Origin of the sequence: Caballeronia sp. S22 (genome assembly GCF_964261745.1) — a bacterium.
GTDB lineage: Bacteria > Pseudomonadota > Gammaproteobacteria > Burkholderiales > Burkholderiaceae > Caballeronia > Caballeronia jiangsuensis.
The window spans coordinates 569198-626868 of the sequence record NZ_OZ180040.1 but is presented as its reverse complement, the minus strand read 5'-3'; the positions used below and the strand labels follow the sequence as shown (position 1 = coordinate 626868).

43 protein-coding genes and 10 pseudogenes (1 of these 53 cut by a window edge) are annotated in these 57671 nt (G+C 60.0%); 20 read left to right on the top strand and 33 right to left on the bottom strand.

The genetic code is table 11. The annotated features are described in order from the left end of the window. The 6 genes and pseudogenes from ACEN42_RS41350 to ACEN42_RS41325 form a co-directional block, all read left to right on the top strand. Positions 1 to 1479, top strand: the 3' portion of a protein-coding gene (locus ACEN42_RS41350) for a hydantoinase/oxoprolinase family protein (RefSeq protein ID WP_371884124.1). The gene continues 669 nt to the left of window position 1, outside the view; 1479 of the gene's 2148 nt are visible here — the last part of the coding sequence; the start codon falls outside the window, past its left edge; the stop codon is at positions 1477 to 1479. A gap of 3 nt (positions 1480 to 1482) precedes the next feature. Further along, positions 1483 to 3090 (top strand): hydantoinase B/oxoprolinase family protein, encoded by a 1608-nt coding sequence (locus tag ACEN42_RS41345; RefSeq protein ID WP_371884123.1) that lies wholly within the window; start codon positions 1483 to 1485, stop codon positions 3088 to 3090. A 220-nt stretch (positions 3091 to 3310) separates the two neighbouring features. Further along, positions 3311 to 3750: pseudogene (locus tag ACEN42_RS41340) on the top strand (DUF2231 domain-containing protein). Next, positions 3743 to 5077 carry a sorbosone dehydrogenase family protein gene (locus ACEN42_RS41335; RefSeq protein ID WP_371884122.1) on the top strand — a complete coding sequence of 445 codons (1335 nt, stop codon included), beginning with the start codon at positions 3743 to 3745 and terminating at the stop codon, positions 5075 to 5077. The pseudogene ACEN42_RS41340 and the gene ACEN42_RS41335 overlap by 8 nt, the downstream one beginning before the upstream one ends. Before the next feature lie 225 nt (positions 5078 to 5302). After that, the gene (locus ACEN42_RS41330) at positions 5303 to 5497 is read left to right on the top strand and encodes a hypothetical protein (RefSeq protein WP_371884121.1); all 195 of its coding nucleotides are present in this window, start codon (positions 5303 to 5305) and stop codon (positions 5495 to 5497) included. Positions 5498 to 5544: 47 nt separating this feature from the next. Then, positions 5545 to 5814: an SDR family oxidoreductase gene (locus ACEN42_RS41325; RefSeq protein ID WP_371884120.1), complete on the top strand. Its 270-nt coding sequence runs from the start codon at positions 5545 to 5547 to the stop codon at positions 5812 to 5814. A 242-nt stretch (positions 5815 to 6056) separates the two neighbouring features. Here the strand turns inward: ACEN42_RS41325 and ACEN42_RS41320 are convergent, their stop codons facing one another. From ACEN42_RS41320 to ACEN42_RS41305, 4 genes are all read right to left on the bottom strand, one after another. Beyond that, entirely contained in the window at positions 6057 to 7133 is a 1077-nt protein-coding gene (locus ACEN42_RS41320; protein ID WP_371884119.1) for a porin, read from the bottom strand. A gap of 100 nt (positions 7134 to 7233) precedes the next feature. Further along, positions 7234 to 8301, bottom strand: coding sequence for an ABC transporter ATP-binding protein (locus tag ACEN42_RS41315; protein WP_371884118.1), 1068 nt, complete (start codon positions 8299 to 8301; stop codon positions 7234 to 7236). Then, a complete protein-coding gene (locus tag ACEN42_RS41310; protein WP_371884117.1) occupies positions 8294 to 10060 on the bottom strand; it encodes an ABC transporter permease in 1767 nt (588 codons plus the stop codon). Before ACEN42_RS41310 ends, ACEN42_RS41315 begins: the two co-directional genes overlap by 8 nt. A 77-nt stretch (positions 10061 to 10137) precedes the next feature. Next, entirely contained in the window at positions 10138 to 11238 is a 1101-nt protein-coding gene (locus tag ACEN42_RS41305) for an ABC transporter substrate-binding protein (RefSeq protein WP_371884116.1), read from the bottom strand. Between the two features lie 144 nt (positions 11239 to 11382). Here ACEN42_RS41305 and ACEN42_RS41300 point away from each other — a divergent pair, with 144 nt between their 5' ends. From ACEN42_RS41300 to ACEN42_RS41290, 3 genes and pseudogenes are all read left to right on the top strand, one after another. Next, positions 11383 to 12060: a response regulator gene (locus tag ACEN42_RS41300; protein WP_371884115.1), complete on the top strand. Its 678-nt coding sequence runs from the start codon at positions 11383 to 11385 to the stop codon at positions 12058 to 12060. Then, complete coding sequence (locus ACEN42_RS41295) at positions 12053 to 13483, top strand: sensor histidine kinase N-terminal domain-containing protein (RefSeq protein ID WP_371884114.1); 1431 nt, start codon at positions 12053 to 12055, stop codon at positions 13481 to 13483. The genes ACEN42_RS41300 and ACEN42_RS41295 overlap by 8 nt, the downstream gene beginning before the upstream one ends. A 273-nt stretch (positions 13484 to 13756) precedes the next feature. Then, positions 13757 to 14087: pseudogene (locus ACEN42_RS41290) on the top strand (transposase); the annotation flags it as partial. Positions 14088 to 14162: 75 nt separating this feature from the next. On the opposite strand, the gene ACEN42_RS41285 reads toward ACEN42_RS41290, so the two are convergent. The 9 genes and pseudogenes from ACEN42_RS41285 to ACEN42_RS41245 form a co-directional block, all read right to left on the bottom strand. After that, a complete protein-coding gene (locus ACEN42_RS41285) occupies positions 14163 to 15530 on the bottom strand; it encodes a cytochrome c (RefSeq protein ID WP_371884113.1) in 1368 nt (455 codons plus the stop codon). Between the two features lie 3 nt (positions 15531 to 15533). Beyond that, positions 15534 to 17306, bottom strand: a complete 1773-nt coding sequence (locus ACEN42_RS41280) for a GMC family oxidoreductase (protein WP_371884112.1) — start codon at positions 17304 to 17306, stop codon at positions 15534 to 15536. A 68-nt stretch (positions 17307 to 17374) separates the two neighbouring features. After that, complete coding sequence (locus ACEN42_RS41275) at positions 17375 to 18097, bottom strand: gluconate 2-dehydrogenase subunit 3 family protein (RefSeq protein WP_371884111.1); 723 nt, start codon at positions 18095 to 18097, stop codon at positions 17375 to 17377. Positions 18098 to 19091: 994 nt separating this feature from the next. Next, positions 19092 to 20066, bottom strand: coding sequence for an IS5 family transposase (locus ACEN42_RS41270; protein WP_371884046.1), 975 nt, complete (start codon positions 20064 to 20066; stop codon positions 19092 to 19094). Between the two features lie 83 nt (positions 20067 to 20149). Further along, positions 20150 to 21598: pseudogene (locus ACEN42_RS41265) on the bottom strand (MFS transporter). 151 nt (positions 21599 to 21749) lie between these two features. Continuing rightward, positions 21750 to 22817, bottom strand: a complete 1068-nt coding sequence (leuB, locus tag ACEN42_RS41260) for a 3-isopropylmalate dehydrogenase (RefSeq protein ID WP_371884110.1) — start codon at positions 22815 to 22817, stop codon at positions 21750 to 21752. Between the two features lie 30 nt (positions 22818 to 22847). Beyond that, positions 22848 to 23498 (bottom strand): 3-isopropylmalate dehydratase small subunit, encoded by a 651-nt coding sequence (gene leuD / locus ACEN42_RS41255; protein WP_371884109.1) that lies wholly within the window; start codon positions 23496 to 23498, stop codon positions 22848 to 22850. Between the two features lie 33 nt (positions 23499 to 23531). Beyond that, a complete protein-coding gene (gene leuC / locus ACEN42_RS41250) occupies positions 23532 to 24947 on the bottom strand; it encodes a 3-isopropylmalate dehydratase large subunit (protein WP_371884108.1) in 1416 nt (471 codons plus the stop codon). A 268-nt stretch (positions 24948 to 25215) separates the two neighbouring features. Further along, a complete protein-coding gene (locus ACEN42_RS41245) occupies positions 25216 to 26463 on the bottom strand; it encodes an ISL3 family transposase (protein WP_371884107.1) in 1248 nt (415 codons plus the stop codon). Between ACEN42_RS41245 and ACEN42_RS41240 the strand changes: the two genes are divergently transcribed. Continuing rightward, on the top strand, positions 26462 to 26893 hold the full coding sequence (locus ACEN42_RS41240; RefSeq protein ID WP_371884106.1) for a hypothetical protein: 432 nt from the start codon (positions 26462 to 26464) through the stop codon (positions 26891 to 26893). The two genes, ACEN42_RS41245 and ACEN42_RS41240, sit on opposite strands and share 2 nt — an antisense overlap. Before the next feature lie 325 nt (positions 26894 to 27218). Here the strand turns inward: ACEN42_RS41240 and ACEN42_RS41235 are convergent. The 9 genes and pseudogenes from ACEN42_RS41235 to ACEN42_RS41195 form a co-directional block, all read right to left on the bottom strand. Continuing rightward, positions 27219 to 27415: pseudogene (locus tag ACEN42_RS41235) on the bottom strand (threonine synthase); the annotation flags it as partial. A 270-nt stretch (positions 27416 to 27685) separates the two neighbouring features. Beyond that, positions 27686 to 28045 carry a RidA family protein gene (locus ACEN42_RS41230; RefSeq protein ID WP_371884105.1) on the bottom strand — a complete coding sequence of 120 codons (360 nt, stop codon included), beginning with the start codon at positions 28043 to 28045 and terminating at the stop codon, positions 27686 to 27688. Continuing rightward, complete coding sequence (locus ACEN42_RS41225) at positions 28042 to 29454, bottom strand: NAD(P)/FAD-dependent oxidoreductase (RefSeq protein ID WP_371884104.1); 1413 nt, start codon at positions 29452 to 29454, stop codon at positions 28042 to 28044. The genes ACEN42_RS41230 and ACEN42_RS41225 overlap by 4 nt, the downstream gene beginning before the upstream one ends. Next, positions 29451 to 29756, bottom strand: coding sequence for a (2Fe-2S)-binding protein (locus ACEN42_RS41220; RefSeq protein ID WP_371884103.1), 306 nt, complete (start codon positions 29754 to 29756; stop codon positions 29451 to 29453). The genes ACEN42_RS41225 and ACEN42_RS41220 overlap by 4 nt, the downstream gene beginning before the upstream one ends. Continuing rightward, positions 29734 to 30858 (bottom strand): NAD(P)/FAD-dependent oxidoreductase, encoded by a 1125-nt coding sequence (locus ACEN42_RS41215; protein WP_371884102.1) that lies wholly within the window; start codon positions 30856 to 30858, stop codon positions 29734 to 29736. The genes ACEN42_RS41220 and ACEN42_RS41215 overlap by 23 nt, the downstream gene beginning before the upstream one ends. Further along, positions 30855 to 31649 (bottom strand): ABC transporter permease, encoded by a 795-nt coding sequence (locus ACEN42_RS41210; protein WP_371884101.1) that lies wholly within the window; start codon positions 31647 to 31649, stop codon positions 30855 to 30857. The genes ACEN42_RS41215 and ACEN42_RS41210 overlap by 4 nt, the downstream gene beginning before the upstream one ends. Further along, on the bottom strand, positions 31649 to 32500 hold the full coding sequence (locus ACEN42_RS41205; RefSeq protein WP_371884100.1) for an ABC transporter permease: 852 nt from the start codon (positions 32498 to 32500) through the stop codon (positions 31649 to 31651). The genes ACEN42_RS41210 and ACEN42_RS41205 overlap by 1 nt, the downstream gene beginning before the upstream one ends. After that, on the bottom strand, positions 32500 to 33537 hold the full coding sequence (locus tag ACEN42_RS41200; RefSeq protein WP_371884099.1) for an ABC transporter ATP-binding protein: 1038 nt from the start codon (positions 33535 to 33537) through the stop codon (positions 32500 to 32502). Before ACEN42_RS41200 ends, ACEN42_RS41205 begins: the two co-directional genes overlap by 1 nt. Before the next feature lie 12 nt (positions 33538 to 33549). Beyond that, a complete protein-coding gene (locus tag ACEN42_RS41195) occupies positions 33550 to 34587 on the bottom strand; it encodes an ABC transporter substrate-binding protein (RefSeq protein WP_371884098.1) in 1038 nt (345 codons plus the stop codon). 186 nt (positions 34588 to 34773) lie between these two features. Here ACEN42_RS41195 and ACEN42_RS41190 point away from each other — a divergent pair, with 186 nt between their 5' ends. Beyond that, positions 34774 to 35670 carry a LysR family transcriptional regulator gene (locus ACEN42_RS41190; RefSeq protein ID WP_371884097.1) on the top strand — a complete coding sequence of 299 codons (897 nt, stop codon included), beginning with the start codon at positions 34774 to 34776 and terminating at the stop codon, positions 35668 to 35670. On the opposite strand, the pseudogene ACEN42_RS41185 reads toward ACEN42_RS41190, so the two are convergent. Further along, positions 35658 to 35903, bottom strand: a pseudogene (locus ACEN42_RS41185) (5-oxoproline transporter, DUF979 family subunit); the annotation flags it as partial. The gene ACEN42_RS41190 and the pseudogene ACEN42_RS41185 overlap by 13 nt on opposite strands. Before the next feature lie 91 nt (positions 35904 to 35994). Here ACEN42_RS41185 and ACEN42_RS41180 point away from each other — a divergent pair. Both ACEN42_RS41180 and ACEN42_RS41175 read left to right on the top strand, forming a co-directional pair. Next, positions 35995 to 36621: pseudogene (locus ACEN42_RS41180) on the top strand (ATP-binding protein). 147 nt (positions 36622 to 36768) lie between these two features. After that, positions 36769 to 37176 (top strand): annotated as a pseudogene (locus ACEN42_RS41175) (IS21 family transposase); the annotation flags it as partial. A gap of 20 nt (positions 37177 to 37196) precedes the next feature. On the opposite strand, the pseudogene ACEN42_RS41170 reads toward ACEN42_RS41175, so the two are convergent. The 3 genes and pseudogenes from ACEN42_RS41170 to ACEN42_RS41160 all read right to left on the bottom strand — a co-directional run. Beyond that, a pseudogene (locus ACEN42_RS41170) lies at positions 37197 to 37580 on the bottom strand (IS21 family transposase); the annotation flags it as partial. Between the two features lie 233 nt (positions 37581 to 37813). Further along, the gene (locus ACEN42_RS41165) at positions 37814 to 38587 is read right to left on the bottom strand and encodes an ABC transporter substrate-binding protein (RefSeq protein ID WP_371884684.1); all 774 of its coding nucleotides are present in this window, start codon (positions 38585 to 38587) and stop codon (positions 37814 to 37816) included. A gap of 558 nt (positions 38588 to 39145) precedes the next feature. Beyond that, positions 39146 to 40048: a LysR substrate-binding domain-containing protein gene (locus ACEN42_RS41160; protein ID WP_371884096.1), complete on the bottom strand. Its 903-nt coding sequence runs from the start codon at positions 40046 to 40048 to the stop codon at positions 39146 to 39148. 306 nt (positions 40049 to 40354) lie between these two features. Here ACEN42_RS41160 and ACEN42_RS41155 point away from each other — a divergent pair, with 306 nt between their 5' ends. From ACEN42_RS41155 to ACEN42_RS41145, 3 genes are read left to right on the top strand one after another with little or no spacing between them, the layout of a single operon-like run. After that, positions 40355 to 41500 carry an NAD(P)/FAD-dependent oxidoreductase gene (locus ACEN42_RS41155; protein WP_371884095.1) on the top strand — a complete coding sequence of 382 codons (1146 nt, stop codon included), beginning with the start codon at positions 40355 to 40357 and terminating at the stop codon, positions 41498 to 41500. Further along, the gene (locus ACEN42_RS41150) at positions 41475 to 41843 is read left to right on the top strand and encodes a (2Fe-2S)-binding protein (RefSeq protein ID WP_371884094.1); all 369 of its coding nucleotides are present in this window, start codon (positions 41475 to 41477) and stop codon (positions 41841 to 41843) included. Before ACEN42_RS41155 ends, ACEN42_RS41150 begins: the two co-directional genes overlap by 26 nt. A 56-nt stretch (positions 41844 to 41899) precedes the next feature. After that, positions 41900 to 43240 (top strand): NAD(P)/FAD-dependent oxidoreductase, encoded by a 1341-nt coding sequence (locus ACEN42_RS41145; protein ID WP_371884093.1) that lies wholly within the window; start codon positions 41900 to 41902, stop codon positions 43238 to 43240. A 73-nt stretch (positions 43241 to 43313) separates the two neighbouring features. Here ACEN42_RS41145 and ACEN42_RS41140 read toward each other — a convergent pair. From ACEN42_RS41140 to ACEN42_RS41130, 3 genes and pseudogenes are all read right to left on the bottom strand, one after another. After that, positions 43314 to 43574: pseudogene (locus ACEN42_RS41140) on the bottom strand (transposase); the annotation flags it as partial. Positions 43575 to 43769: 195 nt separating this feature from the next. Next, positions 43770 to 45065 carry an IS701 family transposase gene (locus ACEN42_RS41135; protein ID WP_371884092.1) on the bottom strand — a complete coding sequence of 432 codons (1296 nt, stop codon included), beginning with the start codon at positions 45063 to 45065 and terminating at the stop codon, positions 43770 to 43772. Between the two features lie 411 nt (positions 45066 to 45476). Beyond that, the gene (locus ACEN42_RS41130) at positions 45477 to 46622 is read right to left on the bottom strand and encodes an IS110 family transposase (RefSeq protein ID WP_371884091.1); all 1146 of its coding nucleotides are present in this window, start codon (positions 46620 to 46622) and stop codon (positions 45477 to 45479) included. Positions 46623 to 48057: 1435 nt separating this feature from the next. On the opposite strand from ACEN42_RS41130, the gene ACEN42_RS41125 reads away from it, so the two are divergent. From ACEN42_RS41125 to ACEN42_RS41110, 4 genes and pseudogenes are all read left to right on the top strand, one after another. Continuing rightward, entirely contained in the window at positions 48058 to 49299 is a 1242-nt protein-coding gene (locus tag ACEN42_RS41125; RefSeq protein WP_374191233.1) for an alkaline phosphatase family protein, read from the top strand. Positions 49300 to 49452: 153 nt separating this feature from the next. Beyond that, positions 49453 to 50418 (top strand): cytochrome-c peroxidase, encoded by a 966-nt coding sequence (locus tag ACEN42_RS41120; RefSeq protein WP_371884089.1) that lies wholly within the window; start codon positions 49453 to 49455, stop codon positions 50416 to 50418. Continuing rightward, a complete protein-coding gene (locus ACEN42_RS41115) occupies positions 50415 to 50576 on the top strand; it encodes a hypothetical protein (RefSeq protein WP_371884088.1) in 162 nt (53 codons plus the stop codon). The genes ACEN42_RS41120 and ACEN42_RS41115 overlap by 4 nt, the downstream gene beginning before the upstream one ends. Before the next feature lie 61 nt (positions 50577 to 50637). After that, positions 50638 to 50965: pseudogene (locus ACEN42_RS41110) on the top strand (DDE-type integrase/transposase/recombinase); the annotation flags it as partial. 242 nt (positions 50966 to 51207) lie between these two features. Here ACEN42_RS41110 and ACEN42_RS41105 read toward each other — a convergent pair. The 4 genes from ACEN42_RS41105 to ACEN42_RS41090 form a co-directional block, all read right to left on the bottom strand. Next, positions 51208 to 52512, bottom strand: a complete 1305-nt coding sequence (locus tag ACEN42_RS41105) for a cytochrome c (RefSeq protein ID WP_371884087.1) — start codon at positions 52510 to 52512, stop codon at positions 51208 to 51210. A 10-nt stretch (positions 52513 to 52522) separates the two neighbouring features. Then, entirely contained in the window at positions 52523 to 54127 is a 1605-nt protein-coding gene (locus ACEN42_RS41100; RefSeq protein ID WP_371884086.1) for a GMC family oxidoreductase, read from the bottom strand. 13 nt (positions 54128 to 54140) lie between these two features. Further along, a complete protein-coding gene (locus ACEN42_RS41095) occupies positions 54141 to 54704 on the bottom strand; it encodes a sugar dehydrogenase complex small subunit (protein ID WP_371884085.1) in 564 nt (187 codons plus the stop codon). Positions 54705 to 55192: 488 nt separating this feature from the next. After that, on the bottom strand, positions 55193 to 56749 hold the full coding sequence (locus ACEN42_RS41090) for an MFS transporter (RefSeq protein ID WP_371884084.1): 1557 nt from the start codon (positions 56747 to 56749) through the stop codon (positions 55193 to 55195). Between the last annotated feature and the right edge of the window lie 922 nt (positions 56750 to 57671).

The following is a 57671-nucleotide window of genomic DNA, read 5'->3' as shown; positions in this document are numbered from 1 at the left end:
GTGAGGCCATTGATTCGCGGCTATCTGGACCGGTTGCGCGCGGGACTCGACGCACTCGGCGTGCGCGCGCCGCTCCTGATGATGCTGTCGAACGGCGGCCTGTGCGACGTCGCGACCGCATGCCGCTATCCGGTGCGGCTGCTCGAGTCGGGACCGGCGGGCGGCGCGCTGCTCGCCGCCCGCCTGGCACGGGAACATGGCTTCGACCAGGTGCTGTCGGTCGATATCGGCGGGACCACGGCCAAGCTGTGCTTCATAGACGGAGGCGAGCCCCAGACCGCGCGCTCCCTCGAAGTCTCGCTGTTCTATCGCTTCAAGGCGGGCAGCGGCATTCCGCTGCGCATTCCCGTGATCGAACTCTCGGAGATCGGCGCGGGCGGAGGCTCGATCGCGCGCGTCGACGATCTCGGCCGCGTCGCCGTGGGCCCGGAAAGCGCGGGCTCGCAGCCCGGCCCCGTGTGCTATGCGCTCGGCGGCGAGCGGGTCACGCTCACCGACGTCCATCTGCATGCCGGCCGCCTCAGCCCCGAACACTTCGCCGCGGGCACGATCGCGCTCGATGCGGCAGCGGCCTCGCGAGCACTCGACGCGCAGATCGCGCAACCGCTGCGTGTCGATGCCGACGAAGCTGCTTACGCCGTCGCCGAGATCGCCGACGAAGCGATGGCGCAGGCCGTGCGCGAGCACGCGGTCGATACGGGCCGCGGCGTCGCGGGTCGCACGCTGATCGCGTTCGGCGGCTCGGCGCCCTTGCACGCGGCGCGCCTCGCGGACAAACTGCAGATCGACCGGGTGCTGATTCCGGCTCAGGCGGGCGTTGGCTCGGCGCTCGGCTTCCTGCACGCGGCGCTCGCGTTTGAAACCACGCAGAGCCTGCATCAGGACCTCGAGCGCTTCGATGCATCTGCGGTGAACGCGCTGCTCGCCGAGCTGACCGCGCGCGGCCGCGCCGCGCTGGGCGCGCTCGATCCGGACATGCCGAGCTCGACGACGATGCACGCGTTCGTCCGCTACAAGGGACAAGGCCACGAGTTGCGCGTACCGCTCGCGGACGTCTCGTTCGACGAGGACGGTGGCCGGCGCCTGTGGGCCGCCTTCGTCGATGAATACGTGAAGCGCTATGGCCGCTCCATCGAAGGTGCGGGTGTCGAGGCGCTCGGCTGGACCGTCACGGTGACCGGTCATGAAGCGCCGCCCGCGACCCGCGGTGCGCGCCAGGCGCAAGACGCGCCGGCCACTGCCGTGCTGTCGCGAATTGCCGAGACCCGCAGGGTGCTCGATCAGGCGAGCCGCCAGCGTGCGGACTTTGCGGTGGTCGCGCGCGACGCGCTCGCGATGGACGTGAGCGCGACCGGACCAATGATCGTCGTGGACGAGGAAACGACCATCGTCGTGCCGCCGGCTTTCGAGATCCGTGTGCTCCACAACGCCGACATTCTCCTCGAGCGCAGGCCGCTCGCTTCCAGCACAGAGGTATAAGCCATGTCCATCCGACCAGGAGACGACGTCGACGTCGTCACGTTGCAGATCGTCTGGAACCGCCTCATCTCGACCGTGGAGGAACAGGCGCGGCTGCTCATGCGCACCGCGTTCAGTCCGACCGTGCGCGAGGCCGGCGACTTGTCCGCAGGTGTCTTCGATGCGCACGGCCGGCTCGTCGCGCAGGCCGTGACGGGCACGCCGGGTCATGTCAATTCGATGGCGGCGGCCGTGCGCCACTTCGTCGAGCGCTTCCCTGCCGGCTCCATCGGCGAGGACGATCATTTCATCACGAACGACCCGTGGCTCTCCTCGGGCCATCTGCACGATGTGACGGTCGTCTCGCCCGTATTCGCGAAGGGCGAGCTGATCGCTTTTTTCGCCTGCACGTGCCACCAGGTCGATATCGGCGGCCTCGGGCAAGGGCCGGACGGACAGTCGGTCTACGAAGAAGGCCTTTGCATTCCGGTCATGCGGCTGATGCGCGCGGGGGCGCCCAACCAGGATCTGCTGGACATCGTGCGCGCCAACGTGCGCCAGCCGAATGAAGTGGTGGGCGACCTGCTCTCCTACGTGACGGCGAATTCGTTGAGCGGCAGGCGTCTCGTCGACACGCTCGGCGAATACGGCATCGACGACTTCCAGGCGCTCGCCGACGTCATCATCGAACGCTCCCTGCGTGCGTCGCGCGCGGCGATCGCCTTGTTGCCCGACGGAACCTATTCCTACTCGATGCAGATCGACGGTTATTCCACGCCCCTCGATCTCGTCGCGGAACTGACGATCGACGGCGACCGGCTCAGTGTCGACTATGCGGGGTCGTCGAATGCGAGTGCGCGCGGCATCAACCTCGTGCTGAACTATACCCGCGCCTACACGCTCTATGCGCTACGCGCGGCGATCGCGCCCGAGGTGCCGAACAACGCAGGCTCGCTCCAGCCGTTCGAAATCGACGCGCCCGTGGGCTCGATTCTCAACGTGCAGCATCCGTGGCCTGTGAGCGCGCGGCACATTATCGGGCAATTCTTGCCGGACGTCGTGTTCGGCTGCCTCGCTGCCGTGATGCCCGAACGCGTGCCGGCTGAAGGCGCGTCGTGCGTCTGGGGCGCCCAGTTGCGCGGCGGTCCGCAGGTCAGCGCGCTTGCCGGCGCGCCCGAGCACGCGACGCCCGCGTTCGAGACGCTTTTTTTCAACAGCGGCGGCTCCGGCGCGAGGCCGGGCGCCGACGGACTGTCGGCGACCGCCTTCCCGAGCGGCATCAAGGCGATCTCATGCGAGGTGATCGAAGCCGGCAACCCGATCGTGATCTGGAAAAAGGAGTTGCTCGAGCACTCGGGCGGTACGGGCCGCTGGCGCGGTGGGATGGGGCAGCGCATCGAAATCGGCACCATCAACGGCGCGCCTTTCCAGTTCTTCGGGATGTACGACCGCGTCCAGCGACCCGCGCGCGGCCGCGACGGCGGCGGGGCCGGCCGATGCGGCTGGGTCGGCCTTGCCGATGGCACGCCGCTCCCGTCGATGGGACTGCAGACCATTCCGGCGCACGCGCATCTGCGGCTCGATGTGCCGGGCGGCGGCGGCCACGGTGCGCCTGCCGAATCCTGCGAATAGGCCATGGGAGACGCGTCGTCTAATGGCATAAACGTAGAACATTATTATCAATAGGTGCCGCGGGCTTGAAATGGACCGCCGCGCGCGGGCGCGCGAGGAGAACAGGGTTTATGAGCTGGTGGCCAGACCGCACATTTTCATTGATTGCCGCTGTGCTGCGTGAATCGATTGCCACTTGGTGTAAGTTCACCGCCATTCATCCATGAATTAAGGACTTCCGATGGTTACGCTTCCCGTGCAGACACGTTCCCGAGTGGCATGCGCCCTGTTCTCGCTTTTCAATCCCATACCATTCGGATGCTTTGTCGCAGCGCTGACCTTTGATGCGATCTAGCCTATAACGCCGATGTGCTCTGGGTCAAATCGGCCGCTTGGCTCAATGCAGTCGGTCTGATTTTTGCGATAATTCCTCGACTGATCAATTTGGTCCACATCTGGTTTCCAGCAAACCGCAGCACCCGTGTCGAGAAAATGGATTTTTTCCTCAATCTCGCTGCCATCGTCGTGGCGGTCGTCAATGCCTTCGTGCACAGCCGAGATGCCTATGGCGTCATGCCTGAAGGTGTCTGGCTTTCCGTGGCGACAGTGGCCCTCGTTTCGATCGGATTTGTTGCCAGTGCGTGGCATCTTGCCGCAACGCACGGAGGCCGCCATGCCTAGAGCGAACTTCAAAAAGTTGTGCGCGGTGGCGCTAGTGACGGCGCTGTGCGCATGCGAAAAAGCGACCTACGCACCTGCGCAGCAATCTGGAGCAAATCCACCACTTCCGGAGCCGCAAAACTTCCTCGTTCCCCCGATGAAGGTTCCTGAAGGAACGGGTTGGGCCCAGGGTGGAAAGCCGACCGTCGCCGATGGGTTGGAGATCGAAAAGATCGCCTCTGGCTTGATGCACCCTCGGCAAATTTTGACCTTGCCGAATGGCGACGTGCTGGTGGTTGAGGCCAATAGTCCCGGCACCGAGCCTATCACATCGCCCAAGCAGATGATCGCGGGAGTTGTCAAGAACCGTTCAGGCAAGGGTGGCAAGGGCGGAAACCGCATCACGCTCTTGCGCAAGACGCCTGGCGCGCGCGGTGAGTGGGAGAAACACGTCTTCCTCGAGAACCTGCATTCTCCGTTCGGTGTGCAATTGATCGGCGATACGCTGTATGTCGCCAATACCGATAACATCCTGAAATATCGCTACACACCAGGTGAGACGCGCATGGCCGCTTCCGGGGTGGAGTTCACGGATTTGCCCAGCACCGTCAATCACCATTGGACCAAAGCGTTACTGGCCAGCCCCGACGGCAAGAAGCTTTATGTGGGCGTGGGCTCGAACAGCAACATCACGGAAAACGGCCTGGACGTAGAGTATCGCCGTGCCAATGTGCTCGAAGTCGATGTCCAAACCGGGGCAAGCCGCATCTACGCATCGGGCATTCGCAACCCAACCGGTTTGGGTTGGGAGCCGATGACCGGCAAACTCTGGGCCATCGCCAATGAGCGCGATGAAATCGGCGCAGATCTGGTGCCTGACTACTTGACATCTGTTCAGCAAGGTGCGTTCTATGGCTGGCCCTACAGCTATTTCGGGCAACACGTCGATTCGCGGGTACAGCCCCAACGGCCCGATCTGGTGGCAAAGGCCATCCGCCCAGACTACGCACTGGGTTCGCACGTAGCTCCTCTCGGCTTGTGGTTCTATCGAGGTCGAAATCTGCCAGAGAAGTACCATGGCGGGGCCTTCGTCAGCGAGCACGGAAGCTGGGACCGTACGCCATTGAGCGGTTACGACGTTGTCTACGTGCGCTTTAAGGACGGCAAGCCCGATGGGATTCCTGAGCGCGTTGTCGCCGGCTTTGCATCTGCCGACGAGACAACGTTGAAGGGAGCTCCTGTTGGTTTGGCCGAAGACGGCGATGGCGCTTTGCTTATCGCGGATGACGTCGGCAATACCATTTGGCGGGTCTCGGCGCATGGCACCAGCGCGTCTACATCACGTTGAGTCCGTACTTGCGCCGCATCGCGCCCAGACACAACACGCGCTCAGCTTGTGTCTGGCCTCTTATCCTGCTGCTAAGCATGAGAGGGCACCCACGGCGACGCTTGCATCCGTCACGGAGCAAGCGTTCGCTTCCTGGAACCTCGATTATCGAAAGACCCAGCGTCGGTGCGCCGCGCAGGGCCGTTCCAGTCCCGGCGAGGACTCTATGATCGAAGGAGCAAGCTCATGTCATCGAAGCGCCTAGAGGGCAAGGTTGTCATCATCATGGGAGCCGCACGCCGCATCGGGCGAGCCACCGCCATTGCGTTTGCACGCGAAAGGGCAAACGCCGTCGGATTCGATATCGCTGGAGCGATCAGTAATACCTTTGAAGTTGTGCCAGCCATTGTTGGGAACCGGATGAAACCTGAAGGCTCGTGACAGCGGCTGGCGGAAGAAAGGGCGCGCGCCAGCTCGACTAGCGCGACATGGTCGCCTTGCGCGAGGCCGCTGCATGGACGGCCAAGACTTTTGGCAGGATCGACATCCTATCTGCCAATGCCGGCATCCAGGCTTTCAAGCCGCTGCTCGAGATGGACGATGCGGACTGGCACGATCAAATCGACGTCAATCTCAACGGCACCTGTAACACCATTCGCGCGGTGGCGCCCTATCTCATTCAGAACGGCGGCGGCCGCATCCATGTCACGTCATCGACGCAAGGGCAGCACGGCACCAAGTACGGCTCGGCCTATTAGGGTGGCAATCTGCGCCCTTGGTCGAATCAGAAGGCACAGGTAGGGCGTCATTAGGTGATCGTTACCCGAAAGCTTGACGTTCTCCGATCATCCGTTCGAGTCAACAATCGTTCGAGATCTTCTTCTATGCGTCTCGCATGGCCATAACGTCTCTCGTAGCGGGGGCCAAGCTGAAAGAGTCAGCAGGAGGCCATCAGTTGGACGCCTGCCGAGGATCGAACGATCGAACCGCCTGGTTGACGTCAGAAGCGGTGTTGCAGCCCTGCCGTCACGCCCGCCTGCAAATCGGCAGCTCCGGTGAGGTCGCGCGAAAGACTCACCTTTTGGTGATGCTGGGCGAATGCATATCCACCCGAGAGGTACAGGGTCGTTCGTTTCGAAAGTGAATAATTTGCACGCACGGAGACAAGGGTCGGGTCCGCATCACTGCTTCCCTTGATGTCTTGATGGTACACCGCTCCAATAAAGGTGAAGTCCGCTGTGAAGGTGTACGCGCCGCCAAGCCAGTACATATCACTGCGCTGCGTCTGAGCCGCCGTTTTGAACGTGCGTCGATAGTTGCGATATCCCGCCATCACGTTCATGGGACCGAAGTCGTAGCTCAGACCGGCATGGATACCCTGAATGTAGTTCGTTGGATCCGCCGGAGTGACGCTCGTATCGGCGCCGTTTTGACGATCGAACGTCACGGCTGCGGCAATTGGCCCGCTCTCGTAGCCCAGGCCGAAGTCATACTTCGACGCAGTTTTCATGCTCCCTGGCACGTTGCCAAATCCATACAGCGCACCGAATTTGAAGCCGCCGAATTTTCCGTCGTACCGCACTGCGTTGGCTGAACGGGAGAAGAGCCCGTCCTTTCGACCTCCGGTAGCAGTCGAACTCGTAGCCCAGGAGTAGTTCGGCGCATAGCCCATCGGGTCGAAGGGCAGCATGTAGTCGTAGGTGGTCGTGAACGTGCGCCCGAGGGTGAACTGGCCCCAACGCTTGCTACTCAGACCGACTGTTGCACGACGATCAAATATCGCTCCCGGCCCGTCGTCGAACTGGCCATTGGCGATATTGATCCCGCTCTCAAGCTGGAAGATCGCCTTGAGCCCACCGCCCAGATCTTCAGCACCCTTCAGCCCCCAACGCGAGGTGTTTTTCCCCCCGGACACGAGCCGCGCCGTGCCGCCGTTGTCGCTGGCGTGATTCACATATTCGATGCCCGCATCCACGATGCCGTACAACGTAATACTGGATTGGGCCTTGCAGGTACTGCTCGCTGCGATGAGCGCGATCGCGAGGCTAGGCGCCGCTTTAAGGTAACGGTGGTTCATGCAGATCTCCTTTTGATTTGTTGTTTAAGGACGAGATGGGCCGCGCGCGAGCGCAGAGCGCACGCGCGGCATGAAAGGAAAACGGTTGGTTCGACCTTGACTAACTGGATTGAGCGAATGCCCAGCACTGCTCGGCCGGAAATTCGACCCAGTGGTCACCCGGGTCGTGCAGCGTGTGACCGAATGCGCGAAACCGCAGGTCGCCGCAATGGAACAGGTATTCCCAGCGGTCACCGAGATACATCGATGTCACGAGGCTCGCCTGCACGCGGTTCGCGCCGGGGCCGTCGGCGACCTGCACGCGCTCCAGGCGGATCACGGCCTGCGCGTCCTGTCCCGGCTGCAAGGCTTCACGTGCACGTGCTTCGAGCTGGAAGCCGTCGCCCGCGAGCATCACCCGTTCGCCGTCGATCGACGTCACCTTCGCTTCGATGCGGTTGTTGCTGCCCATGAATTCAGCCGTGTAGAGTGACTTCGGCGAGCCGTAGAGTTCCGCGGGCGTCCCTTCCTGTTCGATGCGGCCGTTACGCAACAGCAGGATGCGGTCCGACATCGCCATCGCCTCGGTCTGGTCGTGGGTCACGCACAGCGCGGACAGACCCAGCGACACGATCAGCTCGCGCAGCCATGCGCGTGCTTCTTCGCGCAGCTTGGCATCGAGGTTCGAGAGCGGCTCGTCGAGCAGGATGACGGGCGGGTTATACACGAGCGCCCGCGCAATCGCCACCCGCTGCTGCTGCCCGCCCGAAAGCTGATACGGAAAGCGCTCTGCGAGATGGCCGAGGCCGAGCTGATCGAGCGCGCTCTGCACGCGCCGCTTCTGCTCCGCGCCCGACACCTTGCGCAGCTTCAGGCCATAGCCGACGTTGTCGGCGACGGTCTTGTGCGGCCACAGCGCATACGACTGGAACACGAGTCCGAGCGAGCGCTGCTCGACAGGGCAATCAATGCCCTTCGCGCCATCGAAGAAAACTTGCTTGTCGAGGCTGATGCGGCCATCCGATGGCTGTTCGAGACCGGCGACCGCGCGCAGCAGCGTGGTCTTGCCGCTGCCTGACGCGCCGAGCAGGCAAACCACCTCGCCCGCTTTCAGTTCGAACGACACGCCCTTCAGAATCGGATTGGTGCCGTAGCTCAGGAAAAGATTGTCGACGATGAGCTTATCCATGAAGTTTCACTCCGAAGCGCAATGCCACGGCAAGACCGACGCCGACCATCGCAATGTTGATGACTGAAAGGGCCGCGACCTGATCGACCGCGCCCGTCGCCCACAGCGAGACAAGCAGCGCGCCGATTACTTCGGTGCCGGGAGACAGCAGATAGACCGCCGTCGAATACTCACGCTCGAAGATCATGAAGATCAGGAGCCATGCGGCAAGCAGGCCGAAGCGCACGAGCGGCAGCGTCACGTCGAGACTCACGCGCGCGCGCGTGCCGCCGACGCTGCGTCCTGCTTCTTCGAGTTCGGGGCCGACCTGCAGGAGCGCGCTTTGAATCAGGCGCATGCCGTAGGCGAGCCACACGACCGTGTACGCGATCCAGATGCTCCACATCGAGTTCTTCAGTTCCTTGATGCCGGGCACGAAGAGGAAGATCCACAGGAACGCGAGACCCGCGAGGAGACCCGGCACGGCACGCGGCAACAGCACGAGATAGTCGAGGAGCCTCGTGCCCCAGTCGTTGCGGCGATGCCCCGCGAACGCGACGAGCGAATAGAAACCGACCGCGAGGGCCCCGCCGATCACGCCGATACCGAGCGTATTGAGAATCGCGCGCACGAGGTTGTCCTGCTCGAAGAGATCGACGAAGTTGGACATCGTCAGCACTTCTTGCAACGCGACGCCTTCGCCCCAGTTCGTCACGAATGCGCGCAGCACGATGCCCGAAAGCGGCACGAACACGGTGAGAAACAGCCACAGCGCGACGATCGCGAGCGCAACCCAGCGCCATGCCCCGAGCGGCAGCACCGTCTGGCGTCCGGCCTTGCCCTTCACGGTGACGAACTTGCTTGCACTCTTCAACAGGCGCCGCTGCAGCAGCACGAGCGGGAACGTGATCGCGATAATGCACACCGCCACCGCCGCCATCAGGTGATAGGACGGCACGCCGAGTTTGTTGGTGAGCTTGTACAGATACGTCGCGAGCACGAGGTGCCCCTCCGGATCGCCGAGCACGAGCGGCAGGCCGAACACCTCGAAGCCGAGGAAGAACACCAGCACGCCTGCGAAGAGGAGCGCGGGCATCGTCATCGGCAGGCTGACGTCCAGTGCGACGCGAAACGGCCGTGCGCCCGCGACGCGCGCCGCTTCCTCGACATCCGAGCCGAGATTGCGCAGCGCCGCCGACGAATACAGGTACACGTGCGGCACATGCGTCAAACCGACGATGATCGTGATCGCCAGGATCGAATAGATGGACCACGGCGCATTTTCAGCGCCGAAGAGTTCCTTGAACCACACCGAATAGAAGCCGACCGGACCGGCCGCCACGACATAGCCGAACGCCAGCACCATCGGCGAGACGAACACCGGCGTGAGCAGAAGCGGTTCGAGCCAGCGGCGGCCCGGCAAGTCGGTGCGCACCATCAGGAACGCGAGAATGCCGCCGAGCGGGATCGAGATGAACAGCATGCCGCCCGCGATGATGAACGAGTTCTTCACCGCCGACCAGAAATCGGGGTCTTCGAAAATGAACTTGAAGCCCGCGACACCGAACGTCTTGTTAGCGTCGAAGAACGGCGCGTTCAAGAGACTCTGGAACACGATGAACGAAAGCGGCAGCAGCACCGCGACGGTCAGCACCGCGATCACGATCCAGCGGAACATCGCGGCGAGTCGGCGAAAGCCGCCCTCGGGCAGCTTCGGCACCTTGCCCTCGCCGTTGGTCGACAGGACCGCACCCGGGTCCTTTGTGCTCGATGTAAGCATGAGTGTCCCCTGCGCCTTGCCGACGCATCGAAGAAAATACGGGAGAGGCCCGCGTCAGGTGCGGGCTGGGAAAGGCTTTAGCGCTTGATTGCCTGCTGCCACTTCTTCAGGAATTCAAGCCGCTTGCTCTGGTCGAGATAGACCAGGAGACCCGCGCCGATCGGAATCGGCTTGAGCGACTCGCCGAGTTGCTTCGTGAGGCCGGCCATCGAGGTTTCGCCCTCGACGTCCGAACGAATCGAGAACAGATCGGCCTGGTTGGCGAGCAGCGTCTGGCCGCGCTTCGAGAGCAGGTAGTCGACCCACAGCTTCGCCGCATTCGGATTCGCTGCCTTCTTCGAGATCGTCACGAGGCGGCTCACCACCAGCGTGTAATCCTTCGGATAGACATAACCGATCGATGGGTCTTTCTTCGCCTTCGCGAATGCGTACGAGCCGAGGATGTTGTAGCCGATCAGGTTCTCACCCGACGAAATACGCTCCATCATCGCGCCCGTGCTCGACTGGAGCTTCGGGTTCGACGCGCCGATCGCATCGACGAGCTGCCACGTCACCTGCGGGTTCACGCGTGCATCCTGCGTGAGGTAGTTGAAGCCGACGCCCGACTTCTCGATGTCGTAGGTCGTGACCTTGCCCTTGTATTTCGCGGCCTGCGTCTGCAAGAGCTTGATGAGGTCGGCACGCGTCTGCGGCACTTCGTTCGCGGGCACGAGGCGCTTGTTGTAGACGATCGCGAGCGGCTCGTAGGTCGTGCCGTAAGCCTGCTTCTGGTACTGCGCCCATTGCGGCAACTGGGCCGTCTCGGGCGATTCGTAGCTCGCCATCAGGCCGTCGTTGACGAGCTTGACCTGAAGGTCCATCGCCGAACTCCACAACACGTCGGCGCTTGTGCTGCTCGCCGCGTTCTCACTGATATAGCGGTTGTAGAGTTCCGTGCTGTTCATGTCGTTGTATTCGACCTTGACGCCGTAGAGCGACTCGAAGTCCTTGATGAGCGGACGCACCAGCGCCGTGTCCGTCACCGAATAGACGAGCACCTTGCCCTCTTTTTTCGCACCCTCGATGACCGACTGATACGATCCGGGATAACCCGCAGGCACTTGCGCCTGAGCCGCATGCGCGGCGAACAGGACGACGGATGCAACGGTAACCCGCAACAGGGGATTCAATTTTTTCATGTCTTCCTCCAGAATTCGCTTTGTAATGGTTATGTGTTCGAGTGGCGCATGTTAAGTCGCGAGCGCTTTCTGATCGCTTTCAATCTCCGTGGGTTTCGCTCATTCCAGGCGTTTTCTTCCCATGGATTTCCCTAGTTCACTGTCATGCGCGTTCTGCTAGTCGAAGACAATCCCATCCTCTCGAAGTCGCTGACGGACGCGCTCACGCAAGCCCGCTTCGCGGTCGATTGCATGCACGACGGCGAAGCCGCGGATCACGTGCTGCGCACACAGGACTACGCGCTCGTGATCCTCGACCTCGGTCTGCCCCGGCTCGACGGCCTCGAAGTGCTGCGGCGCTTGCGTCAGCGTCGCAATCCGGTGCCCGTCCTGATCCTGACAGCGCACGGCTCGGTCGAGGACCGCGTGAAGGGCCTCGACCTCGGTGCCGACGACTATCTCGCCAAGCCGTTCGAACTCACCGAACTGGAAGCGCGTGCCCGCGCGCTGATCCGCCGCAGCCACGGCCACGAGCACACGCGCGTGGAATGCGGGCCGCTCGCGTACGACAGCGTCGATCGCAGCTTCCGGCTCGATGGCGAGCCGCTCGCGCTGACGCCGCGCGAACGTGCCGTGCTCGAAGTGCTGATCCTGCGCAACGGCCGCGCGATCAACAAGGACACGCTCTCGGAGAAGATCTTCGGCATCGATGAATCGGTGAATCCCGATGCGATCGAGATCTACGTGTACCGGCTGCGCAAGAAGCTGGAGCACAGCGAGGTCGCGATCGTGACGCTGCGCGGTCTCGGCTATCTGCTCGAAGCGAAGCCCGCGAATGCCTAAGCCGAACTTGCGGCGGCAGGTGTCGCTGTGGCTCTTGCTGCCGCTCGTCGCACTGCTCGCGCTCGATTCGTGGCTGACCTATCAGCGCGCGATGAATGCCGCGCATGTCGCGTTCGACCGCTCGCTCGCCTTCTCACTGAAATCGATCCGCGAAGGTACTCGGCTGCATGACGGCCAGATTGAAGTCGATCTGCCGTACCTCGCCCTGGAGCTGTTCGAATCCGATGTCGGCGGCAAGATCTATTACCTGATTCGCGAGGCCAGCGGACGTGCCGTGACCGGCTATGCGGACTTGCCGCTGCCGCCGAAGCGCGCGATGCCCGAGCCGTATCAGATGCGTTTCTACGACGCGACTTATCGCGGCGAGCAACTGCGCATGGGCGCGCTGCGCCTGCCGGTGCATGACGTGCCCACTGCGCAGACACGCGTCGTGTGGATCATGGTCGGCGAGACGATCGAGCCGCGGCAGGCGCTCGCGCGCGAGATCCTGGTCGGATCGCTCACGCAGGAAGCGGTTCTTATCGTGCTCGCGCTTGGCATCGTGTGGCTCGGCGTCGGGCGCGGCTTGCGGCCGCTTAACCGCTTGTCGGCGACGGTCGCCGCCCGCGCCGACGACGATCCCGCCCCACTCGATCAGGACGGCCTGCCGCGCGAAGTCGAACCGCTCGTCGAGTCGATCAATCAGTACATCGGGCGCCTGAGGCGCATGCAGGAATCGCGGCGCCGCTTTTTCACCGACGCCGCGCACCAGTTGAAGACGCCGCTCGCCGTGATTCAGGCGGAATCGGAACTGGCGCTGCGCGAGACGCGCGACGAACGCGCGAGACTGCACCTGAAGCGGCTGAACGACGCCGTGCGGCAGGCGGGCAAAGGTGTGCAGCAACTGCTGTCGCTCTCGCGGCTCGATGCGGACAGCGGGCATTCGATGAAGCTCGCGCCGCTGTCGCTCGACAAGCTCGCGCGCAGCGTGACGCTCGACTGGTCGCCGGTGGCGCGCGCCCGCAACATTGACCTCGGCTTCGAGCAGGAAGACGAAGTGGACGTGACCGGTCAACGCGATCTGCTCGGCGAACTCTGCGGCAATCTGATCGACAATGCGATCCGCTATGCGGGCGATGGATCGGTCATCACGGTGCGCGTGGCTTCAACGAACGACAGTGCATTGCTGCAAGTGATCGACAATGGTCCCGGGATCGCGGCGCAGGAACGCGATGCGGTCTTCGAGCGCTTCTATCGAAGCTCGGCGACTCAGAACGTGGAAGGCAGCGGGCTCGGTCTTGCGATCGTGCGCGAGATTGTGCGGGTGCACGGCGCGCAGGTTTCGCTTGACGATGCGCCCGGCGGCGGGCTCCTCGTTAGTGTAGTGTTCTCGCCGGCGCGTTTAAGGCCTCCTCGAGGCTGTTACGCTGCGCAGAAAACGTGAGAGAAGTGGACGACGTTTAGTTTATCAATGAAAGGAACGCAGGGGACTGGGTTCTCTTCGGGTTTCGATTACGTATTCTAGTGGGGGTTGGCACCCTCACCGACACAGCGCTCGCTGAGCTGTTTTTGAACGTGGGAGATGGCGCCAGTGATTAGGTCATTAAAGACTGATTGTTGCGCGCGTTGCGCAACAATATGCGTCAACACGGAGATACGGCGCGGCCCGCAATCGGTGCTCCCCTCGACTTTTCGTCAAACGAAAGTGACGCTTACCAAGTATCCGAAGGCCGTCGAGAAGCTCACGAAGGACCGCAATGAATTGCTCGCGTTCTACAATCCCGGTGGAGCACTGGCAGCACCTGAGGACAACGAATCCGATCGAGCCCACCTTCGCCACGGCGCGCCATCGCACGAGCCGCGCCCGAAATTGTCTATCGCGCGCAACGCTCCTCGGCATGGCGTTCAAGCTTGTTGAATCGGCCGAGCAGTCGTGGCGTCGGATTCGGGGCGCCGAAAGAATCGGACAGCTTCTGAAGGGCGTTCCCTTCGAAGATGGTATCCCGGTGATCGAAAGCGCAGCGGCTCAGCAACCGCTCGCCGCTTGATCATGCTCTGCCCGCCCATACACCAGCGTTGACATTACCTCTTGGCAGAGCATGCCTTCACCGCCGTTTTACGCGTCAGCGCATTTCCAGTGCCCTGCTCGCGTTCAGATTTTTGCGCAACGTCTCCACATCCTTCGCATCGACGGCTGCTGCCGCGTTACCCCAGCTGTTGCGGATATAGGTCGCAACAGCGGCGGCATCAGCGTCCGACAACTTCCAGGCGAACGCGGGCATCTGCGCGCTGGTCGGGTCGCTGGCCGTCGGAGCGCCGCGGCCGCCCACCAAAATCGTGCGGATGAGGTTATTAGCACCCGGCGCCTGCACGCCTGGGTTGTGCGCCAGCGACGGCACCATCGCACTAACGCCGTCGCCATTTGTCTTGTGGCAGGCCGTGCAATTGATCCGGTACAACGCATAACCGAGCGCCATCGTCTGGTCGCTTCCGGACAGCGCTATCGGCGCCGACTTGTCGGAACCCGGCAGGCTCTTCAAGTAAACGGCTATGGCCTTCAGATCGGCCTTCGTCATGTACTGCGTCGAGTTTGTGACAGCCTCCCCCATTGACCCGGCGGCGACGCTGATGCGATTGCCGCCGGTCTGCAGATGGGCGACGAGATCTGCTTCGCTCCAGTTTCCGATCCCGACGTAGCGATTGCCTGTAATTTCCGGTGCGTGCCAGCCGTCGAGATCGTAGCCTTGCAGATAACTGATATCACCGCCGAGGAAGTTCTTCCCGCTATGGCACGCGGTGCAGTGGCCAAGCCCATCGACCACATACGCACCACGATTCCATTCGACCGACTTCGATGAATTCGGCCTGAACGGTGTGGGATTGAAGAACAGCAGATTCCATCCAAACATCATCTGCCGGATGTTGAACGGGAACGGCATCTGATTGCCCCGCGGCGTTTGGGCGACTGCCGGAACCGTTTTCAGGTATGCGAAGATGTCGAGCAGATCCCGATCGCTGACGCGCGCATACAGGTTATATGGCATCGCTGGATACAACAGCTTGTGATGCGGCGCGACGCCTTGCTTGACCGCCTTGAGGAATTGCGCGTCGGTCCAGCGACCGATCCCATGCTCCAGATCCGGAGTGATATTGCTGGACACGATAACGCCGAATGGTGTATTGAGGCCGAGGCCGCCCGCGAACGGCGCGCCGCCCTTCGCAGTATGACATGCGATGCAATCACCGGCCCGCGCCAAATACAATCCGCGCCTGACCGGATCGGTCTGTGCACTGCCGTCTGCCTCGCCGTATTCGACGACACGTTTGAGTAAATCAGGATCGTCAGCGCTGACATTGCGCTGGGCGCTCCGCCACGCAACCAGTCCGCCCAACACCAGAAGTGCGAGCACCACCAGCACCGCAAGCACGATGCCAACGCGCCGAGCATGTGCGCCGGGCGGCTTCAGTTCACCCGTGGATTGTTGTGTCATCGTTCATACCTTGACCAGTGGGCCGGGCGCTTTCAGATAGGTGTCCCGGATCGCCTGCGCCGCATGTAGAGTGAGCGCCGCGACCGTCCCCGTCGGGTTGTAGCCCCCGTTGTTCGCGAACGCCGAGGCGCCACAAACAAACGTGTTCGGGACGTCCCAGCTCTGCAGATACTTGTTGACCGCGCTGGTTCGCGGATCATCGCCCATGCAAGCGCCGCCCGTGGTATGCGACGACAGATTCGTCATCGGCGTAAAAGGAGCGGCTGTCGGCTCCGAGCGCTCGATGGTTTCGGCATTCATCGCGCGCGCAATTTCTTCTGATTTGCCCGCCATGAACTTTCCCGAACGTTTGTCGTTCTCGTTCCAGTCGAACGTGACACGCAACAGCGGCTGTCCATGCCGGTCCTTGTAGACCGGATCGAGATCGAGGAAAACATCGCGATGAGGATAGCTGTTACCCATCACGTAGATCGAGTTGAAATTCTGGTACGCCTTCTGATAAGCCCTCTTCCAGGCCGATCCCCAGGCCGGTGTCCCTTTCGGCAGCCCGGAGGACATGCCTATGGGACGACCGTTCGTCGAGTGGATGATCGCCACGCCTCCGCCAATAAAGTCGTAGCCCGTGTGGTCGAAGTTGTCGCTGTTGAAATCGTCGATGCCGTGTGCGAGCGCGCCAGCGCCGATGAACGGATTGAGTTGCTGATCCTTGAGCCAGATCGACGCTCCAGAGATCGTCTGATAGGCGTAGTTGCGGCCCACCACCCCTTCCCCGGTGTCGCGGTTATACGGCTTGCCGATGCCCGACAGCAGCATCAGCCGTACATTATCGAACTGATAGGCGGACAACACAACAATGTCGGCAGGCTGCTCCCATTCCTGCCCGTCGTTATCGATGAACGTCACGCCGCTGGCCATCTTCCTGTCCGCGGTCAGGTTGACGCGCAGCACTTCGGCATTCGGAATCAAGCTGAACTGCTTGCGCATCATCAGTGCCGGCAGCACGCAAGCTTGCGGGCTGCTCTTCGACCAGTTGCCACAGCCGAAGAACTCGCAATAACCGCAGTACGTGCACGGCGCCATCTTTACGCCCAGTGTGTTCGTATAAGCGCCGGACGTGTTGCCGGCCGGCACCGGGAACGGGTGATAGCCAAGGCCCTTCGTCGCCTTCTCGAATAGCAGTGCCGCCTGCGTGCGCGCAAGCGGCGGCAGAGGATAATCGCGCTGGCGCGGCCCTTCGAAGACGTTGCCGCCTTCGATCTTGTTGCCCTGGATATTGCCTGCCTTGCCGGAAGTGCCTGCGATGCGTTCGAACTTGTCGTAGAACGGTTCGAGTTCGTCGTAAGTGATGCCCCAGTCCTGTACCTGCAGCCCCTCGACGAACTTCTTCTTGCCGTACTTCTCAACGGTATGCGAATACGTGACGAAATCGGTGGGCAGGAAGCGCCACGTCATCCCGTTCCAGTGCGAGCCCGCGCCACCCACCCCCCAACCGAACTGATAGGTATTCAGGTCCCGCAGCGGCAGCGCCTCTTGGTCCGGCCGGTTGCGAAACGTCATCGTCTCTACGCTCAACGGCTGCATCAATTCGCGCCGGCGCGCGAAACGCAACTCGTCGGTATCGATTGTCGTCGGAAAATCCGTGCTGGTATCGCGCCACGATCCGCGCTCGATCGCCACCACGTTTAACCCTGCGAGCGTGAGTTCATTTGCCATCAGCGATCCGGCCCACCCCAGGCCGACGATGACAGCATCTGCCTTTGGTCGCTTTTGCGCCATGCTGGAAACTCCTGTTGCGATGTATTGTGGAAGCGGCGCGTATCGGACGCGCCGATGCCTTGATGGATTCAGGACTGAACCGCCTGTGACTGCTTGCGAATGAAGCTCACCGGCTTGATCTCCAGTTTTTGCCCTGGCTTGTCCAGATAGTCGCGGAAATCGTATTGCGCCCCTGGAAAGCCCACCATCTTCCAGCCCGCCATGTCCTTGTTCCCACCGTAGATCGGGTCCGAGAAGAAGCCTTCTCGGACATTCCACAGGACCAGAGTAAAAAACTGCCTGGCGTCGACGTTCGGCATCGGCAACGTACCCGCTTCCCACTGGCCGATCATGTCGTCTTGCGCATCGGACGCCAATGCGACGAATGGCTTGCCGCCGGAATGCGCCTTGACCGCCGCATCGAAAGCGGCCAGGCCGGCGCGCCAGCGGGCCGCGGGCCCTTCCTTGAATTGTGGACCGGCTTGGGGCAGCCCCTCCTTCAATGGTCCGTCGAGATAGAGATAGGTCCCCTTGCCGTATTCTCCAGCGAGCTGTGCGTCGACAAACACCGCACAACCGGCTTCCTTGCCGCCGATGCTGAGATCGTCAGCCGGGATAAGACGGTTTGCGATGGCTTCGGTCAATGCCGCTTCGTCCTCAGTAAAGAATTTCCACCCGTCTGCCACGATTGGCTTCGGCGGAGGCGTTGCGTTGCCGGTCCATGGCATGCCCCCCCAGATGACCTTCGCTTTTGCAACCGCGATGCTGCCAACCAGCAGCGCGAACGATATAAGAAACCCGCGTCTACGCATGCGTAACCACCCAGGAAGTCAGTGAACAAAGATTGCCGGTCAACACCATGTAAGCCGCTCGGAAAGTTGCGCGACGCCGACCTATGATCGTATGTCGAGATTCGCAACCCAACACTATCATACAAATCTTTAGATGCTTCATCCATCTTTCCGGCTTTGATTGGGACGCTTTTATTTAGGCATGCTATCCACTAAAGTTGTATGGTATACCGGCCTGAAGACAAAAACTAAATGACCGGCATCACCCTGGCGGATGCTTCGTGACGTAACGTCCGGGCGCAGGCTCGATCGTTCTGAACTTCGTGTTGCCCAGCTTATTCCGTGCCCCGACCTGCTTGCTCGCATGCAATGCAGCCAGTCGCTCCAGTGGGTCCACCAGCTTCCCGGATGTGACGTTGCCGATGTGAGCTAGGCTTCCGGATCGTCGCCGAGCTTGCGGCCGGCCCAGTAGCTGCGCTTGTTCTTCGACGCCGAATTAGACCTCTACGCAACCGTCGCCACTCTGCCGTTTGGCGAATCTTCGCCGCGTAGTTCCCATCGGAGCCGCGTGGATCTCGGATAGACGCCCCAGGCAGATGGAGAACGGAGTGCAATTGGCCATTGCGTCCGACCAGTACGATGAGTCGCATCCGCATAGCACGGCTGAAGCGAACGAGCATCGGCCATGGACTTTCGGCACGGCCTACCCTAAAAGCGTAAGGATTCGAAGCGTAAGGATCTAACACTCTGTTTCGTGATTTAGGATGTCGGTGCCAGAAATCGGCATCGCGCGGCTACAGTAGGTGCTTTTGCATACCCAAGTCGACGATGCGGCCGATTAGCCGCTCGCCGTCATCCGATTCGGATTAAGGCAATGCTGATCAAGCCGTGTAAACGCGACCGATCACGATTGAGCATGCGTAAACTCTTCGAATAACCGATGAAGATGGTCATTCCGCTTCCTTTTATCGTGCCGCAGGCGTTCTGCACGGGCTTTTGGCCCGTGTTTCGCCCATTACGGGCGCACCTGTCCCGTAAATCGGCCTCGCGACAGGTAAAGGTTCGCCAGCGCGAGCGAAACGAAGGCGCGATTGGCATTCTTCGCCAGGCCGCGATAGCGCACCTTCGTGAAACCCCACAACCGTTTGACCACGGCGAACACATGTTCGACGCGGGCGCGAATCTTCGACTTGTTGCGGTTCTTGCGACGCGCCACTTCATCGACGCTGTCCTTGCGGCGCGTGCGCTGATTCGTGAAGTCGCGGGCACGTGGGGCCTTGCCATGGATCAGCGCTTTCTGGCTCGCATACGCGCTGTCGCCATAGACCCGCTGCTCCTGGCCATGCAGAAGCTGCGGCAGTGGGTGTTTGTCGTGCACGTTGGCCGCCGTGACGACGACGCTATGCGTCAGTCCGCTCTGGCTGTCCACGCCGACATGAATCTTCATGCCGAAATACCACTGCTGTCCTTTACGCGTCTGATGCATTTCAGGGTCCCGCGCTTTCTCCCTGTTCTTCGTCGAAGAGGGTGCGCCGATCAGCGTGGCGTCTACAATCGTGCCACTCTTGAGCTTTGCTCCGCGTGCCTGCAACACCCGACCCACCTCGGCGAAGATTCGCTCGCCCAGCTTGTGCTCTTCAAGCAGGTGCCGGAATTTGAGCAGCGTCGTGGCGTCTGGAACGGTTTCGCTGCCCAGGTCGATGCCCACAAAACGGCGCAGGCTGAGGCTGTCGTACAGCGCCTCTTCGCACGCCAGGTCTGCAAGGTTGAACCAGTGCTGTACAAAATGAATCCGCAGCATGCGCTCCAGCGCGATCGGCGGGCGACCGTTGCCGCGTTTCGGGTAATACGGCTCGACCACGACACACAGTTCGGCCCACGGCACGAGCCTGTTCATCTCATCGAGAAACGCTTCGCGTCGCGTAGGTTTGCGCTGTGCTCCGAATCCCGCGCATTGATCGACTGCCATCGCCAGTGTCAGTTGCTTCATCGTTTTTTGCTTTTACCGTCGCATGTCTACGCTATAACGCATGACACCCGTGAGTGGTGGACTTGATCAGCATTGCCTTAAACCTAGTGGGAGATGCTTTCGAGGGACTTTCCTCGGGTTTTCGGCCCTAAGGTTCCAATTGCCACAATAACGAGCAGCATTGCACCGGCGATGAATGTGAAAACGCCTACGACGCCGAAGTCCTTCAGTATGAACGCAATGATGAAGGACGTGAAAACCGCCGACAGACGGCTAAACGAGTAGACGAAACCAACGGCGCGCGCGCGGATTGTCGTGGGATACAGCTCTTGCTGATAGGTGTGGAAAGTGAAAGAAATAATGTTGCCCGCAATCGTGAGGCAGACCCCCAACGCGATGATTGCTGCGGCAGCGCTAACTTGAGAAAAGAGCAGTCCGCATACAATATTAACACCGGCCATAAACATGATTACATGTTTCCGTTCAATTCGGTCCGCAATCCAGAATCCGATCAACGGGCCGACCGGTGCTGCCAGACCGATAATCGTGGTAAATAGCAGGCTATGCGTCACATTAATCCCTTGCTTGATGAGCAAGGTAGGGACCCAGTTTGCGAATCCATAAAATCCAATAGTTTGGAAAATGTGGAAGACGAGCAACATGATAGTCCGGCTTCGGTAGGGAGGCTTCCACATATCGGAAAAGCCAGCTTTCTTAACCACAGGATCCGTCGGGCCGATTTCCGGCAGCACGCCGCCGTGCTCACGCGCTACTTTTTCTTCTAGCTTGGTCAGGATAACGTTCGCCTCTTCGAGCCGACCTTTCGTTGCCAACCACCGGGGACTTTCAGGCAAATTGCGGCGGAACTACCAGATGAAGAGAGCACTCACGCCGCCGATCAAAGCGACCCACCGCCAACCATCGAACCCGAACGGACTAAGCGGCACCAAGAGATATGAAAGAAACGCGACAATAGGTACTGCGGAAAAGCCGATTGCCTGGCAGACGGCAAAAGCACGCCCTCGGAGATGTTTGGGGGCGAGCTCCGACATGTAGGTGCCAATCGTAACTAACTCAACGCCAATTCCAATTCCCGAAACGAAGCGCCACGCATTGAGTCCAAACGCTGTCGTCTGGAACGCCATTATGGTGTTTGCCGCGACGTACCACAACATCGCATATGTGAAGATGGCGCGCCGGCCAAAGCGGTCCGCGAGAAATCCGCACGCGAATGTTCCTACGAACAAACCAGTGAATAAAGCAGCGATAAAACTCGCGACGCCTGAAGTTCCAAAAAGTCCCGTCGTCGTTGCAGTTAATATTCCGCTTTTAACGAGGCCTGGAGCAATGTATCCACTGAACAACAGATCGTAGAGCTCGAAAAAAAATCCTAAGCTAAGCACTGCGATCAATTTCCATACCGAACGCGTGGCTGGCAATCTATCAAGACGTGCGGAGATGTCTGCGTTTTCAGAAGGCGTTGTGACGTCTCTAATTACCGACCCGTTTGTCGTCGGTTGATAATCGTCCGCATAAGGTCCGGCGCTAGGCATTTTGTCTCCTACTTAGTTGATGATGCGCAGCGGAACGCCGCTTGCACTTTTACTCGGCACCAGAATTCAGCGGCACAAACGCCATAGACTCGTTCTTGATTTCACTTGCAACCGAGGTGAATGAACAACTTGCTGTTGCCTCTCTCGCGCTCTACAGCGCGTCAACAACCGCGTCACCGATCTCCTTCGTGCCGACGATCCTGCCGTCCGCCGTCGCGATGTCGCCGGTGCGATAGCCCTGCTCTAGGGTGTTCTTCACCGCACTTTCGATACGGTCCGCCTGCTCGGTCTTGCCGAGTGAATAGCGCAGCATCATCGCAGCTGAAAGGATCGTGGCGAGCGGATTGGCGACGCCCTTGCCCGCGATGTCCGGCGCAGAACCGTGCGACGGCTCGTACAGGCCCTTGTTGTTCTTGTCGAGCGACGCCGACGGCAGCATGCCGATGGAGCCGGTCAGCATCGCGGCTTCGTCGGAGAGGATGTCCCCGAACATGTTGCCGGTCACGACGACGTCGAACGCTTTCGGCGCTTTCACCAGCTGCATCGCGGCGTTATCGACATACATGTGCGACAGCTCGACGTCCGGATATTCCTTCGCGACGTCGATCATCGTGTCGCGCCACAACTGCGACGTTTCCAGCACGTTCGCCTTGTCGACGCTCGTCAGCTTCTTCTCGCGCTTCTGCGCCGCCTGAAACGCGACGTGCGCGATGCGGCGCACTTCGGGCTCGGAATAGCGCATCGTGTCGAAGCCTTCCTTCGCGCCGGCAAACGGGCCGTCCGGCGCTTCGCGCAGGCCGCGCGGCGCGCCGAAATAGATGTCGCCGTTCAGTTCGCGCACGATCAGGATGTCGAGGCCCGACACGATTTCCGGCTTCAGCGATGACGCCGCCGTCAGTTGCGGATAGCAGATCGCCGGACGGAAGTTCGCGAAGAGTTGCAGGTGCTTGCGCAGGCCGAGGATCGCCTGCTCGGGACGCAGCGCGCGCTCGAGCTTGTCGTATTTCCAGTCGCCGACCGCGCCGAACAGGATCGCGTCGGCTTCTTTCGCGAGCGCCAGCGTGGAATCGGGCAGCGGATGGCCCTTCGCCTCATAGCCCGCGCCACCGACCGGCGCTTCTTCAAGCTCGAACTTCTCGCCGAGCGCGTTCAGCACCTTGACCGCTTCGGCGGTGATTTCCGGACCGATCCCGTCGCCGGGCAATACTGCAATCTTCATCGTCTCTTCCTTCTTTGATCGTGTTTCGATTTATCCGACGAGCCGGTTATTCAGCCACGGCTGCTTCGCGAGGCGCTCGGCTTCGTATTGCTTGATCTTGTCCGCGTGACGCAGCGTGAGGCCGATATCGTCGAAGCCGTTCAGCAGGCAGTACTTGCGGAAACCCGGCACCTCGAACGCGTACTCGGTGCCGTCGCCGGTGCGCACGACCTGCGCTTCGAGATCGATCGTCAACTGGAAGCCGACGAACGCGGAGGTCTCGTTGAACAGCTTGTCGACCTCGCTGTCGGTCAGCACGATCGGCAGCAAGCCGTTCTTGAAGCAGTTGTTATAGAAGATGTCGGCGAAACTCGGCGCGATGATCGCGCGAAAACCGTATTGATCCAGCGCCCACGGCGCGTGTTCGCGCGAGCTGCCGCAGCCGAAGTTCTTGCGCGTCAGCAAAATCGATGCGCCCTTGTAGCGGTCCTGATTCAGCACGAAATCCGGGTTCAGCGGACGCTCGCTGTTGTCCTGGCCCGGCTGGCCGACGTCGAGGTAGCGCCATTCGTCGAACGCGTTCGGGCCGAAGCCGGTGCGCTTGATCGACTTGAGGAACTGCTTCGGGATGATCGCGTCCGTATCGACGTTTTCGCGATCGAGCGGCGCCACGAGCCCACAGTGAACAATGAATTTTTCCATGTCGCTTTACCGGTGAATGTTGTGCGGGCCCGTTCAGGAGAGCTTGCGGATGTCGACGAAATGGCCTTCGATGGCCGCCGCCGCCGCCATCGCCGGGCTCACGAGGTGCGTGCGTCCGCCCGCGCCCTGGCGCCCTTCGAAGTTGCGGTTCGACGTCGACGCGCAACGCTCGCCCGGCTCCAGCCGGTCGGCGTTCATCGCGAGACACATCGAGCAGCCCGGTTCGCGCCATTCAAAACCGGCGTCGGTGAAGACCTTGTCGAGCCCTTCGCGCTCGGCTTGCGCTTTCACGAGGCCCGAGCTCGGCACGACCATCGCGAGGCGGATATTCGACGCAACGCGGCGTCCGAGCGACTTCACCACGTACGCGGCGGCGCGCAGGTCTTCGATGCGCGCGTTCGTGCACGAGCCGATGAAGATCTTGTCCGGGCGGATTGATTCGATCGGCGTGTTCGGCTGCAACGCCATGTAGGTCAGCGCGCGCTCCATCGCGTCGCGCTTGACGGGGTCCTTTTCCTTCTCGGGATCGGGCACGCGGCCGTCGATCGACGTCACCATTTCCGGCGACGTGCCCCACGTCACTTGCGGCACGATTTCAGCCGCGTTCAGTTCGACGACGCGGTCGAACTGCGCATCCGGGTCCGACTTGAACTGGCACCAGTATTCGGCGGCCTGCTGGAACTCCGTGCCCTGCGGCGAGAACGGACGGTCCTTCAAATAATTGATGGTGGTGTCGTCCACGGCGACCATGCCGGCGCGCGCGCCCGCTTCGATCGCCATGTTGCACACAGTCATGCGGCCTTCCATCGAGAGCGCGCGAATGGTCGAGCCGCCGAATTCCATCGCGTAGCCGGTGCCGCCCGCCGTTCCAATCTTGCCGATGATCGCGAGCACGATGTCCTTCGCGGTGCAGCCGCGCGGCAACTGGCCTTCGACCTTGACCAGCATGTTCTTGCTCTTCTTTTGCAGAAGCGTTTGCGTGGCGAGCACGTGCTCGACCTCCGACGTGCCGATGCCGTGCGCCAGCGCGCCGAACGCGCCGTGCGTGGACGTGTGCGAGTCGCCGCAGACAATGGTCATGCCCGGCAGCGTCGCGCCCTGCTCCGGCCCGATGATGTGCACGATGCCCTGGCGCAGGTCGTTCATCTTGAACTGCGTGATGCCCAACGCATCGCAATTGGAGTCGAGCGTGTCGACCTGCAGCTTCGAAACCGGGTCCGCTATGCCGTGCGAACGGTCGGTGGTGGGCACATTGTGATCCGACACCGCCAGATTCGCACTGATGCGCCACACCGGGCGCTCGGCCAGCTTCAGGCCTTCGAACGCCTGCGGGCTCGTCACTTCATGCAGCAGGTGACGGTCGATATAGAGGATCGAGGTGCCGTCCTCTTCGGTGTGAATCACATGCGTGTTCCACAGTTTGTCGTAAAGCGTGTTTGCTTCTGACATGAGCTTGAAGGCCGCGCGAGTGAAAAATGATCGGTCCTCGCCGGCGCGGCGCGCCGGAGCCGAGGAGAGGGGACAGTGACAACGTCGCTAGGGGAAACCCGGGGAATTGGTCAGCGTCGACGGTATGCGTGGCAGGCGTCTCGCGCTTGCCTTGATGTAGTGCTGGCTTTCATGTCGTCTCCGATTGTAATGTTTCAGCCAGTATATTTTGGTCGCCGATAACGGTAAAATCAAAAATAGCGAAACCTGATATGCGAAAATTGGTTCGTCAGGAAAAAGTATGGGTGGTCGGAGGCTCAGGGAGCCTTCCAAGTGCATGATATAGCGCGATTTCCGTCGCTTTGAAGGTCTTGAAACCATAGGCTTTTCTCATGGTCACTTTCGCCTTGTTGTTCAAGCCCTCGACGATGCCGCTGGAGAACTGCCCGCGCGCCCGGAAGTAATTGAGGATCAACTCACGATGGGCGCGCACGGTACGAGCGAACTTCTTCATCGGTTCGATGCGCGAGTACATCACCTGGGTACACCACTGATCGAGGAATTTCCCGGCCCAAACAGGTGAGATGTAATCCCAGAGTTGTTGGAACTCTTCTTTAAGCAGCCAGGCGCGAACGGTGCTCAAGTTGTATTGAAGCAAATCGCGCAGGCGCAACCGCTGTTTGTCAGTCAGGTTTTCCTGTCGCTTGAGCAGGCACCAGCGGGACTTCGTGAGCACCGGCTCATAGCCATCGCGGCGCATGCGGCGAGCTTCCTCGGCGCGAACCTCATCGATCGCCTTGTTCATCTTGGCGACGATGTGAAAGCGGTCGAGGATGTTTAGCGCATTAGGGCAATGCAGCGCGATCATCTCGAGGTAGGGCTTCCACATGTCTGAGCACACGAACTCGATCTTCTCGCAGAGCTGTTTTCCTATCACCGCGAAGAATTTGGCGAAACTGTCTTTCGTGCGCTCCTGCCCGACCCAGAGCAGCCGCGTGCAGCCAGCCTCGATTTGGTAGACGAGCGTGAGGTATTTGTGTCCACGACCATACTGGATTTCATCGACGCCCAACGCGCGGATCGTACCGAGTTCGCGATGGCTCAGCCCCCACTCGACGACCCATTCCACTGCGTTGAAGACCTTCTCCCAAGTGGTCCGGAAGCTGATTGCTGTTTCTTTCCAGGAGAGCTTACGTGCCCATTGCGCCAGGAAGATCATGTAAGCGCGGGTGAGCGTGTGCTTGCCGTTGGCCCACGGCAAAGCTTCGACCTTCACGCCACAAGCACGACAATCGACGCGCCGCATGGTATAGAGCAGAAACACGGCGAAGCCCCAGACGGGGATAAACTCGAAGCGGCGCTCCGTGAGCGAGTCATAACCCCGCGCAGGCTGGTTACAGCATGAGCAAATCGCCTTCGAACCCTTGCGCGGCCGAACGTCGATTTCGATGGATTGGGTTGCCTCGCACAGCCGTGCACCTTCATATACAAAGCCGGGAAAATGATGACAAGCATTAAGCAGACGGGTCAGCAACATGGTTAGCAAGCTCAGGACCGGCAAGGGCGAAGCCGCCATTGTCACCGAACAGCAAGCGCTTGAGCAGTACGTCCCAGATCTGCATAACTGGCCTGCGTCGTGGCGAGTCGACGACGAAGATATTTCGACTGGACGGACAATCGTAGCAATATTCACGCCGTTCCTTGAGCATCTCCTAACCTTGAGATGCGCGCGCAAGACATTGCTTCGGCACCGCGATCACATCTGGTTGCTCGGCGGCGAAATGATCCGACGCCGGCATGAAGATCCCGATCTTCTTACCCTCCCGGTGGAAACCCTCCTGGACAAACTCATCGAGGAAGACGGCGGACCCCTCATCTGGCCAGCTATCTCCGAGTCCGCACAAAACTCCTTTGATGCAACATGTCGCAAGCTCTATCAATATTTAAATCGAGCTTCACTTGGCTAGCCGCACACCCTTAATTCACCCACAGGTTTCTCCGACGAGCCCGAAAATTAGATGGCTGAGAATGTGACCTTTCGCAACGTTTCAAGTTGCTGCCGATCGAAGTTCATAGCGTCGATCTTCAAGTGCCACCGGGTCACACACCCGCCCGAACGCGTTAAGAACTGTTGTTGCGGGTTTCCCGTCAGGGGTTCACGCTTTGAATGTTGAACCCCACCATCAACAACTCCGCCTTGTACTAACAACCTCCCCCTATCTCTCGTCGACGCCACATTGCCGACCACACCCCTCCCTGTCTGAGCGGTCGGCTACCGGCCGCACCGACATCTCACCTGTCACTTTCGGTCATTTCGACGATGAAATCCTTCACCTGCTGAACGTCCGCCGGGAATAACTCGAAGCGCTGCGGCAGTGACTCCAGCCCGACGAACGCCGCGGGCCGCTGCGGCTCGCGTTGCAGCGCTTCGCGGATAGTTTCGCCGAACTTGATCCGCTGCGCGGCTCGAGCACGATCATCGGCACGCCGGGCAACCGGGAAGTTGGAGGCGAGGGGCATGTGCGTCTCGAGAACTCTGGCGTCGAGCAGCGAGACGTCGAAAGAATCACAACCGCCCTTCTTCCACCGACGACCGTCTGTACCCCCGGACTGCGGCGCCGTTTGGTATAAGGGTCCCAGCGCGAGATTCGTTTGGGCGCCACAACTTATAGGCACTCCTCACCTCTTTTCGCGCCAGGTTGACCATGTGCTTGCTTTGGCAAGATGCGTTGGATTCCGACGTGTTCCCCGCTGAAAGATTAGCTTATGGTCGCCGTAATGGTCACTTCAACCAACAGTTCCTCTGATGCCAAGTGTGCCTGGACGGTAGTTCGGGCAGGCGCCGCACCGGCAGGAACCCAGGATTCCCAAACCTCATTCATCGCCGCAAAATCACGGATATTTCGCAAAAAAATCATCGCGGTCAGAATTCTTGAACGATCACTGCCCGCCTTTGCCAGGAGGGTATCTACTCGAGACAGCACTTCGTGCGTCTGATGAACAACGTCACCTGCAGCTGCTCCCTTCGCAGTTTGCCCACAGAGATAAACAATGTTCTCGTGTCGGACGATCTTGCTCATGCGAGGTGTGACGTCAATCCGTTCAATTTGAGTTGTCATTCCGAACCATCCTCAATGATATTTGTTTCGTTGGCATCTGGATCTAGCGCTGCCAGTGAATGTAGTGGAATTGGTTTGATGGGAGCCCGGACACGATAGGCTCCAATCTCCTGCGGTGAGGCGCCGCGCGCCTCGGCCAATATTTGTGTCACGGTGATACCACACATGCGTCCCTGACAGGGGCCCATGCCGCACCGGCTAAAAAACTTGGTTTGATTTGGTCCCGCACAACCGAGTCGTGCCATCTCGCGAACCCGGCCGGCGTCCACTTCTTCGCAACGGCAGACCAGTGTCTCGTCGCTCGGCGAGCCAATCCATGCCGGCGGCCGATAAAGCGCATCCAGGAACGGACGAACGGCTCGTTCGTTCGCGAGACGCTTTGCCCAACGCGAAGCTTGCTTATCCCGCTCAGCGGCATCAATGCGTCCCAGGGCATGAGCAATCCCAAGTGCCGCGAGTGTACCGCTCGCCTCTGCCGCGCGGGCGCCGTCAATGCCGCCACCGTCGCCAGCAATCCATACGCCCTCTAACGCACTCATGCCCCTGCTATTCCGATCGGGACGCCAGGCTAGTTGAGTTTCGCTCCAAGTGTGCTTCAACCCCAACAAACGCGTGAGCTGCGAGTTTGGGACAACGCCGTGATGAACGAGCACGACATCTGCCGCTAATGCGACTTTCTTTCCGCGATGCAGAAAGTGCACCTCACGCACGCGATACTCGCCCTGAATCGAGACTTCGGTCGCGCATTTGTACCAAGGTATTCCGGACGAGCGCAGCTTCGCAAGCATACGCAGCCCTTTGAGTAGCGGCCCGGGAGCGCGTAACGCAGCGGGCAAATGTCGCAGCGCGCGAGTCCAATTTTCAATGGGCGCAGTCTCGACCAGTGCGGCCACGTGAGCGCCAGCCGAGAACAACTGACATGCGACGAGAAGCAGAAGCGGGCCGGCGCCCACAAGGACAATCCGTCCGTCTGGAATCGAAGGCCCTGACTTCAGCGCGATCTGCGCGGCGCCAGCGTTTAGTACGCCCGGTAGTGTCCAGCCCGGAACGGGCGATGGCCGCTCCTGAGCACCGGTAGCGATAAGCAGATGGGGCGCTTGGAGGCGCTCAGACCGGCCCGCCATGCTCAACGTAACGTTTCGATTCTGGTCAACGTCCCATACTAATGCGCCGGCACGAACGTCGACAGCAGTCTGGCTCAGCCGCATCAGCAGCGCGCTGCCGGCTACATAGTCACGCCCGAGGAGTGCCTTGACTGACGAATCGACTACGCCGATGTTCCGATAGATCTGCCCACCAGGCCTGGGCTGCTCGTCGACAAGCGCAACCTTCAATCCCAACTCACTAGCGGTCGCCGCTGCCGCCATTCCCGCGGGGCCTGCACCAACTACTATCATGTCATGCGTCATTCCACTCCTCCGGCGCAACGAGCCCCGCTCTGCAGGCGCACCCTCATGCCCTCCCCTACTTCGAGCATGCAGGCCTGGATATTTGGCTGACCGTCAACCTCGACGAGGCACTCGAAGCAGACGCCCATGAGACAAAGCGGCGCTCTTGGCGAGCCGGAGACGGGCGTCGTACGAGTGTGGTCGATCCCAGAATCGAGCAACGCGAGCGCAAGCGTGTCGCCTTCACGCGCTTCAACCGTACGACCCTCGACAGTCAGCGTTATGGATCGCCGCGGCGATTCAGTTTGTAGAGTTCTGAACATGGAAACGATTTGCCCTGAAAGTTTGAACGTCCGCGGGCGCCGCCGCGCCGCAAATCCAGTCTGATATAGTGCCAGCATGATGCGCGGCCAAGGTAATTCCGCTATGACAGGTGACGAGATATGCACCAGGGCACTCTTGTGACACGTCGTATATCGGATAACCGTCGGGCGTCATAACGCGCAATGCACCCCACGCACGTATCACATTGACGGTCTTCAGAAGGGGGAAATATCGCTCTGCGTTCCTTGCGATCCGCCCTAGTTCCTTCACGGTGGTTGCATCATTAAACCCGACGTCTTCTTTCGAGTCCCCTATCTGAATCACTCCCTCGCCGGTCTGCCGCACGTGCAAAGTCGGATAACGCAGAAACGGTTGCATCCGCTCGGTCACAAGAATTTGTCCACGTACGGGTTCAACGGGCGCATGCAGGCCGACCATAGGCGCCAATGTGCGATTGCCCAGGCCCGCCGCAAGTACAATGCGACTTGCGGCATATCGGCCCTTCTGGGTCCGGACGTGGAATTCCCCCCCGCGATGGTCGATTGCCTCGACGTTTTCTCCGGTGCTCAACTTGCCGCCGAGGTTCGCGAACGCCTGCACCAGGGCACGAAGCAGTCTCAGCGGACTCACGTGACCGTCGAGAGGCGAGAAAATCGCCCCAACAACGTCGGGACCGACCTCTGGAATGCGCGCTCGTACGTCGGCCGCACTCAGGCGTTCGTAGGGATAGTCGCTTCCGAGCGAGTCATGAATGCGATCCATATCAGCGGCCCAGCGCGTCAGTTCCCTATCGCTGAAGCTCAATCGCATTCCGCCTACTTGCGACAGTTCGACCTCGACGCCCGATTGTCTTGTCAGCTCAGCCGCGAACTCTGGCCACAGCGCGGCCGACGTTACACTCCATCTCGCGTACGGTGGCTTTGCGACTCCTTTTCCCTGTACCCAAACCAAGCCAAAGTTTCCTCTAGTCGCCCGAAAGACATCGTCGCCCTGGTCCAGCACGATTACCCGCTGCCCGGCTCGCGCCAGGCCGTAGGCGACAGACATCCCGCTTACACCTCCGCCGATGACCAAAACGTCAGTTGAAGAGTCGGTTTTCATGTTTTTCCAGAAAGAACACGGTCAAGACCGAAGAGCCGGTCGAGCACAATCAACAGCAACAGGGTCATTGCGATAAGGACGGTGGATACGGACGCCAGAAGCGGGTCGATAGTATTAGCGATGTAGTTGTACATCTTGACGGGAAGCGTCTCGGTCGCTGCGGAGCTGACAAAGATGGACATTGTCAGTTCGTCGAAGCTCGTGACGAACGCAATCAGCCAGCCACCTGCAACGCCCGAAATGATCAACGGAAGCTCAACACGACGAAATGTGGTCCATCCGGATGCGCCCAACGTCTGTGCTGCATTGGACACGGACCGATCGAATCCCGCTGCTGACGCGACTACGAGTCGCAAGGCATAGGGCAGGATGACCAGAACGTGACCCAAAACAAGCGTCGACATGGAACCCGCAATGTTCAACTGGGAAAAAAAGCGCAGAAGCGCAATGCCCAACACAACGTTTGGAACCATCAGAGGCGAGAGAAGAAGACTCATTACCGCGTCCCTTCCCCAGAAGCGGAACCACGCGATCGCCAGCCCTGCTGGTACGGCTAGGACCGTCGCGATAGTTGCCGCGCCAGCTGCAAGACCCACGCTTCGTTGAAACGCCGCAATGAAATCAGGTGCGTCGAGTATCGCGCGATACCACCGCAAGGACGCTCCATCAAATGGCATTGAAACGTATCCCTTATCTGTAAGCGAGACAAGCACGACTACAACGAGCGGCGCCAGCATGAAGCAGGCGAACGCCACATGAAACGCGAGAAGGTACGATGGGGTCTTGCGCATCAAAACACCTGTCTGTAGCGACGTTCAACGTAACGTCCGACACCGACCGAGATGAGCAACACCGCCGCCATCAGCACCACCGCGATAGCCGTGCCGAGCGGCCAATTAAGGTTACTCAGAATCTCGTCATAAATAGTCGTTGGAACGACCTTGAGTCGACGACCGCCAATGATTGCCGGGGTAGCAAACGCGCTAGCAGTCAACGCGAACACCACCAGTCCGCCAGAAAGCACGCCCGGAATTACTTGCGGCACTACGATTCGACGCAATACTGTCAGCGACGATGCCCCCAATGTTTCCGCTGCACTTTCAGTCGAAACGTCCATCCGCTGCAACGAAGTCCAGACCGCCAACACCATGAATGGCACCTGCACATGTACGAGCGCCACCACGACGCCGGAAAATGTAAACATCATCTTCACGGGTGCGTCGATGAGCCCGATTTTCAACAGTATCGAATTCAGTAGTCCTTCGTTGCCCAGCAGCACCGCCCAGCCAAGCGTACGTACGACAACGGACATGAGAAGCGGACCGAGGACGACGAACATCGACAACGCTCTCCACCGCGGTGATAACCGACTCAGAACGTACGCTTCTGGCACGCCGATGAGGATGCATAGCAGCGTCACGAGCGACGCGAGCCCGAACGTCCTTGCAAAAATTCCGCGATAATACTGGTCGCCGAACACCTGCGTGTATTGATATAGCGTTAGATGCGTACTCTCAACCGGAGGAGTTGAATGCAGACTCTGAGACAGCGTGAGAACAAGCGGAATTGCAACGAAAGCAAGCATCAAGACAGATGCGGGCGTTGTCAGCCAGTAAGGTAGTCGATTGCGCAATGAGTCCATTAGCCTTCACCTTTCGCAACGACGCACACGTGCTCGGACTCCCAACAGAGGCCGATCTTTGAACCTTCGGTTGTGGGCGGATTTCCGCTGTTTATCTGCACGTATTGAATTACACCCAGCGGAGTTTGCACGTTCAGCAACCAGTGATTTCCGAGGAATGTACGCCCGACGACCTCGCCAAAAATATACGCGCCGTCAGTGCTTTCTCGAATTTTCTCGGGCCGGACGATGTAGTCGACTTCGCCCGTCTGCGCGTCGCTCAAACAGGGCAAGCGAGTCCCATTGACGTCGACAGCGCCGCCGTAATTGAAGCCGCTTAGAACATTGGCCTTGCCGAGAAACTTCGACACAAAACTTCCGTTGGGTGCCTCGTACATATCGAACGGAGTCGCGACCTGCTGGACAGCGCCCTTGTTCATCAGGACCACACGGTCGGCCAATGTCATCGCTTCTGCCTGATCGTGGGTCACCATGACGGTGGTGATGCCGAGCCGCTCCTGCAGCGCCCTCAATTCCACCTGCATGTCCTCCCGCAGTTTCGCGTCAAGCGCCCCCATTGGCTCATCAAGCAGAAGCACTCGAGGCTCAATGACGAGTGCACGCGCCATAGCGACGCGCTGGCGCTGGCCACCGGAGAGCTCGCGCGGGAAGCGCTCACCAAACCTCTCAAGATGCACGAGTTCGAGCGCCTCCTGTACCCGCTTCTTTCGGTCAGCAGATGACACTCGCCGCATTTCGAGACCAAAACTGACGTTCTCTTGCACCGTCATGTGAGGAAACAGTGCGTAGCTCTGGAAGACGATGCCTAGCCCGCGTGCACTCGGCTTTACGTTCGTTATGTCCTCGCCATCGAGAATGATTCTCCCGGACGTCGGAGTAACAAGCCCTGCCACCATCTGGAGCGTCGTTGTCTTTCCGCAACCAGAGGGTCCAAGCAAGCAGACAAGCTCTCCCCGCTCGATGGAAAGAGTACATTCTTTGACCGCTACGAAATCGTCGTACCGTTTCACCAAGCCGTTCAGCTGTAGATAACTCACGCCTGAGACCCCTTAGTGTTCGACCGACCGATTCCAGCGCGCTGTCCACTCGGCACGCTTCACGTTAACTACGTCGTAGTTCGGCATAATCAACGACTTGACCTTATCCGGGCCGGAAACAACCTTTGCCGCCACCGCTGCAGGCAACGTGACCGTCTTGTTCACCGGCCCCCAGCCGGATACGGTTGCAAAACTCGTCTGCGCCTCCGGGGAGACGAGAAATTGCAGGAAGCGTTGTGCGAGTGTCGGTTGCGGCGCTCCTGCTACGGGACAGGCAGCGCTCATCAACGCGAAGGCTCCTTCCTTCGGATACACGAACGCCACTGGAGCTCCCTGATTGATCACGTCCTGAACGCGACCGTTTCCCCAAACTGCAAGCGCCGCTTCACCGGTCTGCAGCATCTGCGCCATATTTCCTGGCGACGGCTCCCACGCGAGAACATTGGGACTGACTTTCTTGGTGAGGGCCTGAAACCCTGGATCGATGTTCGTTTCACTGCCGCCGTTGATCCGTGCCATCATCAGCAATGTCAGAAGGCCGTATCCGTTACTGATCGGAGGGATGACGACCTTGCCCTGATACTTCGGGTCGGCAAGATCGCTCCATGAGGTTGGCGGCGCCCACCCACGCTTGGCGAAAACATCCTTGTTGTAGACAAGGCCAACGGCAAGCATTCCTATGCCCACGGAACGGTCGCCGGCCATTCTGGCGAGGGGATAAAGGTCTCGCACAGCCCCGGTTTGTTCTACTGGCGCGCAGAGGGCTTGCCCGACGGCCTGGTACATCGGGCCATCATCAATGATCGCTACGGAAAGCTCCTGGCGTCCCTTCTGGGCTTCGAGCTTCGCGAGGATATCGGTCGAGTTGCCCGCGACATAGACAACCTTCACGCCCGCCTCTCTTTTTTCAAATTCCGGAATGAGCTTTTCCTTGAGCAGCTTCTCGGTCGAGCCGCCATACCCGCCCACGTAGATCGTCGTATCCGCATTCGCGTTGGTGACGAGCGCGGTCAGGGCAAGCGCACTTATGACTTTGAGATATGTATTCAATTGCTTGTCTCCGGAAAAAATCTAGGAATAAACCCTAATGCTTAGTTGGGGTGCGCGACTGGAATGAGAGAATCGTAGTAGACACAAAATACGAAGAATATGTAAAACTGCGCACCTGCATATGCCTAGATGTTATATATGAGAAACGCACCGAATCTTCGCCATATCGAGGCGTTTCGAGCCGTCATGTTGACAGGCACTGTCGTGGGCGCGGCGACTCTGATGAACGTGACGCAACCGGCAGTCAGCCGGACAATCGCCCTTCTTGAGCTTCAACTTGGTTTCAAGCTATTTGAGAGACGAGGAAGGCGTCTCTTTCCGACTGCCGAGGCACAGACCCTCTACCGCGAGGTCGAAAGGCTGTACATCGGCGCAGAGAGAATTGGTCAGGCTGCACAGGACATTCGATTTCAGCGAGCGGGGGCCGTGCGAGTCGCGTCTCTCCCAGCACTCTCGCTCACGGTAGTCCCACGAGCATTGAGCACGCTGTTGCAGTCGCGGCCGTCGGTCACGGCGACAGTCCAAAGCCTTCCGTCCCGGCAGATTGCCGAACTGGTTTCAACCGGTCAATATGACGTGGGGATCGTCGAACTCCCGGTGTCTCGAGCCTCTGTTATCGTTGAACCACTCGCGCCTGGAAATTCTGTGGTTATCATGCCGCGCGAGCATCGGCTGGCATCGAAGAAGAGCGTTAGCTTTGGAGATTTGCACGACGAGCGGATGGTGCTGCTGTCGCAACACAGCTACGTTCGCTACCAGATTGATGAGGCGCTGTCGCAGGCGAATGCTTTTCCGAATGTCATCGCGGAAACACCAAATTCGCTCATCGCAGCAGCGCTGGTTGCGCAGGGGCTTGGAATTTCAATCGTATCGGGATTCACTGCCGAGATTTTTGCTCACGGCAATGTTGTCACAAGACCGCTTGAGGGGGCACTTGCTTCGCGTTTCGCTATTATCTTCCCGGAGTCAACGGCGATATCCTCGCTCGCAAGGGCGTTCGCCACCGAAGTGGCGAACGCCCTCTCGCATGAAGCAGGCTCAGACGCGGAGACCAATGGACGTGGATCCAACTACATCAGATAGTACAAAAGCACAGCATTGACGACGAGAACCATGAGCGCGGTCGGGGCCTGCGCCTTGATAACACCGTAACGGTCGGGCAGTTCCAATAAGGCGGACGGAATAAGATTAAAGTGCGCGGCCATCGGTGTCACAAGCACACCGGCATAGGCGGAAAACATGCCGAGCGCGGCAATCACAGCCGGGTCGCCGTAGAATCCATTGATAAGCACTGGAATGCCGATGCCGCCCGCCATGGGAACTTGTCCGCATTTTTGTGGGCGAGGCGGTTGAACAACACGGATTATCCATGCGCCTGCATAATCGGTCACCGAACAGGATAGCAAACTGAACCGTGCCGTCATCCAGGACCTGGCCACCGGCCGTTACCTGCAGGAGACCGCCAACGTGCTAATCGCCGGGCCGACCGGCGTCGGCAAGTCGCAGGCGCAGGCGCTGGGGCACTGCGCCGCGCGTCAGGGGCACGACGTGCTGTTCCTCACGCGAACCAAGCTGCTCAACACGTTGCATGCCGCACGCGCCGTCGGCGACTACGAGCGCCGCCTGCAGCAACTTGGTGCGCGTGCCGCTGATCATCGTCGACGACTTCGCGCTCAAACCCATCACCGCGCCGCATGACGAAGCGTTTCACGACGTCGTCGCCGAGCGTTATGAGCGCCGCGGGTCCTGGTCTTGACGAGCAATCTGGACTTCAGCGAATGGGGCGATGCGTTCCCGGCCAACCGCATGCTCGGCGCCGCCACCCTCGATCGGCTGCGCCACGGCGCGTATCGGATCATCCTCGACGGCGACAGTTATCGCGTGCCGAAATCCATGCCCGAATTGCCTGTTTCAGGCATTTTAAAAACGGACCAAGAACTAGCATTCTTGACGGCGTTCGAAACTGCGTTTCCGAACCCCTCCAAGTGGCGCCTTTACGCCGATCGTCCCCGGCTCCATTACGCCGATCCGTGACACAGTGTGAACTTTCGCCGTTAAGGAGCCAAACCGTTTTCGGCACAAAGGCGCCACTGGCATCTGAGTCGGGCGCTCGAACTTCGCCAACCGCCACCCTCCCGGCACGCATTTGCTCCGGAGGGTGGCTTGAAGAGGAAGTTCGAGATGTACCAATATCGACAGGTTCTGGTGCGAATGCGCCAGGGTGACTCCGACCGGGATATCGACCGGTCGAAAATCATGGGCCGTAAGAAGCTGGCAGCCGTGCGGGAGATCGCAACCGAGCGCGGGTGGCTTTCTCCGGACAACGCTCTGCCGGATGACGCGCAGCTTGCTACAGTGTTCAGTCGCAAGGAGTTCCTGCCCGCGAGCTGTATCTCGTCGGCCGAACCGTGGCGCGAACAGATTGCCCAGTGGCACGACGCGGGCGTGCCCGGCACGACGATTCACGGCGCGCTGGTGCGCAACCACGGCTACGCGGGAAGCTACTCATCCGTCTACAGGCTGCTTCAACAATTGAAGGCGGAGCTCATGCCGGATGTACCGATGCGGCTTGAGTTCAAACCTGCAGAATAATCGCAAGCTTGCGATTATTCTGCCAGCTCAAACGCCAGTGGAACATAAGCCTGGCGGCGAGGAGCCTGCGCCTGCCGCTCGCGCCAGCGCCGCACGAATATGCTCACACGCGTGTAGCTGCCGCCGTAGCCCTGTGCGCGAATCGCCTCGAACATAAAGCGCCCCGTGCGGCGCTCGCGTCTGGGCCGGTGGCTGTCGGCCTTCAGCCATTCCTCAAGCTGTCCAGCCCATGCGTCCACCACGCTCGGACTGACCCGCTTCGGGTACTTCGGCTCCGCTGCTTCTGGTTGACGCAGCCACGTTCGGATCGTGTTGCGCGACAACCCCGTTCGCCGTGCGATCTCACGCAACGGCACGTTCTCGCGGAAATACATCCGCCTGATCTTGGCCAGCATACCCACCGTGATCACCTCTGTATCCCCTGCTCAAATATTGAGCATGACATTCAATCACGTGCGTCAAATTTCGATGCAAATCACACGGCCAGGTGGGCCAATTCTGCTCGCCCGTTAACGCGTGTACGCTGTATCTTTTGCGCCCGTGGTCGGCGCTGTAGACAACTATTCGGCAGGGTGGCGCAAGATTGCGCAGCCCCGGAAGCCAGGATGCCCTGTCGCGAATCGGCTTGCCCGGCTCAGCCACCGTAGATGTTGAAGTTGAAATACTTCTTCGCAATCTTGTCGTACGTACCGTCTTTTCTCAGGCTATCGATAGCGCCGTTGATAGCGTCGCGGAGCTCCGTGTCGTCCTTTCTGATGCCGATGCTAACGCCCGGGCCAAAAATGGATTCGTCTTTGATGGCAGGGCCTTGCGCAAAGACGAAGTCCTTGCCCGGAGGGGTCTTCAGGAAGCCGGCGTCTGCTTGAGGAGCGAAGGCCATGGCCGCGTCGACACGACCTGCGATGAGGTCAGGCCAAATGAGGTCTTGCGTTTGGTAAGGGACAACCTCGACACCGCTCCCCGCCCAATACTTACGAGCGTAGGTCTCCTGAGTGCTGCCTTGCAGTACACCAACTCGTTTGCCCTTGAGCGACTCAGCTGTAGCCACCAGCGGGGAGCCCTTTTTGACGATCAACGCCTCGACGGGCGCGTAGAGCTTGTTCGTGAAGTCAATCACCTTGAGTCGTTGCTCGTTCTTCGACATAGAGGAATTGATTGCATCGAACTTGCGCGCCTGCAGAGCTGGAATCATGCCGTCGAACGAATTCTCGACCCAGACGCATTTCGCGTTGAGCTTGGCACAGATTGCATTGCCAAGGTCGATATCGAATCCAGCCAACTCGCCGCTGGCCGTCTTGGATTCAAACGGAGGGTACGAACTATCGACACCAAATCGGATTTGCTTGACGGTGTCTGCTGCTGCCAACGGCACGCAGACAACGCACAACGCGGCGATAATCATCTTCAACTTCATTGCAAGACTCCTGTTTGCGACTGGCAGGAGCGTCCGTAAATCGAACGTTCACCTGTTCTTGACTGAATCGAAGCGACGTTTGTTGTGCTTCATATAGCCGCCTTTGGCGCTAGACATCCGTCGGCGCCCTGCTGATTTCACGGGGCGGTTGCCGGTCGTCAACGCTTAGGCGAATGATGCGCGGGTCGTGTCAATCGCGTCCAATGCGAATAAATCGACAGGTTATGCAAAAATGAGATAGGGTCGACCCACGGAGGTGAGAGCGGCACCGCTGCATTTGCCTGGTGGCGATTGGACGCACCAATGAGCCGAGTGTCTGCAGCGTGGATGGGGGTGGGTTGCGAGTGACTGGTAAGCGACAGCCCCGCAGCGCGCGTCGAGTCGTGCCTGGCGATACTGCGTGACGGAGAGTTTGAGCTTACGCACAACCGGTCACGAGAAGCCTGAATCCACTGATACAGCGGCTGCGATGCCGGACGAAATAGCCCGCAACGTGACTAGCTGTGCGAAGAGGCGGCAGTGTGCGGTAGTGCCGCGCGCCGACAGGAAGAGCTACTTCCGCCACCCGGCGATTTCTCGCTCGAACTGGTCCCGTAACAGTTGGACGAACTGTTCGGCCAGCTGCGACATGGAGCCATGCGGCGGATACAAAAGAAAATTGGGATAGTTCATGGATGGGGAGAACGGCAGGATTTTGACTCCTTGCCCCACGAAATCCGATGCTACCAATGGATGGGCTAACGTCACGCCCAACCCAACCTTGACCATCTCGCAGCAACTGGCACTGTATTGTGCTTCGAGCGACATGTTGCGTGAGACGCCCTCCCGCTCGAATAGCCGGTCGGTCTCCTCTCTCGACCCATCGCCATGCACCAGGGAGATGTATTCCTCCCCCTGCAGGTCTGTCGCCTTTACCTTGCTTTTCCCGGCGAGTCTATGGTTCTTCGGCAGAATGCAAACAACCTCGGCGTCGGGGAGCGCGTCAACTTGGCATGTCGCGGCGGCAGAGACGAAAGCTACGATGCCGACATCGCAGAACTGCGAAGACACCCACTGCTCAACCGTATTAGACGTGTTCGTATGAATCGAGACAGTGACATCGGGTCGAGACTGCTTGAATCGCTGAACCACGCGTGGCAAGAAGCTGAGTCCGATTCCGGGGATTGACGCGATTCGCAGTCGGCCGCTTCCCAGGTTGCGGATAGTGTCGGCAGCATAGGTTAGGCTTTTCAGACCGACGAAGGCTCGCTCTACTTCTCTGAACAACGCCTTCGCCTCAGGCTTTGGGATGAGGCGGCCGCCCGTACGCTCGAACAGGACAAGCCGCGTGTCGATTTCGAGCTGACTGATAAGGCGGCTGACATTCGATTGAGATGTGTGTAACTCCTGGGCGGCCCCAGTGGTCGACCCCGCCTGCATGACCGCACGGAAAGCTTCAATCTGGCGCAGCTTCATCTTACCTATATCAATTTGGCATAGAGGCCTATTGTATTCGCATTTGACCGCATAAACATGGCGGCTCAAGATTCGTAACGACGCAAAACGACAACCGAGGGCTGTCGACGGTACTAATGGACCCTGGGTCAAATTCCTTCAGTCGCCCAATGGCTGGTCCGATGGGTGGCGATTGTTTAGGGCCCGTGCGCCCCACGCCACCCGCAAGTGCACAAATCAACCGGGAACTGGGCGAACGCTCGACGCCAACATAGACAGGTAAGTGACGGGCTGAGCTAACGCGGCCTGCACTCTGAGAACGCAGTAATGACAACACTCGAAATATCAAAGTCCTACGACGCAGTCGTCATCGGTGGTGGACTGGTTGGGTCTGCCGTCGCTTTCGGAATTGCGCGGGAGGGCGCGAAAGTCCTGATAATCGACGAAGGAGATGATGCGTTCGGCGCCTCAGTCGGCAACTTCGGCTTAGTTTGGGTCCAAGGTAAAGGCGCCGGAAAGCCAGGTTACACCACATGGACACGTGCATCCGCGGCACTCTGGCCGTCTCTTGCCGCCGCTTTGCTCGCTGAGACTGATGTGGACACACAACTGCTCCAGCCCGGCGGCTTCGATTTGTGCTTTTCCGACGAAGAGTTGGAGGAGCGCGCATGCCAGCTTTCGCAGATTGCTGAGGAGGCAGACGGCGACTATCCCTTCGAAGTCTTGCAGCCGGCTGACCTTGCTGCGCGTCTTCCCGGTGTCGGGAAGTCTGTTGCTGGAGCGACTTATTCTCCGATGGACGGGCACGTCAATCCCCTCAAGCTATTGCTTGCCTTGCGACGAGGGTTGGCTAATCGTCACGGGGATTTGGTCAATTCTGAGCGCGTGCAACACATCGAGCCGCAACCCGGCGGATTCGTCGTACATGGACAACGTGGCAGATGGACGACGGCGCGCGTCATCCTGGCGGCCGGCTTGGGAAACAAAGACCTCGCTCCGATGGTTGGGCTTAACGCGCCTGTCGTTCCGATACGTGGCCAGGTCTTGATAAGCGAGCGTGTCGCGCCGTTTCTTCATCATCCGACAGTGACGGTCCGGCAGACGAACGAAGGAACGGTTCAGTTGGGTGACTCGCTGGAAGACGTGGGCTTCCACAACGGAGTGACGACCGACGTCCTCTCGGAGATTGCTGCTCGGGGCGTACGGGCCTTCCCGCTGCTACGCGACGTTCGACTCCTGCGCGCTTGGGGCGCACTTCGTGTGATGACACCGGACGGCTTTCCAATCTATCAAGAGTCTGAAACTCATCCAGGCGCGTTCAACGTCAGTTGCCACAGCGGAATCACATTAGCCTCTGCGCACTCCTTGCGCCTTGGCAACTGGCTCACAGGCGGTGCGATGCCCCCCGATATCCAAATCTTCTCCGCAGACCGCTTCCTGAAACCCTATGAAGCCTTCTCCCATGTCGACTGATTCACTGTTTGAGCAACTACCGACTCCGCAGGGTCCGACGGTACGCATATCGTTCGACGGCGTCGACTATCAGGTGCCCGCCGGGTGCAACCTTGCCGCCGCTCTACTGCTTACCGGCGTTCGGCGCTTTCGTAGCACGCCGGTGAACGCCGCCCCACGGGCGCCGTTTTGCATGATGGGCGTCTGTTTCGAGTGTCTTGTTGAAGTCGACGGCCTGCCCAATACCCAGAGCTGCCTCCAGACCGTACGGGATGGGATGGTCGTTCGTTCTCAAGAAGGTGCACGCCAGGTTCGTCACGCAGTCGATGACGATGCACCAGCGGCCCAACTGCACCAGGAGTAGCGTTAGTGACGCCAGAATCATTTGATGTAGTAGTAATCGGAGCCGGGCCGGCTGGTATGACTGCAGCCACCGCGTCAGCGCAGGCAGGATTGAGCGTCGTGCTTTTGGACGAGCAAGAGGCGGTTGGCGGTCAGATATATCGATCGATTACTCGCACTGACGATAAGCTACTGACCCTGCTCGGCCCGGACTACTCAGCTGGGAAGGATATCGCATCAGCATTTGAATCAAGTAACGTGCGCCATGAACGGGGCGCTCAGGTTTGGCAAGTCACTGCAGAAAGAACTGTCCAATACGTACAGAAAGAACAAACGAAATCAGTAACGGGCAAGCAGATTGTTATTGCGACCGGCGCTATGGAGCGCCCCTTCCCAATTCCAGGGTGGTCGTTGCCCGGCGTAATGACCGCGGGTGCTGCTCAAATTTTACTGAAGGCGTCTGGCACGATTCCTCGGCAGCCAGTCGTCCTGGCAGGTTGTGGGCCGCTCCTGTATCTGCTTGCATGGCAGTACCTGCGGGCAAAGGTGCCTATCAAGGCGTTCGTCGAAACAACGACTTTTTCCGATAAGCGCCGCGCAGCAAAGCACGTGGTGGGTGCTTTGCTCGGTTGGAAAGACTTGGCGAAAGGCGTCGGTTTGCTGCGAACGCTTCGCCAGGCTCGGGTTCCTGTGTATCACGGCGCAACAAACCTTTGTGTCGAGGGAGCATCTGCTGCGGAGGCGCTATCGTTCACCGCAAACAATCAAAGCCATCGGATTGATGCCGGTTTGATTCTTCTCCACCAAGGCGTCGTTCCAAACACCCAGGTTTCGTGGTCAATTCGAGCGGCGCATCGCTGGGACGATATGCAACTCTGTTGGATCCCCAAACGCAGCGATGTTTTCGAACTCGACATCCCCGGGTTCTTCATCGTCGGGGACGGCGGTGGAATTGCTGGAGCCAAAGCGGCGGCGACTCAAGGCGAAATTTGTGGCCTTGAGATTGCCCGGCGGCACGGCAAGATTCGCGACGTTGAGTTCTCCAGGCTGGCCACAAAATTGCGCGCACGCCTTTCGCAGCAGCTTTACATCCGCCCGTTCCTGGACTCGCTTTATCGACCGAGCGACGCTAATCGGGTGCCCGCAGACGTGGTATTGGTGTGCAGGTGCGAGGAGGTGACTGCCGGAGAAATTCGACGTTCTGTCTCCCTTGGATGCGTGGGACCAAACCAGATTAAAGCGTTCAATCGTTGTGGGATGGGCCCCTGCCAAGGACGCATGTGCGGGCTCACGGTCGCAGAGGTCATCGCGGACGAGCGAAAGGTCTCTCCCGCAGAAGTCGGCTATTACCGTATTCGACCACCAATCAAGCCCATCACACTGGGCCAGTTGGCCGGTATCTTCCACAAAGACGACTGAGGAAAAACGCCTCTTTCGAAATTTAATGACCGCATCGTGCTTGATCAACCGTAAGCGCGAATTTCTCCGCACGCACCTGCTCCATCAATTGCCGCTCCGAGCGGACACTGTAGAGGATCTGAATCAACATTGCCCGCACCAGCTTCTCCGGCGCGATGCTCGGCCGCCCACCTTTTGTGTCGACTTCGTACATCTCGGCGAACACCCGATCCATCTTGGCGAGCGCTTCGTTCGCCATCACGCGAATCGAGCGCAGCGGATGCGACGCTGGAACGAAGTCGTCGAGCTTGCGGAAGGAAAACAAACTCTCGGTGAATGTGTCGGCGCCGCGCATGATCTCCAGGGGGCAAGTCAGGTCCTTCTATCAACGCTTCAGGCACTTCCTGCGATGACCTCTGCCGTCAGTATTTCAGCGGCCTGCTAATCTTACTGTGTCATAAAATATGTCGACGCAGAGCTGCAGAATGGGCATCGCTGGAGCCGCTTAGCGACGTGCGCAGCGATGCACCAGCGCAGCGTGGCAATCGAGTCAGCCACGTGGCGCTGCGCGCGCTGGGGAGCCGCGTGGCACGTAGTCCGAGGGTAAGCCAGATGTGTCGCGGATCGCAGCGTTTTTTTTACTGCCTCCCTGAATGAAGCGCTGAGCAACGAGGAAGCCGTAAGCGGCAATGCATAGCGATGCATGGTGATGAAACCCGCGCCAGCCGCGCCCCTCAAAGTGTCCGAGGCCAAATTCCTGCTTCAGGTCCTGGTAATCACGCTCGATGCGCCAACGCATTTTTGCAACCTGAACGAGGCGGTCCACAGGCGTGCCTGCGGCCAGGGTCGAGAGCCAGTATTTGATTGGCTCGGGCTCGCCATCGGGCCATTCAACCAGCAGCCATTCCTCGTCGCGCGGCGTGGGCCGCCAGTAATCGCGGTGTGAGGCGCGCACACGCACCGCTGCGAATCGCGAACTGAGCGTAGCGCGGGTGCCTTCACGCCACGAAACCGTACGATAGCGGGAAGCGTCGAGCCCGACGGCCAACTCTTTGACCGATGCCGGTTCATGCCCCGGTACACGGCGCTGCAGACTTCTCGGTCGGCCAGGCTTGCCGCCGGATGGCGCGGCGGGCAGCGGCGCAGTGCCCGGCGCCCATACACGGGTGCTCGATTGGATACCCACCGCATATTGCAAGCCGATTTCGCTGAGGGCATCGCGAAACGCAGTGTCGTTTCCGTATCCTGCATCTGCCAGTACGACACCGTCCGGTGCACCGCTTTGCCGGGCCTCGCGCAACTGCGTGAGTGCGATCTGCGGCTTGGTCGCAAACCCGATCTCATCGGGCACGCCAGCCTGCGCCCGCCGTAGCGGATCATCGGCCCATTCCTGTGGCAGATAAAGCTGATAAGCCACCGGCAGGCTTGCCTCTTCGGTGACCACCGACAGGCTCACGGCCACCTGGCAGTTATCCTGTTTGCCCAGTTGCCCGCAATATTGCCGCGCCACCCCAACCGAATGCTTTCCCTTCTTCGGGAAGCCCGTGTCATCGATGATCCAGTACAGGCCCTTTGCCGGATCCATGTGCGGCAGCACCCAGCGACGCACTTGCTCGAGTAACGCGGCGTCAGACCATTCCGATTTCGACACGAAGTGATGAAGTGATTGATGCCGCGCACTCACCCGCTGAGGTTCCAGATGTGCTGCCAGCGGCTCCACGCTCTTGCGCCGGATCGGCAGCATCAAGCCTTGGCAATAGCCAATCAACCCGGCGTGGCGATCGCTATGTCTGACTGCCTCACATAGATGTTCCAAATAATCGTCGAACGACGTCTCCCAGTCCATCACTTCCTCATGCAAAGGATGAAGAAGCTCCTATAATGCCATGAGTTTTATGACACAGTAAGACTTCTATGGGGCATTGGAAGTCAAGCCCTTTTACGATGTGCTTTCCTCGATTCAACAGCCTCCGTTTGATGGTTCTGGATATCTCTATGTCTGTTTGTAATCCTTCGTATGTGACCGTTCAGCAGGACGCTAGAGGCCGGAGTGTCTGATATCCGGGCGGTCTGCCCGTTGTAACTTCTATCCGTGCCGGCACCAGGCCGGTCACCACATACCGCATGCGCAGAGCGCTGGGGCCACTCCGTTACCAACGCACCCCATCTAAAACTACGGTTACCCACTGGGCAACCCTCTTACTGTCCGGGTGCGCAAACCTGCCTGACCTGCGTTGAATGATGGTCGCTGCTCGGGTTACAGCTTTGCCGCTGCCACCGGTTTGAGCCTTGCTCCTGCCGGAATCTCGCCATGTTCAAGATAGCGCCATATCGCGATTGCAAGACGGCGTGCGAGCGCGACAATGCCGATGCGACGCGAACGCTTGCCCGCATCGCTGAAGCGCTGGTTGAACCATTTGCTCAGCTCGCTGGCCGGCTGGAAGCGTAGCCAGCTCCATGCAAGCTCCACCATCAGCCACCGCACCCGCTTGTTGCCCGCCTTGCTGATGCCTTGTTCGGCTTCACTGGTGCCGCTTGCATATGGCGTTGGCGCGAGGCCGAGACAGCCGGCGAGTTCGCGGCGATTACCAAACCGACGCCATCCGAACAGTTCCTTCACGAGTGTCCATGCACTGCCGGTGCCAATACCCGCCAGCCGTGCCAATCCCGCAATGGCCGGCTGCTCGCCGTTGCGCACCTGATGAGCCTGCATTGTCTCAAGCGTCCTGATCTGGCGGGCGACAAGAGCGAGTCGCTCGAGTTCACGTTCAATCTCGGCACGCAGGTCCGGCAGGAGTTGCGCAGCGTGTTCCGCCCACCAGCGTCCCCAGGTGCGCCCACCGATGTGTTCAGTGCGCAGGTTGTGCAGCACCAGCAGCGAGCGGACACGGTTGCTGTGCGCCGTGCGCTCCTGCCGAAGGCGGCCGAGTTCCCGATGCACGCGCCGTTCATCTTCCTGCTCAGGGCTCGGGATACGTGCGATCGCCCATAGCCGCCGTTCGCCCGCGTGGTAGCGCATCAGCATCGCGAGCAGCCGGTCGGCGTCGAGCCGGTCGGTCTTTGCGCGGCGTGCCCGCCGGCTTACCTCGATGCTAGCAGGGTCCACCACCAGGTTGGAGATCCCATGCGCGCTCGCCCAGCGGTGCAGCCAGAAGCCATCACGTCCGGCCTCGTAGCAGCTGCGAACTGGAGCATCATCGGGCAGGCGGCAGCGCACCTTCGCTCTCGCAATCGCCTTCAGGACTGCCGCGGTATCACCGGCAGCCACCGTACACCGACTCGGCGAGCAAACGCCATCGCCAAGACAAAGATTCCAGCTTCTGTCGCCCAACTCGAAGGCGACGTACAACGAGCCGACCACCTTTGCATCCTGTCCACTACGGGTCATGCCGGGCGTGTTCATTTGCGTACTCCCACGAAGAAAACGGTTTGCACGTTCCGTTCTACTCCATGGGCTTTGCTTCTGCTGCCCTCATAGTATCTAAAGCGTTCCTCGAGTTCAACACGATGATGCGAGGCATTCATCCGGTGTCCGGGCAACGCGAAGTGCTGCCGGATCGAACCGAAGCCGGAAAGAAATGTCGGCGTGCGTTCGGGTTCGCGTAAGCCTCACATCTGGCGTTCGCGTCGGCGGGTGACTGTTCTCCGCGCCATTGTTAGCGCGAGCATCCGCCTTCAAATGCATGCGTGACGTGAGCGAGTTGGGGATTTCCGCCTCCGCGGTCGGACAGCTGCGCAACTGGTCGGTCACGATCTTGCGCGTCACCGGGTTTGTTGCAGTAGGAGCCTGCAGAAGCGCGCTTTGTCGCAGCTTTATTGCGCCGCTTCTGCACCGGCGCGCCCATTCGACGCCATGCTCGTCGCGTTAGCCTGCAGGCCGGGCACCACCGTTTCGCTCGGGGTTCGCCAAACTTGTAGTACCCCAAAGCAGCGCACGAGGCTGGGAACGCCACAGAAGCTCTGCGTGGAACCCCTGTCTATCGCCCCAAGAGGCGAACGATGACGTTTGTCGGTTTGTTGTCCTTGCGCCAGCCTGCGTACACGGCATCAGATTGCCCGACCTCAACCCTGTACGAAGAATGCAACCGTATTGTCACGCAAGCGCCCTATGCTCCTGCGTTGCCGTAATGAATCCAACCTCGGGCGAAGTAGTGTAAAGACGTTGTCCGCCCAGCCTGCTACAGGAACCCACGTGACTTTTTCTAAGATCAATAACTTGAAGCAGCGCAGGGGTGCTTTTACCCTCTTGGTCGGTATCTGCCTGGCGGCCGGTTTGGGTGGTTGCGGTGGCCACGATGACAATACTCCCCAGGTCTCCGGCCAGGTACTCGGCAGCTACATCCAGAACGCCAAGGTCTGTCTCGATCTCAACGACAACGGAAAGTGCGACAGCGGCGAACCGTCTACCGTGAGTGATGCAAAGGGTAATTTCTCCATCGGCGACAAGAGCAACGGCATCTGGAAAAATGTGGTCGCCGATTTGACCAGCGCACGGGAAAACGATACCAATGGGAACGACATGGGTCCCCAATTCGGCTCCAGTGCGTTCTTCCTCGCGCCGAAGGGCGCGACGGGCACCGTGAGTGCCATTACCACGCAACTGGCACAACTGGTTGCAGGGGGCGCCTCGCTGACCGATGCCAAGAGCACGCTGGCTGCCAAATATGGCGGTGTGTCTGCCGACAAGCTGCTCGGCGACTTCAACAGCGACACGAGTCTTGCCAGCGTGAAGGCAGCGAGCGACAACTACATCAAGACGGTCGTGAGTTCGAAGGCGGTTCGTCACGTGTTCGTGATCACGATGGAGAATAAGAACTACGAGGAGTCGTTCGGCACAAGTGCGGCGGCCAGCGACCAGGACCCATATCTTCAAGTCGCTGGTTCGTCAAGGCGCCTTGCTGACCAACTACTATGGTACCGGCCACGTCAGCCTGGACAACTATATCTCGATGGTGAGCGGCCAGCCTTCGACAGTGGATACGGAAACCGACTGCTTCAGTTTGTGGTCGGAAATCGTCGATGCCGGTAACGACAGCGCTAACCCCAAGGTGCTCAAGGCTGGCACGGATGCGAACGGCCACGCGGGCGGTGGATGCGTGTATCCGGCGCGCGTCAAGACGCTCGCCAACCAGCTCGATAACGCCAAGTTCACTTGGAAGGGCTACATGGGAGATATGGGCAACGACCTGAACCGCGATGGCACGAAGACGTGCAGTTTCCCGACGCGCACCGCGAAGCTGGCAGGCACGGATCCGACCAAAGCGGTCGACGGTACCCAGTCTGCCCAGGCAGGTTCCGCGTCCGGCGATGTTAAGGCGGATGCCTATGCGACTCGCCACAATCCGTTCGTGTACTTCCACTCAATCATCGACGATACGGACTATTGCGACCAGCACGTCGTGAGCCTCGACGACAACCTGCAGAACGACCTGAAGTTCATCGATACCACGCCGAACCTTGTTTTCATCACGCCCAACCTGTGCGACGACGGCCACGACGGCGACGGTACGGGCGCGGCAGGCAAGGGCTGCAAGAGCGGCGCGCCGGGCGGCCTGACTTCGATCGACGCGTTCCTGAAAAAGTGGATTCCGATCATCCAGGCTTCGGCGGCCTATAAGCAAGACGGTCTGATCATCGTCAACTTTGACGAGTCCAATGCGGCCAGTTCGCCCATGACCACGATGTTCAACGCCGACTACTCGCAGATGAATCTCACGATCAATCTGCCGGGCGCCTCGTGCTGCACGCAGCAGACCGGCCCAAACGTCAAGCGTCCCGACGATCAGATCCTGTCCACGCTTCCGATCATGTACGCGTCTTCGCTGGGCATCAACACCGCGTTGCTTCCGTCGAGCGTCAAGCAGATCAGGATCGGCATGCACTACGACGGCGTCGGCGGCGACCGCACCGGCGCACTGCTGCTTTCGCCGTTCATCAAGGGTGGCACCACCAGCGATACCGGCTACAACCACTACGCGCTGCTAAAGAGCCTGGAAGACCGCTTCGGTATTCCGGAGTATCTGGGCTACGCGAATGATTCGAACCTGGCGACTTTCGGTTCCGACGTCTTCAACCAGTAAAACCAAATGCTTTTCCAATGTACTGGATGGACCGCCCGGGGGGCGGCCCTTTTTTTCATCGCGAGCATGCTATTGACGGCGTGCGGGCAACAGGACGGTGGTACCGGTGTTACTGTCACCACCAAGGCTTCCGCGACGCCTTCCAACAAGGACATGGCCGAAATCGGCAAACTGGCCTTCTTCGATCCGTCGCTATCGGCTTCTGGCAAACAGTCGTGCGCGAGTTGCCATAATCCGGAACATGCCTACGGTCCGACCAACGGCCTCGCCGTGCAATTGGGCGGCTCCGATATGAAGCATCATGGCACGCGCGCCGTGCCTTCGCTGCGATATCTGCGCCGCGTGCCCGTCTGGACGCACACGTATGCGAGCAGCTTCAAGGAGCGACTCGAGGACGGAGACAACATGCCTTCCGGGGGCTATACCTGGGATGGACGCTTCGACCGCCCTGCCGATCAGGCCGCCTTTCCCTTATTGAACCCCGACGAGATGGCCAACGCGGACGCCGCCGACGTCACGGCCAAGCTGAGCAAGAGTGCTTACGCAGCACGTTTCCGCGAAGTGTTCGGCCAGGATATTGGCTCGCGCCCTGCTGACGCGCTCGCGGCGCTGGGCAAGGCGCTCGAGCGGTTTCAGTTCGACGATCCCAGCTTCCAGCCCTTCGACAGCAAGTTCGACCAGGTCCTGGACGGCAAAGCGGCGTTCAGCCAGCAGGAGGCGCGTGGCTTCGCGCTTTTCAACGACCCGGATCGCGGGAACTGTGCATCGTGCCACCTCGTCGACAAAGGCGCTGCCGGCGCGCACCCGGTGCTCACCGACTACAACTTCCAGACGCTGGGCGTGCCGCGCAATCCGGAAATAGCGGCCATGGGGATCCGAGATACTACGACATGGGACTGTGCGGCCCGGTCCGGGTCGACAAGACTGAGAATAAGTGGTATTGCGGCATGTTCAGGACGCCCACGCTGCGCAACGTCGCTACGCGCCAGGTGTTCTTCCACAACGGCCGTTTCCACACGCTGGAAGACGCCTTGGGCTTCTATGTGCAACGGGACACCGATCCGGCGAAGTGGTATCCGCATCCAGGCGGCAAGCAGCACTTCGACGACCTGCCGGTGAAATACCAGACCAACGTCGATCATCGTACTGCGCCGATGACGAATCACAAGGGAGGCAAGCCGGTCTGGTCGGACAGCGATATCCAGGACGTGATCGCGTTTCTCAAAACGTTGAACGACAGCGATGCGCGGCCGGTCGGGAATACGATGACGCATTGAAGTCTGAATACATCACTGAAGACCTTCGTTCTCGCGGTTCTCCGGCCAGCAAGGCACGGGCGAACAGGCTATCGATCAAAGTGGCGCGCCCGAAACCGTAACTATCGACAAGAGCGGTGCCAATCTGGCCCGGTTGCACGCGGTGAACGCCGAGCGTGAGTCGCCAATCAAGATCCGTCAGGCCAGGTATCCCAACAACACCGTGGAACAAGACCAACCGGGCAATCAAGCGCCGTACCCGGTCCGTGTTGGGATTGAAGGATTTTCGCTGTGCCGGTATCTTGTTGAGGGGAATTGAACTCATGCATATGCTCGTCAAGGGGCCGATGGAGGATGCAAGCAAACTCAATCCATCTGCCGCCCAGCAATTCTACTCGCCGACGATATAAGCAATCCTCATCATATCACCGCCGTTCACCCGAATAGCCCCCTACCGCGACCGAACCCTCGAACCGTGCCTCGCTACAAAGTCGGTCACAGTGTTGGCTGTCTAAGCTTGCTGCACCGCCGGCCAGCTCGCACGAAAATGCTGAATTTAACGGTGGCATGGACAATGCATTCACCTAAAGGAAGAAGGGTTGAACCCACCTTTGTTCGTGTGCATTTGCGAGTCTATGGACGGGCGCCAGGCTTAACGCATCTTCGCGACCTTCTCGGCGGTCGTGGTGCCGGACGGATTGCCGAATTGCGTCGTGACGAAGTTGACGAGCGTCGCAACTTCGCTGTCGCTCAGTTCGCCTGCGAATGCAGGCATGGCCACGTGGCCTGCGTTGGTCCGGCGGCTCACGCCGCGCAGGACCACCATCGTGAGGTTGTCCGCGTTCGCGGCGCCCACGGCTGTGTTGTGCAGCAGCGAGGGGTACGCGCCGGGGTCGCTGCCGCCTACGCCCGTGCCTGGCCAGCCGTGGCAGCTTGCGCAATTGGCATTGTAGAGCGTGCGCCCGTCGGCGGTGCCGCCCGTGCCCAGCACCGTGAGTGGTCGGTTGCGCAGCGCAGTCACGCTCTGGATCGTCGAGCCCCAGCTGTAGCGTGGCTGCGTAGCGCCGTCGCCTTGGGCGGGCACGGTGCGCAGGTAGATGACCATCGCCTTGAGGTCTGCGGGCGTGAGAAAGCGCGTGCTGTTCTGGACCACTTCGGCCATCGGGCCCGCCGCGTTCGCCTTGCCCGGTGCCACGCCGTCACGCAGATAGCTGGTCAGCTCCGCGTCGGTCCAGCCACCAACACCCCCGTTCCCATCAGACGTGATGTTGTACGCGGTCCAGTTGCCGAGCTGCGCACCCGCAAGCGATTTGCTGGACAGCCCCTGCATGAAGTTGCGCGGAGTGTGGCACTCTTGGCAATGCCCGAGCGCGCCCACCAGATACGCGCCACGATTCCAGTCAGCGCTCCTTGCCGGATCGGGCTTGAAACGGCCCGAAGAGAAGTTGAACAGATTCCAGAACACCATCGCCCAGCGCTGGTTGAACGGAAACGACAGCGCGTTCGCGGGCGCGGACTTGTTGACCGGTGCGACGGTGCGCAGATACGCGCGGATGGCGAGAACGTCGTCGTCGCTAAGCTGCGTATAGGACGTATAGGGCATCGCCGGATAGAGGCGCTTGCCGTCTTTCGACTTGCCCTCGCGGACCGCGCTGATGAAGTCTGCGTCGCTTAACGCGCCAATGCCGTGGGTGCTGTCGGGCGTGATATTGGTCGAATAAATCGTGCCGAAGGGCAGCTCGAACGGCACACCGCCCGCAAACGGTGCGGCCTTGTTCGACGTGTGGCACGCGATACAGTCGGCAGCGCCCGCGAGATATTCCCCGCGCTTGACGAGTGCAGCGTCATCGGCCTGCGCGAGGCCGCTGATCGTCAGGCCGCACAGCGAGAACGCGCTCGCGGGCAGCCACTTTAGGAGCGCGGCGACGCGTCCGAGAGGTCTCGTATTATTCTTCATGACCAGCGCCTCACGCATGTTTCATCTCATCGATCAGCTTGTCGGCGAGCCGCATCGACAGCGCGCACAGCGTGAGCGTGCAGTTCACCGTACCGGCGCTCGCCATCGTTCCGCTCGATGCAATGAACAGATTCTGGTGATCGTGCGAGCGTAGGTCGCGGTCCACCACGGAATCGCGCGGGTCGTCGCCCATGATCAGCGTACCCATGATGTGGTTGTTGTTGAAGTACGTGTCGTCGAAGCGCACTTCGGTTCCACCGAACAGGCTCGCGATGTTCGCGTAGTGCTCGCGCGCAACCTTTGCGCCCCGGTTGATGTAGTCGTCGATGCGGTAGTGAACTTCGGGGCGCGCAATGCCCATCTTGTCCTTGAACTCCGTGCTTGCGGTGATGCGATTTTCCGGGTCGGGCAGGATGTCGAAGAAGCTGTTCACCACAACCCAGCGCGAGCAGTATTCGCGGATCTTTTCGTCGAGCGCCGCACCATAGACGCCTTTCGAGAGCAGATAGTCGGTGACGGCACGCATCGGCGAATAGTTGCCGACGTTGAGCTTCATTGCCGAGTATTCCGAGCGGAATGCGCCGTCGCGAAGGTTGTTGATGCAGCTAAGACGCATCGGGCCGCGGCCCGGCCACATCGGTTCGGCCGAGAGGAACGTGACGGTGGTGCCCGGATGATCCATCAGATTGCGGCCGACCTGATCCGAGCTGTTGCCAATGCCGTTGGGAAACTTGTCGCTCGTCGAGATCAGCATCAGCTTGGGCGTCTCGATCGCGTTCGAGGCAAGCACGAAAAGCTCGCCTGTCACACGATGCGATGTGCCGTCCGGATCCTTGTAGTGAACGGCGACGATGCGCGCATTCGCGTCGTGCTCGATGCGGTACACGATGGCGTTCGGCAGCAGGCGCGCCTTCGCGGCTTCGGCCTTGCGGATCGCGGTTTCGCCCGTGTATTGCGCCTCGATCGGACAGATCGGCATGCAGTTGCTGTTGCCGCAGCACGCGGGGCGTCCGTCGAACGGTGCGGTGTTGCGCGCCGCGGGTTCGGTCACATGCTGATAGCCGTGCTGCTCGACCACCTCCTTGAAGCGCTGGTCGAAATCCGAAAGCGGCAGCGCGGGATGCGGGTACGGCTTCGAGCGCGGCGAGCCGAGCCCTTCGTCGGGGCCACCCACGCCCATTTCGACCTCGGCCTCGTAATAATACGGCTCAAGGTCGTCATAGCTGATCGGCCAGTCGCGTCCTACGCCATACAGCGTTCTGAGCCTCATATCGCTGGGCAGCAGGCGCCACGACTGAGCCGACCAATGCCACGTCGTGCCGCCGACCATGCGCAGATAGCCGGCCTTGTACGGTTCGGGACCGCGCTGCACCAGATAATCATTATTTGGTGAATATTGCGGATGCGGCGCGTACTCGGTGGGCGGATAGGGTGACTGGAAGTCCGATTTGAACGGACTATTGCGGTAATTTTCGACGACGCGCCAGCGCTCGACCCGAGGCCCCGCTTCGAGCATCAGAACATCAATGCCCGCCCTGGCGAGTTTCTGGGCGATCTGGCCAGCGGCGATGCCAGCACCGACGATCACGACGTCGGCTGAGTTATTCGATGCCATGGTGATATCAGAATCAGGAATGGGACAGGTGCGGGGGCTGTGCCCAGTAGCCGGGCGCGCCGCGCGCATAGCTCGGCATGACGATGACGTCGGCGATCGGTGGATACATTAATGCCTGTTCGTAGGCTACGGTGCGTGCTTTTTTGCCCGAGCCAACCACGCCCAGATACCACGCAGGCATGATCCGCTTGGGCAGGCCCGCGAGGGCGGGCTGCGTGCTGTCGAGCGCCGCTTGCAGAGCGTTTGCGGGCGTCTTCGAGCGCGCGACGAAGTCGTTGATCTGCGCGACTTGTGTCGCGACATTCGCATCTTCGTCATGCAGACCTGCAAAGATGGCCCGGGCGATCTCAACATCGAGTGTCGTTTTGCCGGTCAGGTACTGGGACAGGTGCATGAACGCCGCAAAGTCAGCATCGCTCACGGTCGAGCCCTGGGCCCAGGCGCTATGCCGCGCTGACATGCCACCAACAAACCCAGCCACGCCGAACGTCGCGAGCACAGCTGTGCCGAAAATGAACTGCCGCCGGGCCGGAGCGAAGGATGAAGAAGGGGGTGTCTGCGGGGTATTCGTTGACATTTCCTATCTCTTGCGTGCGTGAATGCCGGGCCCGGCTTATCGCGCCCGCATCTCCGCGCCGGCATGTTTTGAACGATCGTTAGGACCCGGTACGCTCAGTCTACTTGAAGCACCGAAACGGCGCATCCCCGAGTGCTTGCCGGTGTTATCGAACAGTCTTACTCCAACTGGGGCAGTGGTGCTGACGAGGTGTCACCGCCTCGTCGCGGGCTTGATAGTTTTCGGTTAGGTAGGTCGTTGTTCAACGGTCTGAGGTCCAGCCCTTTCAAGATCTTAATCGAGATGTTGCGCCTTCGGCGCGTTTAAGCAGACGGGCGGTTTGCCGGCAATCACATCAGGCACCTCATCTCGAAGCGTGGTGCCCTGCTCTCCTCGCTCGGCTGCAAAGACTGAGGTGGATTTCGCGGACGATCGATCGCACCTATCGATCAAGTCCGAATTACCATCACTCATGGGTTGCGCGACTCATCTCCGCGGTCACGGCACTGTCATCGGATCTGCCTCTGGACCAACGCGATCGCGGCGCCCAGTAGCGCAAGGACGATCATCGCGTGAAAGCCGTCCAGCACGCTCAGGAAGTTCGCCTGATCCGCGATGACGCGGGCGAGCTCCGCCAGCGCAATATTCCGTGCATCGATTGCGCTGTGTCCTGCCGCCTCGAACGCGTGAGTCATCGTCTCGAGCGTGCTCTGGAATACAGAATTGTAGGGGCTCGCGAACTCGGTCAGGCGGGTCGAGTGAACGGCCACGCGATGCTGTTCCAGGATGATGACGAACGCCGTCGAAAGCGAGTACGAGAGCTGCTTAACGATGTTCTTGAAACGGTAGCCATGCGTGAACTCGTCGTTCGAGAAGATCTGGAACGCGGCGCTGGCGGTGGGCAGAGCGATGAACATCAGCAGAAAGCCGCGCATGACGAGCGGCGGCAGGAGCCACGGCGTGCTGACGTCCGGTGTTAGGAACTGGATCCATGTGCCGATGAAGGCCGCCATCAGGAATCCCGGCACGATAAGCCATTTCTTGCGCGTGATGCGCTTGGCGTAGCGGAAGTAAGCGAATGCCACCGCGAGCGACGCAAGCGATGTGAAACCCACCAGCCGCCCCATGTTTTCCACCGGATAGCCGAGGCTGCCCTCCAGCAATCGCGCGATCAGGTAGCCGATCGCATTGCTGATGAAGTAGTAGAACGAGTACAGCATGATGCCGATCCGATAGGCCCCTTCTCGCAGCGCGTTCAGGCGCAAGAGCGGCCTCGGATCGTGCCATTGATGCCACGCGAACCAGCCGAGCGCGAACAGGCCGGCCACGGTCAGGAACAACAGCATCGGCGATGTGGTGAACAGTTCGAAGCGCACCTGTTGCGTGACGATCTGAAGTGCGCCGAGGGCGAACGCGAACACGAGGTACGGCCAAAGGTGCGTCGCGCTGCGCCGCTCGGGGCGCCGCTTGCCGACGTGCGGCACGATTAAGAAGGCGAACGCGGACGCCGCGGAGCCGAGCACCGTCGAGCAGCTGAAGAGCGCACGCCAGTCGAAATGCGCGACGAGAAAACCGCCAATCATGGGAGCGAGCGCGCTGGCAAGAAGAATCGTCGTCAGAAAGGTGCGCGTCGCCAGCGCGCGCTCCTGCGGCGTGAAGCATGTCTGCAGCAAGATGCGGCAGGTGCCCAGCATCGGCCCGATGAAGTACCCCTGAAAGCCGCGCGCGATCGCGAGCTCAATCGACGATTCGCTTAGCGCCGCGGCGATCGAGCCCACGGCGAACATCAGAAGGCAGCCGCTGAGGTAGCGGCGAAAGCCGATTCGCTCGATCACCCACTGCTGTTGGACGATGCCGAGCACGGAGGAGGTCGCGTACGCGGTGGCCGCCCAGACCAGTTCATCCGACGATGCGTTGATGCCGCCGGCAATGAAGCTCGCGAAGAACGAGAAGACCGTGTTGTCGAAGTAGTCGATGCCGACGGCAAGCGCGATCGCCCATGGCAACAGGTCCTTGCGTAGATGCCTGAGCGTAAGCAGGCGCGTACGAGATACGGTAGATCTCATGTTCGGGCGCCTTCACGTCCTGGTGAGACCGCCCGCCATCCACATGTCACGCGTTGCTTGCCGGCGGGTGTCGCCGACAGAACGGGAGAAGGCGTCGCATAACGGTTGCGGGGCGTACTGGCAGTGCAGGGCGTTTCGTTGCGAAGGGGGAAACTGGCGGAACTGCGTGCGACATGGAGTGCGACCGGATGGCAACCGGCGCGGTGCCGGCATCAAGCAGGATGCTTGGACTTTTCGACAACCAGGCGGGTAGCCGTCGAGATTGTGCGCCCACGCGCACCGCCGCGGCAGTCGCTCGCGGGCCGCATCTTGCGAGTACATGATTTACATCGGCGACCGATGCAGCATGCTATCGCACGTGGCTGAGATCGCGGCAACAAAAAGGCAAAAGTTCCGTACTTTGGAATATGGGACGGTGCCGGTTGCGGCCACATACGTGGACGTTCAGCCCTTACGACGTCCTGTTCGCAGTCTGTAACGTCAAAGACGGGTCACTCCTCACCGGCTACGCCATCAAATCTGCTCCGCCACCGCTCAGACGGCAAAGGATTGATTGCGTTCTACGGTCGGGAAAACAGCAGCGTGGACTCGACATGTAGAAACCGGTGCAACGCCGCAGCCGATACAGTAATTGACATGGGGTTATCCCTAGTAGTATTATTAATAAAGCATTAGATTCGAACTTGGGAGACGAGGTAGATGAGAATGCATCACAACGGCTTTTTTATCAGTCCAATCGTTACAAAAATTAACGGAAAATTTAATTCAAACGTAGCGATCCGCCATTCGAATGGCGAACAACAGATCCATGAATCGATCGGGCGGTTTGCTTCCAGGGACGCTGCCACCTTGTTTGCGGTGAACTGGGCTCTCGCCAATATCAAGAGAAGCCAAAATTCGGGCCTGTATAAAAATTAGGTAG

Coding starts and splice junctions, on each gene's coding strand:
- ACEN42_RS41345 (WP_371884123.1), top strand. CDS start 1,483: ATGTCCATCCGACCAGGAGACGACGTCGACGTCGTCACGTTGCAGATC.
- ACEN42_RS41335 (WP_371884122.1), top strand. CDS start 3,743: ATGCCTAGAGCGAACTTCAAAAAGTTGTGCGCGGTGGCGCTAGTGACG.
- ACEN42_RS41330 (WP_371884121.1), top strand. CDS start 5,303: ATGTCATCGAAGCGCCTAGAGGGCAAGGTTGTCATCATCATGGGAGCC.
- ACEN42_RS41325 (WP_371884120.1), top strand. CDS start 5,545: ATGGTCGCCTTGCGCGAGGCCGCTGCATGGACGGCCAAGACTTTTGGC.
- ACEN42_RS41320 (WP_371884119.1), bottom strand. CDS start 7,133: ATGAACCACCGTTACCTTAAAGCGGCGCCTAGCCTCGCGATCGCGCTC.
- ACEN42_RS41315 (WP_371884118.1), bottom strand. CDS start 8,301: ATGGATAAGCTCATCGTCGACAATCTTTTCCTGAGCTACGGCACCAAT.
- ACEN42_RS41310 (WP_371884117.1), bottom strand. CDS start 10,060: ATGCTTACATCGAGCACAAAGGACCCGGGTGCGGTCCTGTCGACCAAC.
- ACEN42_RS41305 (WP_371884116.1), bottom strand. CDS start 11,238: ATGAAAAAATTGAATCCCCTGTTGCGGGTTACCGTTGCATCCGTCGTC.
- ACEN42_RS41300 (WP_371884115.1), top strand. CDS start 11,383: ATGCGCGTTCTGCTAGTCGAAGACAATCCCATCCTCTCGAAGTCGCTG.
- ACEN42_RS41295 (WP_371884114.1), top strand. CDS start 12,053: ATGCCTAAGCCGAACTTGCGGCGGCAGGTGTCGCTGTGGCTCTTGCTG.
- ACEN42_RS41285 (WP_371884113.1), bottom strand. CDS start 15,530: ATGACACAACAATCCACGGGTGAACTGAAGCCGCCCGGCGCACATGCT.
- ACEN42_RS41280 (WP_371884112.1), bottom strand. CDS start 17,306: ATGGCGCAAAAGCGACCAAAGGCAGATGCTGTCATCGTCGGCCTGGGG.
- ACEN42_RS41275 (WP_371884111.1), bottom strand. CDS start 18,097: ATGCGTAGACGCGGGTTTCTTATATCGTTCGCGCTGCTGGTTGGCAGC.
- ACEN42_RS41270 (WP_371884046.1), bottom strand. CDS start 20,066: ATGAAGCAACTGACACTGGCGATGGCAGTCGATCAATGCGCGGGATTC.
- leuB (WP_371884110.1), bottom strand. CDS start 22,817: ATGAAGATTGCAGTATTGCCCGGCGACGGGATCGGTCCGGAAATCACC.
- leuD (WP_371884109.1), bottom strand. CDS start 23,498: ATGGAAAAATTCATTGTTCACTGTGGGCTCGTGGCGCCGCTCGATCGC.
- leuC (WP_371884108.1), bottom strand. CDS start 24,947: ATGTCAGAAGCAAACACGCTTTACGACAAACTGTGGAACACGCATGTG.
- ACEN42_RS41240 (WP_371884106.1), top strand. CDS start 26,462: ATGGTTAGCAAGCTCAGGACCGGCAAGGGCGAAGCCGCCATTGTCACC.
- ACEN42_RS41245 (WP_371884107.1), bottom strand. CDS start 26,463: ATGTTGCTGACCCGTCTGCTTAATGCTTGTCATCATTTTCCCGGCTTT.
- ACEN42_RS41230 (WP_371884105.1), bottom strand. CDS start 28,045: ATGACAACTCAAATTGAACGGATTGACGTCACACCTCGCATGAGCAAG.
- ACEN42_RS41225 (WP_371884104.1), bottom strand. CDS start 29,454: ATGACGCATGACATGATAGTAGTTGGTGCAGGCCCCGCGGGAATGGCG.
- ACEN42_RS41220 (WP_371884103.1), bottom strand. CDS start 29,756: ATGTTCAGAACTCTACAAACTGAATCGCCGCGGCGATCCATAACGCTG.
- ACEN42_RS41215 (WP_371884102.1), bottom strand. CDS start 30,858: ATGAAAACCGACTCTTCAACTGACGTTTTGGTCATCGGCGGAGGTGTA.
- ACEN42_RS41210 (WP_371884101.1), bottom strand. CDS start 31,649: ATGCGCAAGACCCCATCGTACCTTCTCGCGTTTCATGTGGCGTTCGCC.
- ACEN42_RS41205 (WP_371884100.1), bottom strand. CDS start 32,500: ATGGACTCATTGCGCAATCGACTACCTTACTGGCTGACAACGCCCGCA.
- ACEN42_RS41190 (WP_371884097.1), top strand. CDS start 34,774: ATGTTGACAGGCACTGTCGTGGGCGCGGCGACTCTGATGAACGTGACG.
- ACEN42_RS41160 (WP_371884096.1), bottom strand. CDS start 40,048: ATGAAGCTGCGCCAGATTGAAGCTTTCCGTGCGGTCATGCAGGCGGGG.
- ACEN42_RS41155 (WP_371884095.1), top strand. CDS start 40,355: ATGACAACACTCGAAATATCAAAGTCCTACGACGCAGTCGTCATCGGT.
- ACEN42_RS41150 (WP_371884094.1), top strand. CDS start 41,475: ATGAAGCCTTCTCCCATGTCGACTGATTCACTGTTTGAGCAACTACCG.
- ACEN42_RS41145 (WP_371884093.1), top strand. CDS start 41,900: ATGACTGCAGCCACCGCGTCAGCGCAGGCAGGATTGAGCGTCGTGCTT.
- ACEN42_RS41135 (WP_371884092.1), bottom strand. CDS start 45,065: ATGGACTGGGAGACGTCGTTCGACGATTATTTGGAACATCTATGTGAG.
- ACEN42_RS41130 (WP_371884091.1), bottom strand. CDS start 46,622: ATGAACACGCCCGGCATGACCCGTAGTGGACAGGATGCAAAGGTGGTC.
- ACEN42_RS41120 (WP_371884089.1), top strand. CDS start 49,453: ATGGCCGAAATCGGCAAACTGGCCTTCTTCGATCCGTCGCTATCGGCT.
- ACEN42_RS41105 (WP_371884087.1), bottom strand. CDS start 52,512: ATGAAGAATAATACGAGACCTCTCGGACGCGTCGCCGCGCTCCTAAAG.
- ACEN42_RS41100 (WP_371884086.1), bottom strand. CDS start 54,127: ATGGCATCGAATAACTCAGCCGACGTCGTGATCGTCGGTGCTGGCATC.
- ACEN42_RS41095 (WP_371884085.1), bottom strand. CDS start 54,704: ATGTCAACGAATACCCCGCAGACACCCCCTTCTTCATCCTTCGCTCCG.
- ACEN42_RS41090 (WP_371884084.1), bottom strand. CDS start 56,749: ATGAGATCTACCGTATCTCGTACGCGCCTGCTTACGCTCAGGCATCTA.